This is a genomic window from Paraburkholderia sp. RL17-381-BIF-C (genome assembly GCF_046026435.1).
In the GTDB taxonomy this organism is placed as follows: Bacteria; Pseudomonadota; Gammaproteobacteria; order Burkholderiales; family Burkholderiaceae; genus Paraburkholderia.
Genome location: NZ_JARESX010000046.1, coordinates 1 through 57671 on the forward strand (window position 1 = coordinate 1; position 57671 = coordinate 57671).

46 protein-coding genes are annotated in these 57671 nt (G+C 64.0%); 15 read left to right on the forward strand and 31 right to left on the reverse strand.

Features of this window, described 5'->3' with window-relative positions; all coding sequences use genetic code 11:
* Positions 1–1364 precede the first annotated feature (1364 nt).
* From P0D70_RS24710 to P0D70_RS24725, 4 genes are all read left to right on the forward strand, one after another.
* Positions 1365–2801 (forward strand): sigma 54-interacting transcriptional regulator, encoded by a 1437-nt coding sequence (locus tag P0D70_RS24710; protein WP_408186388.1) that lies wholly within the window; start codon positions 1365–1367, stop codon positions 2799–2801.
* 183 nt (positions 2802–2984) lie between these two features.
* Positions 2985–4778, forward strand: coding sequence for an MFS transporter (locus tag P0D70_RS24715; RefSeq protein WP_408186389.1), 1794 nt, complete (start codon positions 2985–2987; stop codon positions 4776–4778).
* Between the two features lie 162 nt (positions 4779–4940).
* A complete protein-coding gene (locus tag P0D70_RS24720; RefSeq protein ID WP_408186390.1) occupies positions 4941–5294 on the forward strand; it encodes an NIPSNAP family protein in 354 nt (117 codons plus the stop codon).
* A gap of 258 nt (positions 5295–5552) precedes the next feature.
* A complete protein-coding gene (locus P0D70_RS24725; protein WP_408186391.1) occupies positions 5553–8207 on the forward strand; it encodes a mechanosensitive ion channel family protein in 2655 nt (884 codons plus the stop codon).
* Between the two features lie 266 nt (positions 8208–8473).
* Here P0D70_RS24725 and P0D70_RS24730 read toward each other — a convergent pair whose 3' ends face one another.
* The 13 genes from P0D70_RS24730 to P0D70_RS24790 form a co-directional block, all read right to left on the reverse strand.
* The gene (locus P0D70_RS24730) at positions 8474–10738 is read right to left on the reverse strand and encodes an ATP-dependent DNA helicase (protein WP_408186392.1); all 2265 of its coding nucleotides are present in this window, start codon (positions 10736–10738) and stop codon (positions 8474–8476) included.
* Positions 10735–12681, reverse strand: a complete 1947-nt coding sequence (locus P0D70_RS24735; protein ID WP_408186393.1) for a VRR-NUC domain-containing protein — start codon at positions 12679–12681, stop codon at positions 10735–10737. Before P0D70_RS24735 ends, P0D70_RS24730 begins: the two co-directional genes overlap by 4 nt.
* Positions 12682–12764: 83 nt before the next feature.
* Positions 12765–13652, reverse strand: coding sequence for an MBL fold metallo-hydrolase (locus tag P0D70_RS24740; RefSeq protein WP_408186394.1), 888 nt, complete (start codon positions 13650–13652; stop codon positions 12765–12767).
* 186 nt (positions 13653–13838) lie between these two features.
* Positions 13839–15254, reverse strand: coding sequence for an MFS transporter (locus tag P0D70_RS24745; RefSeq protein ID WP_408186395.1), 1416 nt, complete (start codon positions 15252–15254; stop codon positions 13839–13841).
* 58 nt (positions 15255–15312) lie between these two features.
* Positions 15313–16326 carry a succinylglutamate desuccinylase/aspartoacylase family protein gene (locus tag P0D70_RS24750; RefSeq protein WP_408186396.1) on the reverse strand — a complete coding sequence of 338 codons (1014 nt, stop codon included), beginning with the start codon at positions 16324–16326 and terminating at the stop codon, positions 15313–15315.
* 155 nt (positions 16327–16481) lie between these two features.
* Positions 16482–17366 (reverse strand): LysR family transcriptional regulator, encoded by an 885-nt coding sequence (locus tag P0D70_RS24755; protein ID WP_091808042.1) that lies wholly within the window; start codon positions 17364–17366, stop codon positions 16482–16484.
* Between the two features lie 74 nt (positions 17367–17440).
* Complete coding sequence (locus P0D70_RS24760; protein WP_408186397.1) at positions 17441–18028, reverse strand: LutC/YkgG family protein; 588 nt, start codon at positions 18026–18028, stop codon at positions 17441–17443.
* Positions 18015–19409 (reverse strand): lactate utilization protein B, encoded by a 1395-nt coding sequence (locus P0D70_RS24765; protein WP_408186398.1) that lies wholly within the window; start codon positions 19407–19409, stop codon positions 18015–18017. The genes P0D70_RS24760 and P0D70_RS24765 overlap by 14 nt, the downstream gene beginning before the upstream one ends.
* Positions 19406–20149 carry a (Fe-S)-binding protein gene (locus P0D70_RS24770; RefSeq protein WP_011492097.1) on the reverse strand — a complete coding sequence of 248 codons (744 nt, stop codon included), beginning with the start codon at positions 20147–20149 and terminating at the stop codon, positions 19406–19408. Before P0D70_RS24770 ends, P0D70_RS24765 begins: the two co-directional genes overlap by 4 nt.
* A gap of 261 nt (positions 20150–20410) precedes the next feature.
* Entirely contained in the window at positions 20411–21157 is a 747-nt protein-coding gene (locus P0D70_RS24775) for a FadR/GntR family transcriptional regulator (RefSeq protein WP_408186399.1), read from the reverse strand.
* Positions 21158–21338: 181 nt separating this feature from the next.
* Positions 21339–23147: a S10 family peptidase gene (locus P0D70_RS24780; protein WP_408186400.1), complete on the reverse strand. Its 1809-nt coding sequence runs from the start codon at positions 23145–23147 to the stop codon at positions 21339–21341.
* A 187-nt stretch (positions 23148–23334) separates the two neighbouring features.
* On the reverse strand, positions 23335–24513 hold the full coding sequence (locus P0D70_RS24785; RefSeq protein ID WP_408186401.1) for a pyridoxal phosphate-dependent aminotransferase: 1179 nt from the start codon (positions 24511–24513) through the stop codon (positions 23335–23337).
* A 134-nt stretch (positions 24514–24647) separates the two neighbouring features.
* Positions 24648–26129, reverse strand: a complete 1482-nt coding sequence (locus P0D70_RS24790; RefSeq protein WP_408186402.1) for an RNA polymerase factor sigma-54 — start codon at positions 26127–26129, stop codon at positions 24648–24650.
* Between the two features lie 499 nt (positions 26130–26628).
* Between P0D70_RS24790 and P0D70_RS24795 the strand changes: the two genes are divergently transcribed.
* Positions 26629–26967 (forward strand): BON domain-containing protein, encoded by a 339-nt coding sequence (locus P0D70_RS24795; RefSeq protein WP_408186403.1) that lies wholly within the window; start codon positions 26629–26631, stop codon positions 26965–26967.
* 238 nt (positions 26968–27205) lie between these two features.
* Here the strand turns inward: P0D70_RS24795 and P0D70_RS24800 are convergent, their stop codons facing one another.
* From P0D70_RS24800 to P0D70_RS24825, 6 genes are all read right to left on the reverse strand, one after another.
* Positions 27206–27658, reverse strand: a complete 453-nt coding sequence (locus tag P0D70_RS24800; RefSeq protein ID WP_091808027.1) for a PA2169 family four-helix-bundle protein — start codon at positions 27656–27658, stop codon at positions 27206–27208.
* Positions 27659–28447: 789 nt separating this feature from the next.
* Positions 28448–29029 carry a glycine zipper domain-containing protein gene (locus tag P0D70_RS24805; RefSeq protein ID WP_091808021.1) on the reverse strand — a complete coding sequence of 194 codons (582 nt, stop codon included), beginning with the start codon at positions 29027–29029 and terminating at the stop codon, positions 28448–28450.
* A 94-nt stretch (positions 29030–29123) separates the two neighbouring features.
* On the reverse strand, positions 29124–29468 hold the full coding sequence (locus P0D70_RS24810) for a DUF1488 family protein (RefSeq protein WP_091808019.1): 345 nt from the start codon (positions 29466–29468) through the stop codon (positions 29124–29126).
* Complete coding sequence (locus P0D70_RS24815; protein WP_408186404.1) at positions 29465–30028, reverse strand: DUF4142 domain-containing protein; 564 nt, start codon at positions 30026–30028, stop codon at positions 29465–29467. The genes P0D70_RS24810 and P0D70_RS24815 overlap by 4 nt, the downstream gene beginning before the upstream one ends.
* Before the next feature lie 94 nt (positions 30029–30122).
* A complete protein-coding gene (locus P0D70_RS24820) occupies positions 30123–30674 on the reverse strand; it encodes a type 1 glutamine amidotransferase domain-containing protein (RefSeq protein ID WP_091808015.1) in 552 nt (183 codons plus the stop codon).
* 169 nt (positions 30675–30843) lie between these two features.
* On the reverse strand, positions 30844–31185 hold the full coding sequence (locus P0D70_RS24825; RefSeq protein ID WP_408186405.1) for a chemotaxis protein: 342 nt from the start codon (positions 31183–31185) through the stop codon (positions 30844–30846).
* Between the two features lie 234 nt (positions 31186–31419).
* Between P0D70_RS24825 and P0D70_RS24830 the strand changes: the two genes are divergently transcribed.
* The 5 genes from P0D70_RS24830 to P0D70_RS24850 all read left to right on the forward strand — a co-directional run bounded on the left by P0D70_RS24830 (position 31420) and on the right by P0D70_RS24850 (position 36062).
* Positions 31420–32622: a DNA topoisomerase IB gene (locus P0D70_RS24830; protein ID WP_408186406.1), complete on the forward strand. Its 1203-nt coding sequence runs from the start codon at positions 31420–31422 to the stop codon at positions 32620–32622.
* A gap of 261 nt (positions 32623–32883) precedes the next feature.
* Positions 32884–33411 carry a PRC-barrel domain-containing protein gene (locus P0D70_RS24835; protein ID WP_091808010.1) on the forward strand — a complete coding sequence of 176 codons (528 nt, stop codon included), beginning with the start codon at positions 32884–32886 and terminating at the stop codon, positions 33409–33411.
* Positions 33412–33575: 164 nt separating this feature from the next.
* A complete protein-coding gene (locus P0D70_RS24840) occupies positions 33576–33962 on the forward strand; it encodes a DUF3175 domain-containing protein (RefSeq protein ID WP_408186407.1) in 387 nt (128 codons plus the stop codon).
* A gap of 78 nt (positions 33963–34040) precedes the next feature.
* Positions 34041–35360, forward strand: coding sequence for a cation:proton antiporter (locus P0D70_RS24845; protein ID WP_408186408.1), 1320 nt, complete (start codon positions 34041–34043; stop codon positions 35358–35360).
* Positions 35361–35492: 132 nt separating this feature from the next.
* Complete coding sequence (locus P0D70_RS24850; RefSeq protein ID WP_408186409.1) at positions 35493–36062, forward strand: FUSC family protein; 570 nt, start codon at positions 35493–35495, stop codon at positions 36060–36062.
* On the opposite strand, the gene P0D70_RS24855 is transcribed toward P0D70_RS24850, so the two are convergent.
* Positions 36063–37025 (reverse strand): cupin domain-containing protein, encoded by a 963-nt coding sequence (locus P0D70_RS24855; protein WP_408186410.1) that lies wholly within the window; start codon positions 37023–37025, stop codon positions 36063–36065.
* 115 nt (positions 37026–37140) lie between these two features.
* Here P0D70_RS24855 and P0D70_RS24860 point away from each other — a divergent pair, with 115 nt between their 5' ends.
* A complete protein-coding gene (locus P0D70_RS24860; protein ID WP_408186411.1) occupies positions 37141–37497 on the forward strand; it encodes a carboxymuconolactone decarboxylase family protein in 357 nt (118 codons plus the stop codon).
* 127 nt (positions 37498–37624) lie between these two features.
* Here the strand turns inward: P0D70_RS24860 and P0D70_RS24865 are convergent, their stop codons facing one another.
* Complete coding sequence (locus tag P0D70_RS24865; RefSeq protein WP_408186412.1) at positions 37625–38674, reverse strand: aldo/keto reductase; 1050 nt, start codon at positions 38672–38674, stop codon at positions 37625–37627.
* Positions 38675–38983: 309 nt separating this feature from the next.
* Between P0D70_RS24865 and P0D70_RS24870 the strand changes: the two genes are divergently transcribed.
* A complete protein-coding gene (locus tag P0D70_RS24870) occupies positions 38984–43543 on the forward strand; it encodes a DEAD/DEAH box helicase (protein WP_408186413.1) in 4560 nt (1519 codons plus the stop codon).
* Between the two features lie 206 nt (positions 43544–43749).
* Entirely contained in the window at positions 43750–45753 is a 2004-nt protein-coding gene (pdeR, locus tag P0D70_RS24875; RefSeq protein WP_091808001.1) for a cyclic di-GMP phosphodiesterase, read from the forward strand.
* Positions 45754–45830: 77 nt separating this feature from the next.
* Here pdeR and P0D70_RS24880 read toward each other — a convergent pair whose 3' ends face one another.
* Entirely contained in the window at positions 45831–46718 is an 888-nt protein-coding gene (locus P0D70_RS24880) for a crotonase/enoyl-CoA hydratase family protein (RefSeq protein ID WP_091807999.1), read from the reverse strand.
* A gap of 513 nt (positions 46719–47231) precedes the next feature.
* Entirely contained in the window at positions 47232–48695 is a 1464-nt protein-coding gene (locus P0D70_RS24885) for a M20 family metallopeptidase (RefSeq protein ID WP_408186414.1), read from the reverse strand.
* 172 nt (positions 48696–48867) lie between these two features.
* Here P0D70_RS24885 and P0D70_RS24890 point away from each other — a divergent pair, with 172 nt between their 5' ends.
* Positions 48868–49176, forward strand: a complete 309-nt coding sequence (locus P0D70_RS24890; RefSeq protein WP_408186415.1) for a superinfection immunity protein — start codon at positions 48868–48870, stop codon at positions 49174–49176.
* A 90-nt stretch (positions 49177–49266) separates the two neighbouring features.
* Here P0D70_RS24890 and P0D70_RS24895 read toward each other — a convergent pair whose 3' ends face one another.
* The 4 genes from P0D70_RS24895 to P0D70_RS24910 all read right to left on the reverse strand — a co-directional run bounded on the left by P0D70_RS24895 (position 49267) and on the right by P0D70_RS24910 (position 52822).
* On the reverse strand, positions 49267–49539 hold the full coding sequence (locus P0D70_RS24895) for a YodC family protein (RefSeq protein ID WP_091807992.1): 273 nt from the start codon (positions 49537–49539) through the stop codon (positions 49267–49269).
* Positions 49540–50031: 492 nt separating this feature from the next.
* Positions 50032–51567, reverse strand: coding sequence for an MFS transporter (locus tag P0D70_RS24900; protein ID WP_408186416.1), 1536 nt, complete (start codon positions 51565–51567; stop codon positions 50032–50034).
* A 30-nt stretch (positions 51568–51597) separates the two neighbouring features.
* Positions 51598–52248, reverse strand: a complete 651-nt coding sequence (locus tag P0D70_RS24905) for a TetR/AcrR family transcriptional regulator (protein WP_091807988.1) — start codon at positions 52246–52248, stop codon at positions 51598–51600.
* Between the two features lie 148 nt (positions 52249–52396).
* The gene (locus P0D70_RS24910) at positions 52397–52822 is read right to left on the reverse strand and encodes an OsmC family protein (RefSeq protein WP_011492126.1); all 426 of its coding nucleotides are present in this window, start codon (positions 52820–52822) and stop codon (positions 52397–52399) included.
* A gap of 349 nt (positions 52823–53171) precedes the next feature.
* Here P0D70_RS24910 and P0D70_RS24915 point away from each other — a divergent pair, with 349 nt between their 5' ends.
* A complete protein-coding gene (locus P0D70_RS24915; RefSeq protein ID WP_408186417.1) occupies positions 53172–53477 on the forward strand; it encodes a DUF4148 domain-containing protein in 306 nt (101 codons plus the stop codon).
* Positions 53478–53613: 136 nt separating this feature from the next.
* On the opposite strand, the gene P0D70_RS24920 is transcribed toward P0D70_RS24915, so the two are convergent.
* The 4 genes from P0D70_RS24920 to P0D70_RS24935 all read right to left on the reverse strand — a co-directional run bounded on the left by P0D70_RS24920 (position 53614) and on the right by P0D70_RS24935 (position 57611).
* On the reverse strand, positions 53614–54168 hold the full coding sequence (locus P0D70_RS24920) for a carboxymuconolactone decarboxylase family protein (RefSeq protein WP_408186422.1): 555 nt from the start codon (positions 54166–54168) through the stop codon (positions 53614–53616).
* Positions 54169–54203: 35 nt separating this feature from the next.
* Positions 54204–55532: an aspartate aminotransferase family protein gene (locus P0D70_RS24925; RefSeq protein WP_408186418.1), complete on the reverse strand. Its 1329-nt coding sequence runs from the start codon at positions 55530–55532 to the stop codon at positions 54204–54206.
* A gap of 33 nt (positions 55533–55565) precedes the next feature.
* A complete protein-coding gene (locus P0D70_RS24930; protein WP_408186419.1) occupies positions 55566–56627 on the reverse strand; it encodes a C45 family autoproteolytic acyltransferase/hydrolase in 1062 nt (353 codons plus the stop codon).
* A 129-nt stretch (positions 56628–56756) separates the two neighbouring features.
* Complete coding sequence (locus tag P0D70_RS24935) at positions 56757–57611, reverse strand: MurR/RpiR family transcriptional regulator (protein WP_408186420.1); 855 nt, start codon at positions 57609–57611, stop codon at positions 56757–56759.
* Between the last annotated feature and the right edge of the window lie 60 nt (positions 57612–57671).

Below are 57671 nucleotides of genomic sequence, written 5' to 3' on the forward strand. Positions count from 1 at the left end.
CCCCCCCCCCCCCCCCACCCACCCCCCCCCCCCCCCCCCCCCCCCCGGCCCGCCGCCCCCCCCCCCCCCCCCCCCCCCCCCCCCCCCCCGCGCCCGGTCCACCTCGTAACCTGCGCCTCTCTATGGAGACTCTGGCCGTTCCTCCCCGCCTCGTCGCGCCCGGTTGGTCCTTGACCGCGCGCTGCCCCGTCGCTGCTATTTCGCTGTTGTATGCGCCGCGGTTGTATATGCCGCTGTTGTGTACGCTCTTGTTTGCGCTGTTCCGTGTATCGCTTTTCAACCTTCCGGCGGCGATATCTGTTGTTTTGCGAGGTCGACGTTTTACTTCCTCCGCTCGCGGATGACCGGTCAGGTGTACCGATCATTCGCCCCGCTCTTCTTCTGACATCCGTTTTTTTAGTGGCCCCGCCGCCCTTCGTAGGACGCATTGGCTTCCCCGGCCGCGCCTACGAAGTCTCCATGCTTGCCGCCGGCTTTTTTTTATCTGGTTTCCCCGCCATATGGACCGGGCGGCAACGCATTCCCTGTGAAGTGCTTATTGCAACGGCTATGCCAGGCACCTTCAAACCCTTAAGCCACCGTGAGTTTCGCTGTGGCGCACTGTTGGTGGGCACCCTTCACGGCACGCATTGATTCGAATCCGACACGTGCTTATCGCGGCCGCCGCGCGCTCCGGTATGGATGTACCGACCCGTCTGCTTGCGCGGCGCTCCCATATCCCGCATGGGACCGCGGGCCGCGTCGCATTCCGGTCAAATGTGCCGTTCCTTCGGAACCCTATCGGTACGCAAAGCAGGCTGCCCGATGTGTCGCAGGCATGAGACACGCTTAATCTCGAACGACGGTGCGATTCCTCATCCGTGGCAAAGCGAATTGCAACGCTGTGTTGGACTCCGCGCATAGGAGCCCTTGACCACCGGTTTTTGAACGGTCAGGACGAGTGAGATGATGCAAAAAACCTTTCTTACTTCAGACTTGTTTGTATGGCGCTGGAAAGCGGTTTCGCTTATCGTTAAGCCCATGCGCCGCTAGAGCGCTTGTACCAGGCCAACGAGGTAAGAAACAGCTGGTGTAATTCGGGGAAGAGATCGTCTGGCGGTTACAACGGTGAACACTGTTGCGCCGCCCGTCCGGTGTGTAGCAAATCGCGGCTCGCGCCGCCTGCTCCATGCCCCCGAAATTGCCGCTACCGTGAATCCGTCACCGCCCGGCTGCGAACAGCAGAATCCCTCGGCGGCGGCGCAATCCCTAACCGGACCCGTGCAAATGGACCGGTTAGCTCAGTTGGCCGGAAGCCGGCATCAAGCCGGTCTGTCGAGTACGTCGCAGAGCAGTCCTGAGAGCAGCATCAAACCGGGGGTACCATGAATACGACTTGCACGCCTGTCGACACGGAACGCACCGTTCTTTACGTGTCGAATTCGCCGGACCAGAAACTCGCCGCTTTCCTGGCGGCTTCCGGCTGGCAAGCGGTGCATGCCAAGAGCACGGCCGTCGCCGAACGCATGATCGAGCGCGGCAATATCAAAGTCGGCCTCGTCGAACTGCCCGGCGACTGCACATCCCAACATCTGTCTGCGCTCGCGTCCTGCATGCGGCGCGTCGAAACCAACTGGGTCGCCCAGATCGCGCCGGGGCAGGCGGAGAACGAACTGGTCAGCCGTTTCATCCTCGACTATTGCTTCGATTTCGTGACCCGCCCGTGGCTGAACGAGCGGCTCGTGTTCGCGCTCGGCCACGCGCATGGCCTGTCGAGCCTGCGGCATGTGGAAGTCGCGCCGGAGCCGTCGCTCGGCCGCCACGGCATGGTCGGACAATGCGAGGCCATGCAGCAGTTGTACCGGCGCATCGACAAATGCGGCGTGACCGACGCGCCGGTGTTCGTCGCCGGCGAGTCGGGCACCGGCAAGGAGCTGACCGCCCGGGCGATCCATGAACGCTCGCCGCGCGCCGGCCGCACCTTCGTCGCGATCAATTGCGCGGCGATTCCGCCGAGCCTGCTGCAAGCCGAGTTGTTCGGCCACGAACGCGGCGCCTTTACCGGCGCGCTCCAGCGCAAGATCGGCCGGATCGAGAGCGCTCATGAAGGCACCCTCTTTCTCGATGAAATCGGCGATATGCCGCATGAATGCCAGGCGGTCCTGTTGCGTTTCCTGCAGGAAGGCACGATCGAACGACTGGGCGGCAATGGCCCGATCAACGTCGATGTCCGGGTCATTTCGGCGACCCACGTCGATCTGGACAAAGCAGTCGAAGACGGCCGCTTCCGCTCCGACCTGTATCACCGCCTGTGCGTGCTGCGGCTCGTCGAACCGCCGTTGCGCGAGCGCGGCGGCGACATCAAGCTGCTCGCCAACTATGCGCTCAGCATGTACAAGCAGGACGGCGCGCGCAAACTGCGCGGGCTGTCGAGCGACGCGATCGTCGCCATGTCGAACTATCCGTGGCCGGGCAATGTGCGCGAACTGATCAATTGTGTGCGCCGCGCCGTGGTGATGAGCGAGGGCCGCTTCATCACGGCCAGCGATCTGGGCTTGCCGGAAGCCGAAAACGGCCCGGCTGTGACGCTGGCGGAGATCCGCAGCAAGGCCGAGAAAGACGCCATCGAGCACGCTCTGCAACGGCATGGCTACAAGCTGTCCGAAGCCGCCGCCGAACTCGGCATTTCACGAGCCACGTTGTACCGGCTGATGCACGCCAACCGGTTGCACCAGGATGTCGCGGCCGGGCGCGCCTCGAATGCGGGCGGCGGCGCGGATGCCGACGGCGAGGCGGAGCGGAGGGCGCCTTCGCTGGTGTGAGCGTGTGAGATCCGGCCGCCTGGCTTCTGCGCTGAGCGTGCTTCGCTCTGTTCTGCGGGACCGGGTGGCGCCTCGCCGCGCGCCATGACCCGATCGGCGTGAAATCGCGCGGCAGCCTCCGCTCCTTTCGCCGACACGCCGGCGTTGCTATGCTGAATGCCGTTCATCCATCCGGGAGCGGACTTGGCCGACCAGCACGCACCGGCGCTCGAGCGCCGATCCTCGTCCGTCCTGCCGGCTCAGGCCAGCCCGTGCGATGCGCTCGTCATCCGCACACAACCGCTTAGTCTCGTGCACCCTTGCCGGCGGAAAAAACTCGCGCTGGCCGCGACCATTCTCGGCTCGAGCATGGCCTTCATCGACGGTTCCGTGGTCAATGTCGCGTTGCCGTCCATCCAGACCGAACTGCACGCCAGCGTGGCGGCGATCCAGTGGGTCGTGGACGCCTATCTGCTGTTTCTCGGCGCGCTGGTACTGGTAGGTGGTTCGCTCGGCGACAAGCTCGGACGGCGCACCGTGTTCATCGCGGGAATCGGCCTCTTCACGCTGGCGTCGATCGGTTGCGGCCTCGCGCCGGGCGCCGCCGCCCTGATCGCCGCGCGCGGCGTACAGGGCGTGGGCGCGGCGCTGCTGGTGCCGAGCAGCCTCGCCATCATCGGCGCGGTGTTCGACGACAAGGCGCGCGGCCAGGCGATCGGCACCTGGGCCGGCGTCGGAGCTATCACCTCGGCGCTCGGACCGGTGGCGGGCGGCTGGCTCGTGGATGCGTTTTCGTGGCGGGCCATTTTCTTCCTGAACGTGCCGATTGCCTGCGCGACCGTCGCGCTGGCGGTCATCGCCGTGCCGAACAGCCGGCAAGACGATGAAGATCCGCCCGTACGCGCGTCCGCCGATGCCGCCTCCCTCTCCCACCCCGCCTCCAGCCGCGCCGAACACGTATCGGCCCGGCTCGACTGGCCGGGCGCGGCTACGGCCACCGCCGGGCTCGCCGCCTTGACCTACGGCCTGACCCTCGCTTCGGCGCGCGGCTTTGGCGACCGCTGGGTGCTGGCGTCGATACTCGGCGGCCTGCTGGTGCTGATCGCTTTCGTCGCGCTCGAAGCGAGAAGCCACAATCCGATGGTGCCGCTCGACGTGTTTCGTTCGCGCGACTTCGTCGGCGCCAATCTCGTGACGCTGCTGGTCTACTTCGGGTTGGGCGGCGCGCTGTTCTTCCTGCCGTTCACGCTGATCCGCGCCTATGGTTACAGCGCGACCCAGGCGGGCGCGGCGTTGTTGCCAGTGCCGGTGACCATTGGCTTGCTGTCGCGGTTTACCGGCGGCCTGACGAGCCGCTTTGGCGCGCGGGCGTTGCTGAGCACGGGACCGGCCGTCGCCGCGGCCGGCTTCGCGATGCTCGCGTTGCCGTGGGTGCGCGGCGAGTACTGGCGCGGCTTTCTTCCCGGGCTGGCCGTGCTTGGACTCGGCATGACCATCACCGTAGCGCCGCTCACGACAACGGTGATGACCTCGGTGTCCGCCGCGCGCACGGGCGTGGCGTCGGGCATCAACAACGCGGTGGCGCGGGTGGCGAGCCTGCTGGCGATCGCGGTGCTGGGCATCGTGTTCGTGTGGTCGCACGATGCGGCGCTCGAGGCGCAACTCGACGCACTGCATGTGCCGCAGGCGGCGCGCGCGGCAGCAAGCCTGGCGCGAGTGGGGATGGGTGCGGACGCTGCGCCGCCGGCCGCTGGGGACGGTACGCCGGACGGAAAGTCGGACGGGGCACGGGCAGTTGGGACACAGAAGAAAGCCGAAGCCGCTCGCGATGCGGCCCAAAGCCAGCAGGAAGCGGCACGAGTTCAACCGGATCTGGCTCGTGCCCAGGCAGACGCGCTCGGCGCGGCATTACGCGCGGTGGCACTGGTGTCGGCGTTGTGCGCGCTGGCCGGCGCGGCGCTCGCGGCTTTGACGATCAGCCCGCAACGACGGCTTTAGAGGTGCCGCGCCTGATCCACGGCGCATACAAGGCACGCACGCGGCACACACACGTCCAGCCATCCATAGTTCAGCCCGCAGTGAAACATCGCCGCACGGCGCCCTCCATACTGCGGTCATGGTGCTTCAAACCACGATCCTCGACCAACCGGGAACTTGCACATGGCGATAACTTGCTTCATCCGCTATCAGATCGATCCCTTCCAGCGCGATGCCTTCGACGAATACGCCCGCAACTGGGGCCGCATTATTCCGCGTTGCGGCGGCCATCTGGTCGGCTACTTCCTACCGCACGAAGGCACCAACGACATTGCATGGGGCTTGATCGCATTCGAGAGCCTCGCGGCCTACGAAGCGTATCGGGCGAGATTGCGCGCCGATTACGAGGCACGCGATAATTTCAGGCTGGCCCAAACGAAGCGCTTTATCCTGCGCGAAGAGCGCACCTTCACGGAAGTCGTGGCGGGCACCTTGGGCGTGCCGCCGGTCTACACGGCGGCAGTCGACGCTGCGTGACTGCAATCACGCAGCGCCTTGCGGCGAGGCGGGAATGCCTGCCGAGGTGGAGATGCAGGAGGCCGGCGCTGCGTGACAGGCCGGTTTTTTGCTAGCCCAAGGTGCCATCGCGGCGGCTTTTCGGAATTTCCTGCATCCTGTGCGATGGCCGTCCGAGGAACTTGTGGGACCGGGCCCATGTCGGTTCTTGGTCACGCAGCCGATCCAATCCGTTCCTGTCGGCACAGCCGTCCGCACCTGCCCCCCGCTTTTCACCTTATGCGCAAACTACTCCAAGCCTGGTTTTTCGTTCTTCTCGCGCTCGGCGCTTCACCGGTCTTTGCCGCGGCAGCCTCCGCCGCACCCGCCTCGTCGGCCTCCAGTCCTGGCGTGACGCTGACGCCCGAACAGGCTCGTCAGGCGCTCGCCGTCCTCAATGACCCCAGGCGCCGCGCGCAGGTTGCCGATACGTTGCAGGCGATCGCCGCCGCCGGCGCGTTGAGCGCGCCGCCCGCTTCGGCACCTACGGCCGCGTCGGCACCCGCTGCGGCAAGCGGCGCCGCCGCCCTCGTGCCGGCGGCATTCAAGTCGAACGGACTTGCCTCGCAACTGGCACGTCAGGGCGCGCATTGGGCCGTCCGCTTCGGCACGTCGGTACGCAGTTCGGTCGGCGCGCTGCTCGATGTCGCCTCGGTGCGCGCCTGGTGGCAGTGGCAATCGACCAACCCGCACGCACGCGCCGTCCTGGGCCAGGTCGCCTGGTCGCTGCTGGCCGCGCTGATCCCCGCGCTCGGACTCGAATGGCTCGCGCGCCGCCTGTTGCGCCGCGCTTACAAGGCGCTGGCGGCGCGCCGTGAACTGGGCGACGCAGACGACGCTCCGCAAGCCGACCTGCCGGTGGACGTTGCGCCCCAACCCGCCGACGCGCCGAACGCCGCGCCGCCGCTGCCCGTTTCGCCGCCCTCGCCGGTGACGGCAGCGCAAGCGAAAGCGGCCGCCGTGCCGGCTGGAACATCCGCGGCCACCGCGGCCAACGGCAAGCTCACGGAAGCCAAAGGCAAGCAGAACGCCAAACATCACTGGACGCTGCTGCAACGCCTGCCGCGCGCGCTCCTCACTCTGGCGCTGCGGCTGTTGCCGCTCGTGGTGTTCGTCAGCGCGGCAAGCGCGCTGATGTCGATCTTCGCCGATGACGGCTCGCCGCAAGACCGCGCCCTTGATTCGTTGATCGATATCTACGTGCTGTGCCGCGTGATCGTGATCGTCGGCGGGTTCTTCCTGCAACCGGCCGCGCCGCGTCTGCGCCTGCTGCGTATGAGTGATGCGTGGGCCGACTTCGTGCAGCGCTGGATCGTGCGGATCGTCAGCGTGGTGGGCGCCGGTTCGGCAATCGCGGAGATTGCCGTGTCGCTCGGTCTGAACGACGCGGCGCATCTCGCGCTGATAAAAGTCGTCGCGCTCGCCGGCCACATCATGGTCTCGATCCTGCTCCTGCAATGTGCGGCGCCGGTCGGCGAACTGATCCGCAAGGGCGTTGCCGCACGCAAATCGCTGGAGATGGCCGGCAACGTCTTCGCCGAAGTCTGGGCCTGGTTCGCGGTATTCGTCGTGATGGCGCTGTGGTTCATCTGGGCGCTCGACGTGCAGAACGGCTATCAGACGCTGCTCCATCTCGGCGGCATTTCGCTCGCGGTGCTGGTGGGCGCGCGGGTCGTGTCGATCGTGCTGTTCGGCGCGCTGGCCCGGCTCTTCCATGTGCAGGACGACACGGCCAGATCGCTCGTGCATCAGCATGCGTACCGCTATTACCCGCTGGTGCGCCGGCTGGTGGCGTGGATCATCGGCATCGTGACCGCGCTTGCGTTGTTGCAGGTATGGGGCGTGCACGTGGGCGAGCTGTTTCGCGCCGGCACGATCGGGCACCGGCTCGCGTCGGCGATTATCACGATCGGCGTGGCGGCCGTCGTCGCGCTGTTGGTGTGGGAAAGCGTGAACGTGTCGGTCGAACAGCGGCTGGACCGCTGGACCACGAGCGGCGATCTCGTGCGCGCCGCACGCTTGCGCACCCTGCTGCCGATGCTGCGCAGCGCGCTCTTCTGCGCCATCGCGCTGGTGGTGGTGCTCACCGGCCTGAGCGAACTCGGCGTGAATATCGGGCCGCTGCTGGCAGGCGCCAGCATCTTCGGCGTCGCGCTCGGATTCGGCTCGCAGAAGCTGGTGCAGGATTTCATCACGGGCATTTTCCTGTTGATGGAAAACGCGATGCAGGTGGGCGACTGGGTCACGCTCGCGGGCGTGTCGGGCACCGTCGAATATCTGTCGATCCGCACGGTGCGGCTGCGCGGCGGCGACGGCTCGCTCTACACCGTGCCGTTCAGTTCGGTGTCGACGGTGAACAACACCAACCGGGGTATCGGCAACGCCGCGGTGAAGGTCAATATCGTGTTCGGCCAGGATGTGGATCTCGCCATTGGCACGCTGAAGGAAATCGGCGCCGCCTTGCGCGAGGACGACGATTTCAAGGACGGCATCCTGTCGGACTTCAGCTTCTGGGGTGTCGATGCGCTGGACGGTTCGGCCATCACGCTGGCCGGCCAGATTCAGTGCCGCGACAGCGCGCGCTGGGGCGTGCAGCGCGAATTCAACCGCCGCATTCTCGACCAGTTCCGCGAACGCGGCATCGCGATCGCGAACCCGCAGCGCAATCTGTTGACGTGGGATCCGGAAAGCGTGCCGGCGAAGATCGAAGCTGATGAAACGCCCGACACGGCACGCAGCGAAGTCGCCAGGGACGAACCGCGCGCCGATGCGCCGTCTTCGGCCGCGGCCCAGCAAGCCGACGCGCCGGTGGAGGACCAGTTGCCCGTCGACCCTAAGCCGGCCGGCGGCCCAGGGACGCCAGCCAATCCTGGTTCAAGCTCTCCGCATGAGTGAAGTAGAGGCCGTGGCCGGCGGCTTCGTAGGCATGTAGCGAAGCGCTGGGTATCAGCGGTGCGGTGAGCCGGCCGTTGAGTTCGAGGGGCGCTGCGGTGAGCCGACCGTTAAGTTCGACCGGCGCCGATGCATCACAGTCTCCATGCCACGTCGTTGCGGCCTGAAGCGTGAATTGTGATGCCGTGCCGCCACGGCGCCGGGCGGCGCTACGCAGGCCGATTGCCAGGAGGCAAAAAGGCGCACCAAAAAATCTGCCATCTCGGCCGCTATTGCACGTCCCACCAGCGCGGCAGCAACCGCCTCACTTCAGGCCGCCGATACCGGTCGTCGATCAGATGCACCACACCCTGGTCCTGCTCCGTGCGAATCACGCGCCCGGCCGCCTGCACCACCTTCTGCAACCCGGGGTACAGATACATGTAGTCGTATCCGTTGCCGAACTTCGCCTCCATCGTGCGGCGCATCTGCTCGTTGATCTCGTTCATCTGCGGCAAACCGAGGGTGGCGATGAACGCGCCGATCAACTGCTCCCCGACCAGATCGACGCCTTCCGAAAACGCGCCGCCAAGCACCGCGAAGCCCACGCCTTCGTTCATGGTCCGAAAGCGCGCCAGAAATGCGTCGCGCGCCGCTTCGTCCATACCGGGTTCCTGCGCCCACACCGGCAAGCCGGGATGCCGCTCGCGCATCAACTCGACCACGCGCTGCAAATACTCGAAGCTGCTCAGAAAGCCCAGATAATTGCCCGGCTGCGCCGCATATTGCTTCGCAATCAGATCGACGATCGGGATGAGTGAGCGCTCGCGGTCGCGCCAGCGCGTCGACACGTTGCCGGCCACGCGCACCTGCAACTGCTCCGCGCGAAACGGCCCTTCAACATCGAGCCATTGGGTCGCTTCGGGCAGCCCCAGCGTGTCGCGATAAAAATGATGCGGATTGAGCGTGCCGGAGAACATCACCGTACTGCGCGCGGCCGCGTAGCGCGGCGCGAGAAACGGCGCCGGGATCACGTTGCGCACGCAAAGCGTGGCACTGGTCTTGTCGCGCGGCGCATAACGATCCGTGGCGAGCGTGATGTCGAAAATCGAATGCTCGCCGAACTGCTCGGCGAGCGCGACGAAATGCATGGCGTCGAAGAAAAACCGCAGCGATGCTTCGTCGATGGAAAGCGGCGCTTCCGCCAGTTGATCCGTGACGGCGCCGATCAGATTTTGCGCGGCGGAGAGCAGTTTGCCAGGGACTTCCGTGTAGACCTGATAGCTCGCACTCTGCGCGCGCTTGACGGCGTTCCATTCACGCTGCAGCCGTTCAAGCGGCTTGCGCAATGTAACCGGCGCGGTTTTGCGCGCGAGCCGGAATGCCGCCTGATCGAGCGACGCGGTGTACATGCGGCGGGCACGGTCGAGCAGATTGTGCGCCTCGTCCACCAGCACGCCCACGCGCCACTGGTTGATCTGCGTGAGCGCGTACAGCATGGCGCTGCTGTCGTAGTAGTAGTTGTAGTCGCCGACCACCACGTCGGCCCAGCGCGCGAGTTCCTGTGCCAGATAGTACGGACAGATTTCGTGCGCGAGTGCCGCATCGCGCACCGCCGCGCGCGTGAGGCGCAAGCCTGCCAGCGCCGTGCTGCGGGCCGCGTCGAGCCGGTCGTAGAAGCCGCGCGCGAGCGGACACGAATCGCCGTTGCAGGCTTTGTCGGGATGCTCGCAGGCTTTGTCGCGCGCGACCAGTTCGAGGGTTCTCAACGGCAAGTGCCCGGCGCCGCCACGGAGCGTTTCGATCGCGTCCAGCGCGAGCGCGCGGCCCGGCGTCTTGGCGGTCAGAAAGAACACCCGGTCGATCTGGTCCGACGCGCACGCCTTGAGTAGCGGAAAGATCGTTGCAAGCGTCTTGCCGATGCCGGTGGGCGCCTGCGCCATCAAAGGCTTGCCGTCGCGTGCCGAGCGATAGACCGACACCGCCAGCTCGCGCTGGCCGCTGCGAAACTGACCGTGCGGAAACTGCAACGCATTGAGCGCGGTATTGCGTGCGGCCCGATGCGCCTCTTCCTGCACGGCCCAATCGAGAAAACGCTCGCATTGCTCGACGAAGAAAATCTCCAGGTCGCGCGCGGTATGCGTTTGCGTCAGCAGCACCTCCTTCTGACTGCCGATGTCGAAGTACACCAGCGCCACCGTCAGCCCGGCGAGCCCGCGCGCGCGGCAAAGCAAATGACCGTAGACGAGCGCCTGCGCCCAATGCAGGGTGCGGTGATTGGCGGGCATGCGTTCGAGGTCGCCGCGATGCGTCTTGATCTCTTCCAGCCGGTTCGCCGCCGGGTCGTAGCCGTCGGCGCGTCCGCGCACGGTCAGGCCGCGATGCGTGGCGGTCAGCGTAATTTCGGTTTCGTAGCCGCTGGCGCGCCGGCCGGCGACCGTCGCGTGGCCCGCCATTCCTTCGAGCGAGGTCGGCGCCGGGGTAAAGCGCAGGTCCAGATCGCCGCGCCTCGCGGTGAACTCGCACATTGCCCGCACGGCGACGATGTACGTCATGCGGCGGCCTCTGTTCTGGTGTGGGGGCTGGCTTCGGCGTTGACGGTGGTGCTGGCGTTGCCGGTGATCTCGGCGTTGGCCTCGGTGGAGACCGCGGTGGCCGCTGCGGCGGTGATCTCGGTGGAGACCGAAGTGGAAACTCCAGCGGTGATCTCCGTGGCGGCTTCGCCATTGACCTCGACCGCGACCGCTGCGGCCGCCCCGGCACTACCTGCAGCCGCAGCGCTTTGTGTTGCGGCGACTTCATCGGCCCAGCGCACGTCGAGCACGCGCACCGGCATGCCGTGCTGCGCGCAGTACGCGAGCCAGCGGATCTGGTTGTCCTGCAAGCGGTCGCCGGGGCCCTTCACTTCGATCAACTCGTAGCGTCGCTCGTCCGGCCAGAAGCGGATCAGATCAGGCAACCCGGAACGATTGCCGCGAATATCTCCCAGCAAGCGCTCGAACCACAGTTTCAGATGCGCGGCGGGCAGACAATCGAGCGCCAGCGCGACGAGTTCCGGCGAGAGCAGCCCCCAGAACACGAACGGCGATTGCAGCCCCGCCTTGCTGTGCAGATGCCGCCAGATCGTCTCGCGATAAACGCCGCTGTCGAGTTGCGCGAGACACGCGGCGAACTGTTCCGCGCGGCGCGCATGGAAATCCGGCGCGTGCAGATCGGCCGGACCGTGCTGGAACGGATGAAAGAACGCGCCAGGGAGCGCCGCAAAGACCGGCTCCCAACACAGCAACCCGAACAGCGAATTGATCAGGGCGTTCTCGACGTAGTGGACCGGCGCGGCCTCGCACGTCAAATGATCGCGGACGACATATTCGACCGCCATTGGCGCCGCGGGCTGAGGCAGCACCAGCGTGCCCCGCTCGACCGGACGCGCCGCGCTCGTGCGCGCAACCGGCACGCCGCGCTTGCGCTGCAAACGCGGCAGCATGCGCGCGATGCGCTGTGCTTCCTCTTCGCTCTCGGGTGCCTGGGCGGCTTGCGAGACCAACGCGTAGGCATCGTCGAAACGCTCGCTGCGTTCGAGCACGCGCATGCGCCGATGGCGTGCGCCCGGCCAGCCGCAACGCTCATAAACGGCGAGCGCGGCCGTCCAGTTCTGCCGACGCTCGCACAGGTGGCCAATGCGGAACAGCAGTTTCGCGCGCCGCGTTTCAAGCCATGGATTCGAGGTTTCGATTTCGCCGACGGCCGCGACGAGTTCTTCGATAACGGCCGCATCCGCGTCGCCGCCCGGCAGACATTCGAGCGCTTCGCGGCAGGCGTGCAAGGCGAGATAGACGTCGACGTCCGCGCGCTGCTGGAACGCACGCGACGAAGGCGCGAACGCCACCTTCTCGTACTGGAACACACCGAGGTCGGCCAGCACGAACTCCGACCACTCCTGCTGCAGATTGCCGAAGAACATCAAACGCAGACGTTCGCAAAGCGGCGCGATTGCAACGTGAAGCACGCAATCCGCAGCTTGAGCGTGCCATGCCGCGAGCGGGCGTGCCGCAGCGCTTTCCTCGTCGCGCTCGCCACGATAAAACGGCCGCAGGGTTTCCAGCAGTTCCGGTTTGCGCAAGCTCCTTGCGCCAGGAATCAACGCAATGGTGTCCGCGAAAATCTCCATTAGCCCGGCACGCGTGGTGAGCGCGAACAGATCGTCGAGCGTCAGGCCCGGCTCGGTGTCGACCCAGCCGAGCGCGGCGATCGGCGCCGCTGCCTGCAATGGGCAACCGATCTCTTCGTAAGACAGGCGGCTCGCGCGGAACAGCGTGCCTTTACGCATCAGCATGCGAACCAGCAGCGCGCGCGAAGTCTGCGGCAACGCGGCGAACTCACGCAGAAACGCGTGCTCCTGCGCGTCGAACAGGTCGTCGTAGCGCTGCGCGAGCCACGCGAGGGCGCGCTCGAAGTTCAGCAGATAGTAGAGAGCGTAGGGAGAGGCAGGTGTTGCCACGGGACTTTCACGAAACCTGTATGTTTATACAGTGATGATAGCAAAATCCGTGAAGGCGCCGTCCAGATTGGCTCAATACAACGTCAGGATGCGGCGTGAACGTACTGCCATTCGAATCCGTCCCTGCCCCTTCTCACGCGCCCCGCCGATGTCTGCGGAAAATGCGCGGTGAAGAGCGTCGCATCGTGATCGGCCGCATAGTTGAGCAGCCAGTGCCGCGAGTTTCGCGCCGACGCCGCCTCGAGGCAGAACGTCGAGTTCCATTCGGGACGGTAGACCTGGACGGGGTTATGCATCACATCGCCGGTGAAGATCGCTTCCTCGCCGCGCGAGCGGATCGAAATCGACATATGACCGGCGCTATGCCCGGGCGTCGGATGAAACACAATGCCCTCGCGCCACGCGCCGCCCTCGGCGGGAATCGTCGCGGCCTGCCCGGATTCGATCACCGGCACGACGCTGTCCTCGAAAACCATGCGGCGGCTATCCCCCGCTGGAGTCGCGAAGAAATCCTGCTCCGCTTGCGGGAACACGTATGTCGCATTCGGGAAGGTCGGCTGCCACCGGCCGTCAATCCACTGCGTATTCCAGCCGACGTGGTCCGCATGCAAATGCGTGAGCAGCACCTCGTCCACCTGCGCCGGCAAGACGCCCACCTCGACGAGGCGCTCCAGATACGGGTTGTTCAGTCGATGAAACAGCTTGCTGAACGGCCGCTCCTTGAAATTGCCGATACCGGTGTCGATCAGCACGGTCAAGCCGTCCATCTGCACGACCCAGGTGTGCACGCTCAGTTTCACCTCGTTGCGTTCGAGGTCGAGACTATCCGCCGACACACGCCGGCTCAATTCTTCCGCCGCGAAGGATGCCCAGTCTGGATAAAGCACCGCCGGCGCTAACGGAAAACAGGTTTCGCTGACGCGGGTAATGCGTGCGTCCCCTACTCGGTGCGTAAGAACCTCAGTCGGCATGGCGTGACTCCGTGAAAGTGCGGCGGCAGGGACCTGAGTGCTTATGTAGCGCTTACGTAGCGCTTAAGTAGCGGTTACGTGGCGCTGCCGCGGCCAATGGCTTCACTATCGCAAATCCAGCGCATGCCGGCCAATGCCGTTTTCTGCGTTTGGCGATGCTTTGCAGGCATCGCCATGAAAACAACGTCACGAGAACGTTTTCGCCGGCGTGCGGCGTGCCGCCACGCCGTACAGGAGCGCGCTGAACGCGGCCGCCATGCCGCCCACGCAAGCCAGCGCCACACCCAAACCCGCGCTGTGCCCGCCAAGCCGCTCGTTGATGAAGCCGACCGCGAACGGTCCCAGCCCGCCACTGATCGCATTGGTAAGAAACACCAGCAACGCGATCGAGCGTCCGCGCATGCGATTCGGAATCGCGATCTGGATCGGCACAGGCGCCAACGCCATCGCCACACTCGCCGCGAACGCGCACGCGCCATACAGCACCACGGCGACGTGCACGTCGCCAACGAGCGGCATCGCAATAGCGGCCGGCACCAGCAACGCAGCCGCCAACCCGGACAACGCCAGCACTTTGCGCACCGCCGCGGCATCGCTGACGCGGCCGGCGAGCAAACCCGCACTCACCACCCCGAGGATGCCGCCGACCATGTAGGCCGGCGCCGCCATCTGTCCGACGGCACGCGGCGTCAGATGAAAATGACGGATCAGCAGCGTCGGAAACCATGCCGCATGCGAGTAAAACAGCGTGATCAGCGCGACGTACGCGCCGAAGTACGGCAAGCAGAAGCGGTTCTTCACGAACAACTCGCGCAGCACGTCTTTCAGCGGCGGCGTACTGTCGTGAGCGGCTTTGTCCGCGAAGACTTGCGTCGAAGCCTTTGCAGTCGAAACGACGTCGTGCGTGGCCGACCCTTCGGCCGTTGTACGAAGCGTGGAGAACAAGCCGCGCCGTTGTGGTTCCCGCACCGATAACGCGACGATTGCCGCCAGTGCCAGCCCCGGCAAGCCGACCGCGACGAACACGGCCTGCCAACCGTTCAAACCGATACCCGCGAGCCACGCGGCGCCCGCGCCATGTTCGAGCGCACCGAGCAGCATGCCGCCGCCGAACAAGGCCACGCCTCCGCCGATATACGGTCCCAGCATGAACACGCTGCTTGCGCGCGTGACTTTGCGCGGCGGATACAGATCGCTGAAAATCGACAGCGCCGCCGGACTCAAGCCCGCTTCCGCAATCGCCGTCCCCGCACGCGCGGCCAGCAGTTCGGCAAAGTTGTGCGCGAAACCGCACAACGCAGTGGAGACGGCCCAGATCGCCACGCAAACCGCAATCAGACGCACGCGATTGGAACGGTCGATCAGCCGCGCGATGAACACGCCCGCCGTCGCGTAACACAGCGTGAACGAAAACCCTTGCAGCAAGCCGATTTGCGTATCGGTGAGCGCCAGCGTTTCCTTGATCGGTTGCACGAGAATGCTCACGATCTGGCGGTCGAGATACGAAAACGCAAAGCAGACAAAGAACAGAACGACGACGTAAGTGTGCCCACGACGCGTGTCGGCGTCGTTCGAATCGGACACGGTGGTGACTGCATTCATGGCGAATCTCCGGCTGGGCACTGCGAAGAAATGGCTTGCTTCCCTTCGACGAAGCGCGTCACTGCCAATGCGCATCCGCAGCCAGCACGGCGAGACAGTCGCCCGCTTCGACGCGCGCAAACGAACGCTTGCATACCACCACGCCGTTGCCGGCAAAGCGGAGTTCCTGTGGTGCGCTCCACGGCGCATACGGATCGAATACCCGCGCGGCCAACTGGTCCTTCTCGACCCGGTCGCCGAGCGCGAACACGGGTTCGGCCACGCCCGCCCGCGAGGCGAACACATAGTGCCGCGCGCCATCCACTTTCAACCAGCGCGTGTCGTGTCGCGGCGCGGGAGGATTATCGTCAGGCGTGACACCGAGCGTGTGCAGCACGCGCCGCAAACCATCCTCGACGATCGCTACGCCATCGGCATTACAGGCCGCATAGCCACCGAATTCACCGCACAGGAACAGCTTGCCGTGCCGCTCGACGGCCGCGCCATACGTGCGGTCCTCGCCGAGCAGATCCATGAGCATGGTGTGCGGCGCGGCGAATGCCTGGACGAGCCGGCGGTATTCGGCGCGACGCGACGGGTCCCCGGGCGGCGCCGCGAGCAACGCCGGCAGATGATCGAACGAAGCACCGCCCGCGTGCAGATCGATCACCACGTCCGCACGCGGAAATAGTTCGGTATCCGCATAATGCGCGATCATTTCGGTGAGGTTGCCGTTGCGCGCGCCCGGAAAAACGCGGTTCAGATTGCCGCGATCGATCGGCGAGGTGCGCGAGCCGTTGATGAACGCCGGGAAATTCAGCGCCGGCACGACGATCAGGCGGCCCTGGACCGTCATCGACGGCATGCGCTGAACCAGCTTCATCAGTGCGACGGGACCTTCGTATTCATCGCCGTGATTGCCGCCGGTCAGCAGCACCGTGGGACCTTCACCGCCGTTGAGCACGGTAATCGGCACCGGAATGTGGCCGTATGCGGAGCGGTCGTGCGAATACGGCACGCGTAACGTGCCGTTCTGCAGGCCGGGGCGTTCGTAGTCGATGTCGGTGGAAATCAGCGATGGTGTGGACGGCATGGTTGTCTCCCGATAAGAAAGTGAGCCGGAATACCGTCGTTGGACGACGGCGCGAGGCCATGCAATCAATATCGTCGAGGCAAAAAACCAGCGCCAATGCCGATTTTTAGGGAAGCCGATGCTTTAAAGGCATCGGGGTACGGCGAGTCCGGACGTTACCGTTGCGCCTTGAGCAAGGCGATGAATTGCGCGAGCGCGGGATTGCGGTGCTGCTCGTGATACGCGAAATGCAGCGGCAGCGCGATCGACAGATCGGCCAGGTTGAGGAATTGCACCAGCGCCGGCGGCCGGTCGCGATTAGCCGAGTTGACGATCGCCGCGCCCACGCCGGCGGACACCAGCGAGAGAATCGCGGCTTCCGTCGAAACTTCCTGCACGACGTCGAGCGTCAAACCGGCGCGCTCGCATGCGCCGATCAAGCGGTCGTAGTAAGCGGGATAAACATGCCGTGGAAACGTGATGAAGGGTTTGCCGGCCAGCTGCGCCGCGCGCACCGACTTGCGGCGGCCGAACGACCACGCGGCCGGCGCCGCCAGCACCACGCCGTTTTCGAGCAACGGCAAACTGGTGATCTGCTCGGGCAACGCGCCGAAGTGATAGACGAAACCGCCGTCGAGCGTGCCCTGAGTGATCGCGTCCAGTTGCTCCGGCGTGTTCATCGGCGTGAGTTCGATGCCGACTTGCGGCGCCGCCTGCTGGAACGCTTGCAGCGCGTTCGGCACAAGCCCGCCCCAAACTGCGTTTTCTACGAAGCCGATCCGCACGTGTCCGGACACGCCCGCCGCGATTCGTTGCGCGGCACGCGCCGCCGACTCGACCTGCTGCAGAATGCCGCGCGCTTCACGCAGATAGGCTTCGCCTGCCAGGGTCAGCTTCAGGCCGCGCGGCGTGCGCTCGAACAGCGCGACACCCAACGTTTCTTCGAGATCCTGGATTTGCCGGGAAATCGCCGGCTGGGTGACGTGGAGCTGCTCGGATGCGCCGCGCACGCTCGCGTGCTCGGCAACGGCGACGAAGTATCGAAGATGCCGGAGTTCCATGTCAGCAGAATGGGTGGCTTATCGAATGGAATGCCGGCATTGTGCCATTCGATCACGCCGCAGCGATGGCGTTTTTACTCCGCCGCCAGCCACACCACCGTCAACGAACGCACGCCTTGCGCGCCGCGAATCAGCACGCCTTCGATATCCGCCGTCGCCGAAGGTCCGGTGACGAGCGCCGCATAACGGGCAGCGCGAAAATCATCGCGCCGGTATACGTCCTGCAAGCCGTCGAGCAATTGCGCCGGGTCGAGCAGCACGACCAGATGCTGCACGATGTAGCCGAGCGCGTTGACCACATACTCGCGTTCGCTAAACCAGACCGAGCCGGTTTCGGCGACGCCGAAGCGAGCCCGCACCACGCCAACGTCGATGTCCTGCAGCGAAGCAGGTTCCGTGTCGGCGGTGAGCGTGCGCGTGCCCTGCACTTCCTGGGTTGCCGAGGCGATGGATGCCTCGGCACCGAACCGCTCGCGAATCAGGCCACCCACGTCGCTCGCCGTCGTGCCGTCGACGCACACGCCGCCCATGGCCTGCAGCGCCGCCGTAAAGCGCGCGCGCAGATCGCCACCCACGGGGTTGAACAGCGGCACGTCGGGCCGCGGCCGCGCCGCCGGCTGCGCCTGCCGCACCTTTGCCAGAAAAGCGTCACGCGTTGTCATGGTCAGCTCCACGATTCTTCTTGTACCAGGCGTGGAAGGTCAGCTTCGGCGCTTCCGGCAACTCGCGTTGCTTGCCCCAGATATTGAGCGGGTTATACAGCACGAAATTCGGCAAGCGCCGCAGCGCGCTGCTCATCGACGACACCGTCGCGCGATACAAGGTCGGACTCGCGAGCAGCCGCCCTGCCATCTTCAACACTTCCTGCTTCACGAACGGCACTTCATGATGCTCGGCGATCACGGTGCGCCATTTGTAGATCTGCTCGTGAATATTGATCTTCACCGGGCACACGTTGGTGCAACTGCCATTGAGCGTCGAGGCGAACGGCAATGCGCTGTAACGTTTCAGATCGAAAGTCGGATTGATGATCGCGCCGATCGGCCCCGAGTACGTGCCGCCATACGACAGCCCGCCGCTGCGCCGGTAGACGGGACACGTATTCATGCAGGCGCCGCAGCGAATGCATTTGAGCGAATACCAGAAGTCTTCCATCGCGAGCCGCTCCGAGCGGCCGTGATCGACGAGGATGAAATGCATCTCCGTGCCCGGACGCGGCGCGCGGAAATGCGATGTGTACTGCGTGATCGGCGAGCCGAGCGCGCTGCGCGACAGCATGCGGACAAACACGCCGAGGTCCGACACCTTCGGAATCAGCTTCTCGATACCGATCGACGCGATATGCAACGGCGGCACGTTTGCAGAGAGGTCCGCATTGCCTTCGTTCGTGCACACCACCACCGTGCCGGTCTCCGCCACCGCGAAATTGCAGCCGGTCATGCCGGCCGTTTTCTCGCGCACGAAGTACGGCCGCGTGTTCATCCGCTGGCTTTCGGCGAGATAGTGGATATCGCTGTTCTTCGGATCGGTGCCGATGGTGCGGCCGAACAGCTCGGCCACGTCGGCGCGCAATTTATGGACCGCCGGCACCACCATATGGCTCGGATCCTGATGATCGAGCTGCTGGATCCGTTCGCCCAGATCCGTTTCCATCACCGTGATGCCGCGCGGCTCCAGGTACTCGCGCATCTTGCATTCGTCGGTGAGCATCGACTTGCTTTTAACGAGCGTGGTCATGCCACGCTCCGACATGATCCGGTGCACGAGCGCGTTGTGCTCTTCGGCGGTAGCGGCCCAATGCACTGTTACGCCGTTCGCCTCGGCGGCCGCCGCGAACTGTTCGAGATACGTGGACAGATTGGAGAGCGTGTGTTCCTTGATACCCGATGCCAGTTCGCGCATCGTCTCCCACTCGGCAATGCCGTGCGCCTGCGCATCGCGCTTCTCGCGCAAATCCCACAGGCGTTTGTCGTGAAACGCAACGTGCTCTGTCTTGCTGATGAAAGCGCCTGCCGCTTTCGCGTGATCGATGCGGTTGCTCATGCGCGTGCTCCGTTGAGGACCTGCGCGATATGAATGAAGCGCGCGTCGGCTTTCATGCGTTCCGCGCAGCCCTGCTGGTGCATCAGGCACGACATGTCGCCCGAGACGATGTACTCGGCGCCCGCGTTCAGATGATCGCGCACCTTGTCCTGTCCCATGCGTACCGACACCGGCTCTTCCGTGACGGAGAAGGTGCCACCGAAACCGCAGCATTCGTCTGGCCGCGCCGGCTTGACGAACTCGATGCCCTTCACGCCTTCGAGCAGGGTGCGCGGCTTCGAAAACGGCGTGCCCGCCACTTCCGAAATCGATGCTTCCTTCAGATGCCGCAAGGCACTGCAGCTATTGTGCAGACCCACGCGATGCGGAAACTCGGCCCACGGAAATTCACGTGCGCCGACCACATCGTGCAGAAACTCGACGAGTTCGTAGGCGTTCGCGCGGACCTTTTTCACTTCGTCGGTCTGCTCGAGCGCGGTGAGATGCTCGCGCACGTGATGGATGCAACTCGCCGACGGCCCGACGATGTAGTCGTAGCCGGCGAAGTTGCGCGCGAACACACGCTCGGCGCCGGCTGCCTCGGCATGCGCGCCGCTGTTGGCCATCGGCTGGCCGCAGCAGGTCTGCTCCTGCGGATAGTCGACCTCGATACCGAAACGTTCGAGCAGTTCGAGCGTGGCGATCCCCACTTCGGGATAAAACGCGTCGATGAAGCAGGGGATAAACAGGGCGACTTTCATAAGCTCATTGAAAAGAAAAGCGGCAGCCGGCGAGTTATCTACTCTACTGCGGAATCGTGGCGGCGCACGAGTAAGTCGTCGCGACAGTTTGCGCGGCAAGGAGGCCGACCAGCGGAGATTACGGCGCTTTTGTAAGACTGGTATGGTTGGTCTGACCAAGAATATAAGGAAGTTGACCGAGGGTGTCAATCGCAGGACAAAGGAGGCGCACGCTGCGGCCCGGTCGGGCTCGCCGCGCGGGGCAATCAGGCACTCAGGCAATCACGCAATCGTACTCGACGAAGGCTTGGCCGCGTCTTCCTTGTACATCTCGCGCACATAGGCCAGATGACGCTCAGCCGCCTTGCGGGCCTTCGGCGCGTCGCGCGACATGACGGCGTCGTAGATGGCCTGGTGCTGGCTCATCAACTGTTTTTCCATCGCATCGTCGTAATCGATCAGCCGATGGTACTGGCGCATGCCCTCGCGAATCAGCGTGTGGATGCCGTGCATCACGTGCGCGAGCGCGATGTTGTGCGTGGAGTCGGCAATTGCGAGGTGAAATGCGGCGTCGAGTTCGGCAAGGTTCACACGGTCCTGCGACAGCGAGCCGGCCTTCAATGCCTCGAACGCCGCGCTGATCTTTTTCAGGTCGGCGGCCGTGGCGCGCTGCGCGGCATACACCGTCGAAATCGATTCGAGCCCCTGGCGCAGCTCCAGAATATCGGCACTGGTTCGCGGATTTTGCAGCAGCAACTCGGCAAGCGGCTTGGAGATGATCGGCGCCGTCACGTCGACCACCGTAAAACCGCCCCGCCCCGAGGTTTCGATGTAGCCGTCCGCTTCCAGCCTGATCAGCGCTTCCCGCAACGAAGGCCGCGACACGCCGAGCTGCGTGGCGAGGTCGCGTTCGGCCGGCAGCCGGTCGCCGGGCATTAGCGTGCCGTCCGAAATCAGTTGCTTGATCTGGTCGGACACCACGTCGGACAGACGTTTGCGCGTGAAGGACTGGATCGGGAGGAATGGCATGGGCAGCGATGAGTGAAGCCGGTTGATCAGGCGGATTTTCAGGCGGTGGACAACCGCCTGGGCGCGGTTCGATGCAAGGATTGAAGCACCGCGCGGCGTCGAACGGATTATACCGTTCAACGGCGCAGGCCAATTGCGGGCGAAAGACGCGCCCGCCGCGTCCTGAGGGTTGCCGGGAAACTCAGCGCGCTCCCGCCGCATAGAAACTCGCCAGATCACGTTTGAGCGTATGCAACGCCGCGTCGTCGAGGTAGATCATGTGGCCGGTCGGATAGTAAGCGATTCGCACGTTGGCGCGCAGCGGCCCGTCCACGCCCAGATGCGCGAGCGCGTATTCGGTTGCGTAAAACGGTGTGGCCAGATCGAAATAGCCGTTCAACGACATCACGCGCAACTGGGGATTTTGCCGCATCGCTTCGGCCAGATCGCCCGCCGCATAGGGCACCGGCAAATGTTCACCCCACCATTCGCGATGCTTCCAGTCCCATTGCGTCAGCGCTTCGTCGTTGAAGACGCGGTAACGGTCGGCCGGCGTAAAGTGCAGGTCCTGAGCGAAATGCTGGTGCAGGGCCGCGTCGAAGGCACTCGACACGCTGCTCACCGAAGCATCGTAATCGGGACGCTCGGACACGCTGTCGAAGTCGATTCCTTCGAAGCGCGCGTCGTACCGGCCGACGCTGCGCGCCTCGTCGCGCAGCAGTTCAGTGCGATAACGCGACGGATAAAGACGCAGGCGGCTACGCTTCACATAGGCGGCGTCGAGCCCCGTGAACTGCGCGACGCGCGCGGCGATCGCATCGCGCTCGGCGTCGGGCAGCGCGTCGCCTTGCGCGAGCGCTTGCGCATACGGCCCACGCGCGAACGTGCGGGCTTCGTCGAGAAAGGCCGGCAGACTGGCCGGCTTCGGCACGATCTTGTCGTGATACCACGCAATGGCCGCGAAGCTCGGCAGATAGCTTTCGCTCCTGAAGTCGGCGCCCGCCGAGAATGCGGCGGAATCGAGCACGGACGACATCAGGATCACGCCATTGAGCGCGATATTGTCCTGCCCCAACTGATACGCCAGCATCGCGGCGCGCGCGGTGCCATACGATTCGCCGAGCAGATATTTCGGCGAATTCCAGCGCTGGTTTACCGTCAGGTATCGGTCGATGAATTGCGAAAACGCGTCCAGATCCTTATCCACGCCCCAGAAGTCTTTGCCCGTGCCGTGGCCGACCACCCTCGACAGACCGGCGCCGACCGCATCGATAAATACCAGGTCGGTGGTGTCGAGCAGGCTGTCGGGATTGTCGGCGAGCGTGTACGGCGCGGGCGGCGTGATGGCGGGACTCGCGGTACGCGCGCGCTTCGGCCCGAACGAGCCGATCATCAGAAATACGCTGCCGGCGCCCGGTCCGCCGTTGAAGAGAAACGTGACCGGCCGCGTTGCCGGTGTTTTGCTGGCGACGGTGTAGGCGACATAGAACACGCTCGCGTTGGCCTGTCCGGTCTTGTCGCGCAGCAGCAGATTGCCGGCGGTGGCCGTGTAGTCGATCTTGCGGCCGTCGAGCCGGATGGAATGCTGCGTCACCGACGCGGTTTCCGGGGGCACGGGAATCGGCGCCGACTCCGGTTTCGCATTGCGCAGCGCCGTACTGCCCGACGCGTCGCTCTGAGTCGTTTCAAGCGCGCGTGGCTGGCGAGTGGCGCGCACCGCGCCCACATGCGAATCGCCGACCGGTTGGGCGTTCGGCTCGCCGCGCTGATTCGGCTTGGCGCTCACAACGCGCGGCGAGTTCGGCGAGTTCGGCGAGTCCTGTGCGCCTGGCGCGGACGCCGCGGTTTCCACGCTCGCGGCCGCATCCGGTGATGCGTCCGGTTCAGCCGCCGCACACACCGTGCTGAATGCGGCGAGCATGACGAGCACGAGCGCCATCGCCACGAGAGCGGCCGCCATCGACCCTGCCATGAGGGATCGGCGTAACGAGAGGGTGAAGCGAAGGCCCATGGGGTTCCCGACAGTGAGTCGATATGCGCCGGCGTCCGGAATGTCCTAGCTTAAGACGAAGTCGGCGCTCGATTTTTGACGCGGCCTTTGGCGGCGTCAATCGAAAACTGCCGAGGACACCCATTGCTCCCAAGACGCATCGCTTCGTTACGCGATTCGAAAAGCAAACGAAACGTTATAGAAAGGCTCAACGGACCGGCAATGTGCGGACGAAAGCGGCAATCCGCTCGCAGGCATCGATCAAGCACGCTTCGTCGACAACGAAGCCCAGCCGCACGAAACCATTCGCGGTCTCTCCGAAGGCGCTCGCGTCGAGCACCGACACGCCTTGCGCGCGAAACAGCTGCCAGGTGAAGTCGACCGTATCGAGGCCGGTGCCGCTCACGTCGACCATCATGAACATGCCGGCTTCGGGCAACACGCAGCGCAAACCCGGCACGCGCTGTAAGCGCTCGAACACCACGTCGCGCCGGCGGCGATAAATCTCCCGCATCTCGGCGGCGATCCGCGCTTTGTTCTGCAAGGCCGTCAACGCCGCCTGCTGGATGAATCCGGGCAAGCCATACAGCATGGCGAGGGCGAGCCGCCCCATATGCTCGATCAGTTCCGCCGGACCGATCGCCCAGCCTACGCGCCAGCCGGCCATGGCATGCGATTTCGACAGACTGCCGAGCGTCACGGTGCGCTCGGCCATGCCGGGCAGCGCCGCAATACTCACGTGTTCCCGCTCGAAAGTCAGCTCGGCGTAGACCTCGTCGGACAGCACCCACAGATCATGCCGGCACGCGAGCCGCGCGATCCGTTCGAGATCGGCGCGCGGCATCACCACGCCGGTCGGATTGCACGGCGTGGCGAAGAAGATGGCTTTGGTGCGCGACGTGACGGCCGCCTCGAGCGCGTCGCAATCGACATGAAAGGCCCGCGCCCGGTCGACCGGGACCGTGACGAGCGTGGCGCCGGCCGCGCGCACGCAGGCCTCGTAGGTCAGATACATGGGCTCGGGGACGATCACTTCGTCGCCCGCTTCCAGCAGGCACAGCGATGCCGCGAACACGCCGTTCTGCGCACCCGCGGTCAGGATCACATTGGCGGCGCTCACGGCGCAGCCGGTCATGCGAGCGTGTTCTTCGGCAATCGCCGCGCGCACCGGTTCACGGCCGGAGACAGCGCTGTAGTGCGTATCGCCGCCGCGCAAGGCCTCGACCGCGCGCTCGACGATCGGCGCCGGCGTCGCGAAATCCGGGTCGCCAACGCTCAGGACGATAACGTCCTCACCATTGGCCGCCGCCTGTTGTGCGACCCGGTGAATTTCCCACGCGGACGTGCGCCTGCCCTGCAAACGCTCGACCAGATTCGAGTACTTCATTACCCTGCCCCGTTGCCCATGGACTCGCCAATGTAAAGGGGCACGCATGAAACGTCCAGATACGAAAAAACGCCACGCGAAGCCTTGGCCTCGCGTGGCGCTTCAACCCAACCCCTTACGGCGGGGCGTGGCGCTCAAACCTGGCGGCGCAATTCCGCCGGAGGCACCTTCATCAGATGCCGGTATTTGGCCACTGTGCGGCGCGCGACCAGCACGCCCTGATCCGCGAGCATCTTGGCGAGCGTCACATCCGAAAGCGGATCACGGGTGTTTTCCGCGGCGATCATTTCCTTGAGCAACGCACGCACGGCGGCGGCGGAACAGGTGCCACCGCTTTCGGTGCCGAGTTCGCGGGGGAAGAAATGCTTGAACTCGAAAATGCCGCGCGGCGTGGCCATATATTTGTTGCCCGTGGCCCGCGAGATGGTGGATTCGTGCAGTCCGAGTTCATCGGCGACATCGCGCAAAACCATGGGCTTGAGTGCGATTTCGCCGTACTGGAAGAAGGCCTTCTGATGCGCGACGATGCATTCCGCCACGCGTTGAATCGTATCGAAACGTTGTTGCGCGTTACGGATCAGCCAGCGCGCTTCCTGCAGTTGCTGTGCGAGCGGCGAGCGGCTTGCACCGGCCGATTGCGCGAACAGCTCTGCGTACATGCGATGGATCCGGGCGCGCGGCTGCACGGCCGGATTGATCGCCACGACCCATTTGTTGCGCACCTGGCGCACGATCACATCCGGCACCACGTAGTTGTCTTCGGTGCGGCCGTAGGAGTTGCCCGGCTTCGGATCGAGCTTGCGCACCAGAGCGCAGGCAATGCGCAGTTCTTCCGCACTGCAGGCAATCTGCTTCTGCAGTTCAGCCTGTTCGCGGCGTGCGAGCCGTTCCAGATGATGCTCGACGATTTGCCGAGCCACTTCGCGCCCCGGCGTATCGGCCGGCAACGCATTCACCTGCAGCGACAGGCATTCCGACAGGGTGCGGGCGCCGAGGCCAGGACGGTCGAGCGATTGCACGAGACGCAGCGCTACCAGCAACTCGTCTTCGGTCAATTCAGGTTCGAGATCGACGCTGTCGGCGAGATCGGAGAGTTCCTGGCGCAAATAGCCGTCGTCGTCGAGCGCCTCGATAATGAAACGGGCCACCGCGCGGTCACGGTCATCGAGCCGATAGAGGCGCAGCGAGTCGTGCAACTGTTCGCGCAAGGTCGGCTGGGAACGGGCCCACTCGGCCGGATCGCTGCTGTCTGAATCGCCGTTCTGACGCGTCGAACTCCGGCTGCTGTAATCGCCGGAAAAGTCGCCAGGCATGTCGTCCTGGCCCGCGCTTTCCAGCGTGTCGTTGCCACCTGACTCGGACGACAGCGAATCGGGCTCGGCGCTGGCTACGGTGTCCGTGGCAGGCAGCGCGCCCGAGTCTTCGCCTGACGCGGTCGTGGCGAGCGCAACGTCTTCGGTATCCGACGAGTCGTATTCGAGGAACGGGTTCGTGTCGAGCGCCGTGCGCAACTCCTGCTGGAATTCCAGAGACGACAACTGCAACAGACGCACCGATTGCTGAAGACGCGGCGTGAGTGCGAGAGACTGCCTTGTGCGAAGTTCAATTGAAGGCATTGTAGTGAGGTCCCGTTAATAGCCGAAAATGGTCAGTAGCCTCCTTAGAGCAACTGCCGTACCAGCTCGCGCAACATCCTGTTTTTTCAACGCTTTGCATTTTCAGGCCCGCCAATTGCGCAGGCGGCCGGACGCCATTTTTACAAGCCCCCGGCAAATTCCGGTTCCTGCTTGCGCACCGCATTCAAGGCCGCTCCAGCCCTTAATTGCGCCCTATTCTTCAGCCTAAAGCCGCGTGCCATAACGGATTTCCTTCACTGCCCGCCTTCGCTCAGGCCGCCGGGCACAACGCTTGCGAATGAGCACTATGTGGACGGACGACGGTCTGTGCACGCGAACGCAGCAGCGAATTCGCATGCACAGACTGTCGCCCAGTGTCGATAACGGGCCCTGACGGAACCGTAGCGGCAACGACCCCACGCGTGTCATCGGCGGTTTCGGCCGCGATCGACCGCAGGCAACAAGACCGCAATTTTCATCAACACCCGAAGGAGAAACCATGAAGACGATCCAATTTCTGAAGACCGCAGGTAGCATTGCTTGTATCGCATTCGCACTGAACGCTACGGCGCAGACCAGCGCGTCGGCTCCGTCGGCTTCGTCCGAAACCATCGGCGAACATGTCGACGACGGCACCATCACCACCAAGGCCAAGGCTGACCTGCTGGCCGCGAAGAACGTCAAGTCGACACACATTCACGTGAAGACGCGCAAGGGCGTGGTGTGGCTCACGGGTTCGGTGCCTTCGGCTGACGACAAGGCGGCAGCCGAGGAAGTCGTCAAGGCCGTGAAGGGTGTGTCGAGCGTCAAGAACCATCTGAAGATCGCCGCTCAGTAAGAGCGAACGATCTGCACGGGAAGCGCTGGCTTCGGTTAGCGCTTCCCGTTGCTCAAGCAGAAGGAAAGACAAAAGCCGTCCGATAATGCGACGGCTTTTTTGCGGGCAGACGGTTCTTGTTGCGAGCCGAACTTTTACGGCGACCGGCGGCAGCTCAACCTCACCTACCAAACTATTGAGCTACTGAGCCGCCGCAAAAAACCAGCGCCGTTTCCAGCGCCAGTTCATTCACCCAGATTTAACGCCGTGCAGCCGCGTATTGATCGCGCAGATCACGCACTCGATCATGGTTCTGCAATACGCCCTGATACTGCCGCTCGACCAGAGCACGCACATCCGCCGGCAATTCCTTTTCCAGCGCGTCGTGGTAGCGCTTCTTCGCGACGTCCTCGCCCTTCTCACATTCGGCCAGAATGTCGTGATCGCTGCGATCGGTCACTGCCGACTTCACGTCGACCCAGCCGCGATGCAGCGCGCCGCTCATGCTGCCGCCCGTTTCGGGTTTGCCGCCGAGCGCCTGAACCGCATCCTGCAACTCACGCGCGCCACGCGTGCAGTCTTCGGCGCGCGAAAGAAACAGCGTTTTCAGTTGAGCATCGTGAGCGTCTTCTGCTGCCTTGCGAAAGCCCTTCTCGCCATCCTTCGACGTTTCGACCAGATCGTTCAGCACGGAAACAACGTTCGTAGCCATTCAATACCTCCAAGGGTTTCGTTAGTCATGAATCCGCCGCCGGACACGTCACGCTATTACCAGCGCTCGCAATCCAGCTGCGGGGTTCGTTGATGTATCCGCACGACGCGTGCCCGGCGCACATCGCAGCGGATGGCCCTGGCGACACATCGGCTAACACTTCCAATCTTGCCAATCCGCGTAGATTATTCCCGCCCCACTACTACGCGGAGCACCGCAAAGCCGCGCCCGGCGTGCTTTCGGCCAATGGCACGGTGGTTGCTTAATAAGCTCGCCCGCAGCATGCCGTGCAGCGCAACGACCCACTGCAAGACGTGCCGATGAATTGAAAACAATGGGCAGGCAACAACGACAGGGAGCATCCACCATGAAGATCAGGAGCACGGAATGTCTGGTCGCCGTCGCGATCATCACCTCGGCGACCGTGATGCCGATTCGCGAACATATGCAACCGCGTGAAGCGGCATCCCCGAGCGCGCAAGTCGCGTCGCCCTCGTGCGGGGCGACGCACGATGGCCCCGTGCCAGCCGCTTGCGAGCCGACGAGGGATGACCATCAAACGGACCGCACAACCCGGCGCCCACGCAGCGCTCCGCAAATCTGGGTCTGAGCGGATCTTTGCAGGACGGCTCCGGCCGTCTACGTCCCTGATGGAGTGAACACGACGCCCACAAGAAAACGGTCCGACCTGAGAGTCGGACCGTTTGGCTAAACACCCTGGCTGAGCACCGCGTCAAACCTCACGTCGGCGGGCCAGTCGAAGAGAAACGTGAACTCAAGCCTCTTTACCTACGCGTGATTTTCCCGAAATTCGTTGAGCGGCACAGGTTTCTTCAAAGGATCGAAGTCCGCCCAACGCCCTTGCTGCCAGCGGCCGCTCGCCCGCTCGATCGCAACGCCGCCAGCTTCGCGCAGCACGCGCGCGGCGTCGAACTGGTTGTCCGGCGACACATGCACCGCGACCAGCACGCCGGAATCACGCGTTTCCTCGTGAAATGGCGATCGGTGGCCAGCCTGGCCGCCCTCGCGCGTGCGTGCCATCGCCCCGACCAGCGAGCCCACGTAAGCGCCGACGCCCGCCGCGATCAACGACACGATGACCGGCGCCGAAAACGCCGCGAAGATCGCCACTCCAACCACGGCGCCGGCTACCGCGCCGATGGTGACACCCAGGCCGGCGCCTTTGGGCGCACCTTTCGCGCCGGCGTCCGTACCGGTATCGCCGCCAATCGGATAACGGGCATGCTGTCCGCGCGGATTCACGAAAAACAGCGTGACGTCTTCTTCGACGAACCCTGCATTGAAGAGCTTTTGCGCCGCATCTTCAGCGGCGGGAAAAGTCGTGAAACGTGCTGCGACGATGAGTGACATGAGGCCTCCTTGCATCGTTGAATGGCGATTGCGGACTCAGCCGCCGCGGCTCGCTGCGCCATTCGGCGCGCTCGAGCGGCGACATGCGCGGGCACTATGCCGCGGTGCCGCGATCCGGTTCCATGCCTTCCACTCTGAACAGTCCACTATGCAACACTACGCCTTCTCCGTTGTTCTGGTCGAGCGCTTCCGCGCAGACCGAACGGATGCGGTGACGGCCTTTGTCGAAGGCCGACATGAGCGTTGCTTCGAGCGCGGAATCGGCGCCGAAATGGTCCTCGAGCGCTTCCGCGGTAATCGCGCACACAACCGCTTCGCCGTCCACCCGCGCCAGAAAACGCACAGTCAGATTCGCTCCGTCGAAGTCCGGCTTGTCGTCGGAAAAAGTGATCTGCATAAGGGAATCCTCATAGGCCGGCCGAGGCAGGATCGCGTTCATGACGAACCCTTCATTGCGCCGGCGAGTTGCTGCGCCATCGCGAGATGATGTTGGATGGTCGGCAACGCGTGCATTGCCGCTGCCTTGAGCTGTGAGTCGGTGCCGCTCGTGCTTTCCTGCTGGAACAGGTCGACCGCGCGCTGATGCGCTTCCACGCCAATCTGCTCAACGTACGCCTGATCGAACTCCTTGCCCTTGAGCGTCTGCAGTTTGCCCACCAGCGCGGAATCCGCTGAAGGCGTCGCAGTAAAGCCCTTTTTCGACACGAGCGCCGCCATGCCATGCGAGAGTTTTGTGTGATCCGCAATCATCTGCTGGGCAAACTTCTTCACGTGCGGGTCGCTGGAGTTTTTCAGCGCGATCCTGCTGGCAGCGATTTCGGTGGCGTCGGACTTCGAGGCATCCTGAACGAATTGCTGGTCCGCAGGCGAGAGCTTCGTACCGCTGACGGGCGCATCACTGGCCGGCGCGTCGCTGGCTTGCGCATAGACCGCGCCAATGGACGCTGCGCTCAAACTTAGCGCGACCGTCATCGCTTGTAGGGGATACCGGAATTTCATGCATTTTCTCCCTGTTCGACGGATACCGCGAAGCGGACCGGGCTGGACGAAGCGGCGCCATTCGCTCGATCGGCGCGCCTCGCTCGCCACCCGCCTATGCCGCCTTGCGCGCGGACAGCTGCCCAATCAGCGCCCGGTTGAAAGCCGGCAGATCATCAGGCTTGCGGCTGCTGATCAGATTGCCGTCCTCGACCACTTCCTTGTCCACCCACGTACCGCCCGCGTTGCGAATGTCGTCCTGCAGGCTCGGCCAGCTCGTGAGCGTACGTCCCTTGATGATTCCCGCCGACACCGGCAGCCACCCGCCATGGCAGATCACCGCGATCGGTTTCTTCGCGCTGTCGGCTGCCTTGACGAAGGCCTGCGCTTGCGGCAGCACACGGATTGCATCCCCGTTCACCACGCCGCCGGGTAACACCACGGCGTCGTAGTCGTCAGCGCTTGCCTTGTCGAAAGTCAGATCGACCTCGACGGCATCACCCTTGTCCACGTGCTTGAAACCTTGAATCTTGCCGGGCTTGGCGGAAATGACGTGCACCGTCGCACCCGCTTCCGCGAGCGCTCGTTGCGGCTCGGTCAATTCGGCCTGTTCGAAACCATCTACCGCGAGTACCGCCACCTTGTAGCCATTCAGCTTGCCAGCCATGCGTGCTCTCCTTCATTCAGTGCCGGGGCCGCGTCTCGCGCGGCTTGTCCGCTTTATGAGTAGTCAATCAGCAATAGACGTGCCTGTGCGGCGGGCCGCCGCAGGCGCCTTCATGCCAATGCCTTGTCTGTTCAATCCCTGCGTTATCCAACCTTGCCTGCCGATGCCGTCAAAGACCGTGCGGATCGTCGTCGAGACCGTCATCGTCGTTGGCGAGCGGATCGATAATCCGGTCGGGTTCGATATCGCTATCCGGCACGAGCGTCGAATCACCGTCCGCCGCGGCACGCTCGCCCGTGCCGGCGCGATCCGTGTCGCTGCCGAGTTCCGAGTCGCCGGTTTCGAGTGCGTGGTTGTCCAGTTCCGAATCCACGTCGAATTCATGACGCTTCGCGCCGGCGACATCGCTGCCGCTATCGGACGAATCACTCGGACCGAGCGCACCTGTCGTGCCGGAGGTTTGTTTGACGACCTGTTGCGGCTCGTCATCAGGATTAAGTGTGCTGCTCATGGCGCTCTCCTTCGTTCGGTTAATCGGTACCCGTATCGAGTGGGCGCAAGGACCGTTCCGCTGTTTCACGAAGCAACCGCGACCCGGCACGCAAAAGCCCACGCCGCGCGTTAGGCACTGCCTTTGCTTGACGCAGTCATCGGCGCGAAACGCGCCTCCTGCCTGAAACTTCTACCTGCGACGATGGCTGCCACGACCACCCCGATTCAAAGCCGCGCTGAACGTACAGACCGCATGGACGACGAGCGCGCAAAACCACCCGCTGCTGCCGACATGCCGCCGGGCTTGCGCCATGCCGACGACGCGAAACCCGGCATCACGCGCAAGCGCGAGAACGGCGGATTCGCGTACTTCGACGTGGCGGGCAAACGCATCGACGACGAGGACGAAATCAAACGCATCAACGCGCTCGCGATTCCGCCCGCTTATGAAAATGTCTGGATCTGCCCGGACGCGCGTGGGCACATTCAGGCAACCGGCCGCGATGCGCGCGGCCGCAAGCAGTACCGCTATCACCCGCGCTGGCGTGAAACGCGCGACGCCGACAAATATGAACGTATGGCCGAGTTCGGCCGCGCGTTGCCGAAGATTCGCGCGCGAGTCGCGCGCGATCTGAATCTGCCGGGCATGCCGCGCGACAAGGTCATCGCCGCGATCGTGCAATTGCTCGACACGACGCTGATCCGGATCGGCAGTGTCGAATATGCGCGGGACAATCAGTCATACGGATTGACGACGCTGCGCAAGAAACACGTGAAGATCGAGGCCGGCCGGTTGCGTTTCAAGTTCCGGGGCAAGAGCGGCATTGAACACGACGTGACGGTCAACAATCCACGTATCAAGCGCATCGTGCGGCGTTGCGCTGAATTGCCGGGCCACGACCTGTTTCAGTATCTCGACGACGATGGCACCCGCCGCACCGTCGGCTCCGCCGACATCAACGATTACTTACGCCGTGCGAGCGGCGCGGACTTCACCGCCAAGGACTACCGCACGTGGGCCGGCAGCGTCTACGCGTTGGCCGCGCTGCGGCGGCTCATCTGCAGCAGCGCGGCGGAAGCGCGCCGGCACGTCGTGGCGACCGTCAAGGACGTGGCCACGCTACTGCGCAATACGCCGGCCGTGTGCAAGCGCTGCTACATCCACCCCGCGGTGATCAGCGCATTCGAAGCAGACGAATTGCAAAATCTCGCGCCGGGCCAAACGCGGCGTGGGCTGAAAGTCGACGAGGTGGCGTTTGCCGCGCTCCTCGCGCACGCCGAAAAACGGGCGGCAAAGCTCGCGCGTCAGGCGGGCGCGAAAGGTCGCAAGGCGCGGGAGTCGGTGGTGACGGAAAGCATCGACACGTCGCTCACGAGTTTGCTGAAAAAGTCGCGAAAGGTGCGCAAGGCAGCGGCAGCGAAGACCGATGCGAAGGCCGGCGTGCAAGCGGCCTGAAGAGCAAGTGCGACGAAGTCTGGCGGCATCGCCGCCTTCGAATGCACATCCGTGCGCGCGCTTCGCCAATCTGGACGAAATAATTTCAAACAAGTCAGCACGCTTTACGCGGTGTTCGAAACGCTCGCAGATGGTTTGCGCAATGCAGACACGCTCTCGAACACAACACGTCTCTGCTGCGCCGCATGTGCCTCTCTCGAAGATCGAAGGAACGCCCGTTGCTCAAGCTTCAACATACCCACCTTGTAGAGGAGTCACATCATGATCAACCAGACACAAACGCAAGCAGGGCTGCGTCAGGGCGAAGGCGCCCGAATCGTCGGCAAAGGCAGCGCGACTGCGGACGGTCCCGGCCCGGACGTGATGGCCGCCGCCACCCTCGATGGCAATAAGGTGCTCAGCAGCGACGGCGAGGATATCGGCAAAATCAAGGACATCATGCTCGACGTCAATTCGGGGCGCGTCGCGTATGCGGTGCTTTCGAGTGGCGGCTTTCTCGGCATTGGCGACAAGCTGCTCGCCATTCCATGGCATGCATTGACGCTGGATACCGAGCAAAAATGCTTCGTGCTGAACATGACCGCCGAACGCGTGAAAAACGCACCTGGCTTCGACAAGGACCATTGGCCGGCGATGGCGGATCAGACATGGGCCACGTCCGTGCATCAGTACTACGGCAGTGAACCCTACTGGGGCCGCGACCGTTACGATCGACGCGACGACTACGGTGTCGACGACATTCCGCCCGCGTCGTCCGACGCGCCGGAGGCAGGCGGCCTGAAGTTGTAAAGCACGCTCACGGCGGGCGCATGCGGCTATCCGGTCGCGGCGCCCGCGCGGATGCGCCGGCATGCCGCCTTTGCGGCAGCCGGCGCATTTCACTTTGAGCGGGCCGTTGTAAGCCACCAAAGCCGCGCAGAAGCGCGCGCACATGCCGATAAGGAGCCTCTGCCATGGCCACCCGAAAAACCACGAGCAAATCGAAACGCCCCGTCGCGCGCGGCAAGTCAGGACGGCCACCACGCCAGCGGCACGCCCAGGCCCACGCGGCGCATCGCGCGAAAAGCCCGCAAAAGTGGTCGCATCATGTGATGGAAACCAGTGACGCAATGGACATCCAGCACGACATTTTCAAAACCGGCAGCGCGGAGTCGATCGCGCAATCGCTCAAGCATTCGTCGACGCGAAGCCGGCGCCGCAAGGGCACACCGTTCCAGTCGGCCATGTCGATGCTGAACTTTTATATCAATCGCGCGGGCAGGAACCTGCCGAAAGCGCGCCGTGATACCTTGCAACAGGCCAAGCGCAAGCTGCGCGAAGCATTCGGACGCGCGCCATGAAAATGACGCGTCGGCGCGCGTTTCTTCTTCAACCGGTCACGCATGCAGCGCCTGCATGCGAGCCCTTACCGGATGCTCATGCACGAAACTTTGTGGTTTCTGATCGTTGGCGGCGTGCTCGTTTTCATGGGTCTCGCGGCAACGACACTCCGGCGGCTGCCCATCAGCGCCGCCATGTTTTACCTCGCGATCGGCTACGTCCTCGGGCCGCCCGGTATCGGGCTATTGCGTCTGGACATGATCGCGGACGCGCATCTGCTGCGCATTTTCACTGAAGTCGCGCTACTGGTCTCCCTGTTTGCCATTGGCCTGCGCTTGCGGCTAGGCATGCTGGAAAAGCTCTGGACCGTGCCGCTGCGGCTCGGCTTCCTTGCCATGCTGGCGACTATTCCGCTGCTGACGCTCTTCGGCGTGTACGTGCTGCATCTGGGCTGGGGGCCGGCCTTGCTGCTCGCGGCGATACTCGCGCCAACCGACCCGGTGCTCGCCCACGATGTGCAAGTGCACAATCCAGGCGACCTCGATTTGCTGCGCTTCGCGCTCTCGGGCGAAGGCGGTCTGAACGACGGCATCGCACTGCCCTTCGCGCTGCTCGGTCTGGCGCTATGCGCCGCGCCCTCCGCTGAAGCGGGTGACCTGCTGAACCTGAAGCTCGCGGGCAGCGTTGTGTGGGGCGTGGCGGGGGCGCTCGCCATTGGCGGCGTGCTCGGCTGGGCCACGACGCACGCGGTGGCGTGGCTGCGCACGCGCCACGCGCAGGCGCTCGGGCTCGAAGGTTTCTTCGCGCTCGGCCTGATCGAACTGTGTTTCGGCGTCGCGCAACTCGCGCAAACCTACGGTTTTCTGGCCGTGTTCGCGGCCGGCGTCGCGATGCGCCGCGTCGAACACCGCGCGAGCGGCGGCATGTCGGCTCGCAAGGCGATCGGCACCGTCGATTCCGAAGACGTCGAAGCGACCGCGGCGAATCCAAGCAAAGCGCATGCGTTCATGACGGAGTCGGTGCTCGGTTTCACGATCGAACTCGAGCGCATCGCCGAAGTCGCCGTCATGGCAATGGTCGGCAACGTACTCGCCACGATGACCGCACCGCTCTTCACCTGGCAAACCGTTTCGCTCACCGTTGCGCTATTCGTGCTCGTGCGGCCGGTGTCGGTGGAATTGTCTCTGGTGGGCTCGAGCGCAACGCCGACCCAACGGCGGCTGATGAGCTGGTTCGGCATACGTGGCATCGGCTCGTTTTACTACCTCGCGTACGCGCTTGAAAACGGCAGCGCGGCCAACGTCGCGCCGCTCGTGCCGCTCACGCTCGCCGTGATCGCGGCATCTGTCGTCGTCCATGGCGTCTCGGCGACACCGTTGATGAACTGGTATCACCGGCTGCGCAGTCGTGAAGGCTAGCCACGATCATTGAGCGGCGTGAATTCCCGATGCTTTCCATTGGCATGCGCGGGCGCGCCTGTCTTCACGCGAAGCTAAATTGAATCGCTAGAATACGGGACCTTCATGCCGCAACAAGGCCTCTTACCTTCAATGACCTCACGCGACGATTCAGAACGTACGGCACGGGCGAGCGCCGCCAACTCGCTGTTTGCATTTCTCAAGGCATTGCCGCCCCGCGAGCGTTTAATGGAAGGCAGCTTCATGGCCGTGCAGGCCGTCGCGGGCGCGAGCCTCGCGTTCGCCATCGGCCGCGCGCTGCATACCGAGCAGGCCTTCTGGGCGTGCATCACGGCGATTGCGGTCAGCCAGCATAGCTATATCGACACCCGCAACCTGTCGCGCGATCAATTCATCGGCGCGATGGTCGGCGGCTTGTGCGGACTCGTGGGCACGACGCTCGGCGCCGGTTATTTCGCGGCCTACGCGGCCACGGTCGGCGTGGCGATCATCATGTGCTGGATCCTGAACGTGGGTAGCGCGGCGCGTCTGGGCGGCATTACCGCAACGATCATGCTGCTGGTGCCGGGCATCGGCCCGGCGTGGGACAAAGCCTTGATGCGCCTCGGCGAGGTGACGCTCGGCACGGTCTGCGCATTACTGGTGGCGTTTCTCATGACGTGGATCGAGCAGCGCTGGTTCGGCAAACCGAACAAGGCCTAGCTAGCCCGGCGTCACATCGTTGTCGTGCGGAGCACGCCGGTAACGTCCGGGCGTCACCCCCACGCTTTGCTGAAACGCCTTGCCGAATGCTGCCTCCGACTGATAGCCCACCGCCTCGCCGATCTCGGCCGCGCTACGCTGCGTGCGTCGCAGCAGATCGCACGCAATGGTCATACGGATCTGCGTGAGAAAGTCCATCACGGTCATGCCCGCGCGCTCATTGAAATGGCGCGCGTAAGTCGCGCGCGACATGGCCGCGAGCTCGCCGAGTTCGGCAATGGTCCACGCTCGCTCGGGAGCGCCCAGCATGCCTTGCACGGAAGCACCGAGACGCGCGTCGGCGAGCAGCGCGAGCACGCCTGAAGCCGACGCGTTGCGCTCGCCGTGCGCGCGCAACGCCATCGCGAAGAGCGCCTGGCTCAATGCGGTAACGATGGCAAGGGCGCCCGCCTCGCGTCGTTCGGCCTCGGTGCGCATCAGCGCAATCAGCGTTTGCAGCGAGCCCAGCGCTTGCATGCCGCCTAGCGAGACGTGGAACGGATCGGGCAATGCGTTCAGCAACAACGCCGACGACCCCGGGGCGTAAACGAAGCGGCCACACAGCAGATCGATGTCTGCAGGCACCTGCGCATCATTGCTGCCATCGTTGCGGCCGTCGTTGCGCCGCACGGGCAACATGCCGTCATGGCCGAGCGTCAATGGCGCGGTGGCCGCCAGCCGCTTCACGTCGCGCACACGATGCGCCGCGCCACGCGGAAACAGCATGAAGTCGCCCGCGCTCAGCGCGTGCTGCACGCCGTCGGCGGTTTCGACAATACACGCGCCGTCCAGCACGAGGTGAAACGGCGCAATGCCCGCTTCCATCGAATCGTGATCAATGTCGAAGGCGCCCAAGAGCTGGCAACGCAGATCGAGACTGGCTTGGGGCCGCGCCAGGTCGATCAGTCGGCTAAGCGTATCCATGAGACGATCGCGCTAAAAGTTGAGCGAATCGAGTATTCAGGATATCGCGGCGCAGCGCAATACTTGTCTCACGACGCCGGCACCCGCCGACGCGCAGCAGACAAGGAGCATTGCCATGTTGAACTGGATCGAATACCGCAAAGAACTGTTCGGCCGCATCGGCGAAATCGCCAAACTGTCGCCGGATACCGTCAGGGCGTATCAGGCGATGTCGAGCGCCGGCCAGAAGAAAGACCTCCTCGGCGCCAAGACGCGCGAACTGATTTCGCTCGCCGTGGCGGTGAGCCTGCGCTGTGACGGTTGTATCACCGTGCACACCGCCGAAGCGCTCAAGCTTGGCGCGACACGCGACGAAATCGCCGAAGCGCTGGGCGTCGCGGTCGCCATCAATGCGGGCGCCGCGATGGTGTATTCGGCTCGCACGATGGACGCCGCCGCGGCTTATGCGGCGCAAGCAGCGGACGCGGTCTGAGTCGATGCGAGGAGCAGGCGGCACTCGGCGACTAGGCCGCCACACGAACTGAGCGGCCGCGCGTGGACCACCTGATTTGTCTCGCAACATACGACCCACGCGCGGCCCGCTCTACCTCAGTCCACTGCTACTCCGGATGCCGCGCCTCTTCCAACTGCTTGCGGCGCGGCTCGCCTTGACGTTCCAGCATCCAGCCCGGATATTCTGCGGGCAGCGAGCTGACCTGATCGAGCCGGGCGAGTTCGTCCGCCGTGAGCGAAACACCGGTCGCCGCGATGTTATCGTCGAGTTGCCCGACCTTTTTCGCGCCGACGATCACCGAGGTCACCACGCGCTGATGCAGCAGCCACGCGAGCGCGATCTGCGCGACCGACACCTGCTTCGTCCCGGCGATCTCACGCATCACGTCGATACAATCGTAGGCGCGCTCGCGGTTGACCGGCGGAAAATCGAAGGTCGTGCGACGGCTGCCCGCTTCGCCCTGCTGCTCGCGTCCGTATTTGCCACTCAGCAAGCCGCCCGCGAGCGGACTCCACACCATCAGCCCGAGACCCTCGCTGTGCAACATCGGCACGAGTTCACGTTCGAGATCGCGGCCCGCGAGCGTGTAATACGCCTGCAGCGTCTCGAAACGCGCAAGCCCAAGCCGCTCCGAGATGCCGAGTGCTTTCACGATCTGCCACGCGGCCCAGTTCGATACGCCGACATAGCGCACATGGCCGTGCTGCACGAGCGTGTCGAGTGCACGAACGGTTTCTTCGATCGGCGTGGCCGGGTCGAAGCCGTGGATCTGATACAGGTCGACGTGATCGAGCTGCAAACGCTTCAAACTCGCCTTCACGCCGTCGATGATGTGGTAGCGCGACGCGCCGCGCGCGTTCGGGAACTCGCCCGTCTGACCGAATACCTTGGTGGCCACCACCACTTTGTCGCGCGGCACCTTGAGGTTCTTTAGCGCCTGGCCCGTGATCTGTTCGGACAGACCTTCTGCGTAGACGTCGGCTGTGTCGATGAAGTTGATGCCCGCATCGAGCGCCCGGCCAACCAGACGCTCCGCGTCGCCCTGCTGCAGATCGCCGATCTGCTTCCACATGCCCTCGCCACCGCCGAAGGTCATCGTGCCCAGACATAGCTCTGAAACAAACACACCGGTACGGCCTAACTGGTTGTATCGCATCGTTGAGACTCCATCATGGATTGGTGGATCGGTGAGGCGTAGAGAGTACTGCAATTAGCAAAATCCGGCAGAGCGTGAAAACGCGTGCGAAGGCAGTCGAAAGCGGGCATGCATTTGTTTCAAACTCCTTACGATCTGAATGACTGTGCTCCGGGCGTGCCGCTTTACCCGGACGGCAAAAATTGCCGCCGTACCAGCGCTTTAGCGGCAACCTGCGTGGCCGGCAAACAGGGTTGGGCAAAACTCGCGCAAACCTGCCAGACTGGCTGCTGATCCACACACGCGGCGCGCTCCCGCCGCCCTCTGGATATGGCACGCCTCGCCCCCATCTATGCCAGCATGACCTCGGCCACCACCACCTCTGCCGCTGCCCTGGATGCGGCTCCCGGCACCGCATCGGGTTCCATCGCGACGCCCGCCGTGGAGCGTTCGACGGCCGATGCGCTGGCCGATTTCCTTCCCGCGGTCGCGAGCTGGTTCCTCAAGCGCTTTCCCGCCCCGGCCGAAGCCCAGGCCGCTGCGTGGCCGCAGATTCGCCGTGGCCGCTCCACGCTGGTGGCCGCGCCGACGGGTTCGGGCAAGACTCTCACCGCCTTCCTGTCCGCGCTCGACGATCTTGTCCAGCAGGGGCTCGCCAACGGCGGCGTACTTCCCGACGAAACGCTGGTGGTGTACGTTTCGCCGCTCAAGGCGCTATCCAACGACATCCGCCTCAATCTGCAGTTGCCGTTGCAAGGCATCGCCGCGGAACTCGAAGCGCGCGGCTTGCCGGCGCTGGACATTCGTACCGCCGTGCGCACCGGCGACACCACGCAGCAGGAACGCAACGCGTTGAAAAAACGCGCGCCGCACATCCTCGTCACCACGCCTGAATCGCTTTACGTGCTGCTCGGTTCGGATTCGGGACGCCGCATGCTCGCGACCGTACGCACAGTGATCGTCGATGAAATTCACGCGCTTGCCGGCGGCAAGCGCGGCAGCCATCTTTCGCTCAGCCTGGAGCGCCTGGACGCGCTGTGCGGGCGGCGTTTGCCGCGCATCGGGCTGTCGGCGACGCAAAAGCCGGTGAGCGCGGTCGCGCGTTTTCTGGTGGGCGGCGGGAGTATCGACAGCGGCATTCCCGCCGATTGCGCGATCGTCGACGTGGGTCATGTCCGGGCGCGCGACCTCGCGCTCGAGATCCCGCCGGTGCCGCTCGAAGCGGTGATGCCCAACGAAGTGTGGGAGCGCGTCTACGACCGTCTAGCCGAACTGGTGGCGATGCACCGCACCACGCTGATCTTCGTCAACACGCGGCGCATGGCCGAGCGCGCCGCGCGTCATCTGACCGAGCGGCTCGGCAAGGACGTGGTCGCCGCGCACCACGGCAGCCTTGCCAAGGAACATCGGTTCGACGCCGAACAGCGCCTGAAACGCGGCGAACTGCGCGTGCTGATCGCCACCGCTTCGCTGGAGCTCGGCATCGATATCGGCGATGTCGATCTGGTCTGCCAGATGGGTTCGCCGCGCGCGATCGCACCGTTCCTGCAACGCGTCGGACGCTCGGGTCATCATGTCGGCGGGATGCCCAAAGGCCGGCTTTTTCCGGCGTCGCGCGACGATCTGATCGAATGCGCCGCGCTGCTCGATTGCGTGCGGCGCGGCGAACTCGACGCGCTGCGTATTCCGCGCGCGCCGCTCGACGTGCTCGCCCAGCAGATCGTCGCGGAAGTGTCGAGCGCCGAATGGAACGAAGACGCGCTGTTCGACATGTTGCGGCGCGCCGCACCGTACGCGGATCTGACGCGTGAGCAGTACGACGCCGTGCTGCGCATGCTCGTGGAAGGCTATACGAGCCGCAATGGTCCGCGCGGCGCGTACATCCATCGCGACGTGGTGAGTGGCACGCTGCGCGGCCGGCGCGGCGGCAAGCTCGTCGCCGTCACTTCGGGCGGCACGATTCCCGAGAATGCCGACTATGCCGTGGTGCTCGAACCGCAGGCGATCAATATCGGCACCGTGAACGAGGATTTCGCCGTCGAAAGCCTGGCCGGCGACGTGTTTCAGCTCGGCAACGCGTCATACCGGATTCTGCGGATCGAAAGCGGGCGCGTGCGGGTCGAGGACGCGCAGGGACAGCCGCCGAATATTCCTTTCTGGCTCGGCGAAGCACCGGGGCGCAGCGACGAACTGTCGTTCGGCGTCGCACGTTTGCGCGAGCAGATCGGGCGTCTTCTCGAAGGGAAGGATTCGGTGATGCCGGCCGTTTCTGTGAATGAGGGCGGAGCCGACGTTGAAGCCGAAGCTGAGGTTGTATCCGAAGCCGAAGCCGCAACGCTACCCGCCCGCCTCGACCACGCGACCGACTGGCTCATCCACAACCTCGGTCTCGACGAAGCCGCCGCACGCCAGATCGTCGACTATCTCGCCCGCGCGCGCGCCGCGCTCAGCGTGCTGCCCACGCAGAACACGCTGGTCATGGAGCGTTTCTTCGACGAATCCGGCGGCACCCAACTCGTGATCCACGCACCGTTCGGCAGCCGCGTGAACCGCGCGTGGGGTCTCGCGCTGCGCAAGCGGTTTTGCCGGACCTTCAACTTCGAACTGCAAGCCGCCGCCACCGAAGACGCGATCGTCCTCTCGCTGACCGGCAGCCATTCCTTCGTGCTCGACGACGTGTGGCGCTATCTGCATTCGAACAGCGCGGAGCATCTGCTGATTCAGGCGCTGCTCGACGCGCCGCTGTTCGGCGTGCGCTGGCGCTGGAACGCGACCACCGCGCTCGGCTTGCCGCGTTACACCGGCGGGCGCAAAACCGCGCCGCAATTGCAACGCATGCGCAGCGAAGATTTACTGGCGAACGTGTTCCCCGAGCAGGCCGCGTGTCTGGAGAACGTAGTGGGCGAACGCGAACTGCCGAGTCATCCGTTAGTGGACCAAACCGTCGACGACTGTCTGCACGAAGCAATGGACAGCGAACGCTGGCTCGCGCTGCTGCGCCGTATCGAACAGGGCGACATTCAACTGGTTGCGCGCGACTTGCCGGCGCCCTCGCCGCTCGCGGCCGAAATCCTCAATGCAAAGCCCTACGCGTACCTCGACGACGCGCCTATCGAGGAACGCCGTACGCAAGCCGTGCTGAGCCGCCGCTGGACGGACCCGTCGAGTGCCGACGATCTCGGCGCACTGGATGCCGGCGCTATCGAAAGCGTGCGCGACGAAGCATGGCCGCAGGCGCGCAATACCGACGAGATGCATGAAGCGTTGACGGGCCTCGCCTGCATCACCGAGGCCGAAGCGCGTCGTCGCGAAGGCTGGCCGGCGTGGCTCGCGGCGCTGGCCGAATCCGGCCGCGCCACCCGGTTGCGGATAGCCGACGGCGACGCCGTGTGGCTGCCGGTCGAGCGCCTCACCTGTTTCGAGTCGCTCTATCCGGGCGCCAGCTTTGCGCCCCTGCTCGCCGCGCCGAAAGGCTATACCGAGAGCTGGACCGCCGAGGACGCCCTGCTCGACGTGCTCCGCGCGCGTCTGACAGGCTTCGGGCCGCTGCCGGTCAGCGCGATTGCCGGGGCGCTGCACTTGCCGGCGGCATCGGTCGAGCAGAGCCTGATGCGCCTCGAAGCCGAAGGCTACGTGATGCGCGGGCGCTTCACGCCGCAAGCGGGCGAAGAAGAATGGTGCGAACGTCACCTCCTTGCGCGCATACACCGTTACACGGTGAAGCGCCTGCGCCGTGAAATCGAGCCGGTGGAACGGCACGACTTCATGCGCTTTCTGTTCGAGTGGCAACACTTGACGCCGGACACGCGCAGCGAAGGACGCGACGCCCTCGCGGCGGTGCTCGACCAACTCGAAGGCTTCCAGGCGGCGGCGGGCGCCTGGGAGGAAGACATTCTGCCCGCACGCGTGAAGGCGTATGCGAATACTTCGCTCGACGAACTATGCCGCGCCGGCAAGATAGTCTGGACCCGACTGACGGAGCGCGCACGCGGCGCCGCCGGGCCGGTCCGCAGCACGCCCATCGTGCTGCTGCCACGCGCGCAAGTGCGCGTGTGGAGCGCGTTGCTCGATCCGTCGAAGCAACCGGAGTTGTCGGCCCGCGCGCAAAGCGTGTACGACGCGCTCGTGCAACACGGCGCGATGTTCTTCGACGAACTGCTGGCGGAGGTTCGCGTATTGCGTATGGAACTGGAGAGCGCACTGGGCGAACTGGTGGCCGCGGGTCTCGTGAATTCAGACAGTTTCGCGGGCCTGCGTGCGCTGCTCAAGCCGGTGGCCAAACGCAATGCGTTTTCCAGCAACCGGCGCGCGCGCTCGAGCGCGCTGATCGGCGGCATGGACGACGCGGGCCGCTGGGCACTCGTTACCCGTCCCACCGCTGCTGTGGCGTCCGCGACCGCGCCGGAGCAGCGTCGCCGGCAATTGCCGCCGGAAGTCCTGGAGCATGTCGCAATGACGCTATTGCGACGTTACGGCGTGGTGTTCTGGCGGCTGCTCGAACGCGAGGCGGATTGGCTGCCGCCATGGCGAGATCTTTTGCGCGTGTTCCAGCGGCTCGAAGCGCGTGGTGTGATTCGCGGCGGGCGTTTTGTGAATGGGCTCGCGGGCGAACAATTTGCCCTGCCTGAAGCGATTCCGGTACTGCGAGAAGTGCGACGGCATGCGAACGATAGTGCTTTTGTGTGCGTAGCAGGCACGGACCCCTTGAATCTCGCGGGCACTTTGCTTGTTGGCGAACGCGTCCCCGCGGTAGCGGGCAACCGGATTCTGTATCGCGACGGTGTCGTGGTAGCCACGCTGGTGGCAGGGGCTTTCTGGTTCGATCCCTTGCTGGAAACGGTTCCCTCCGAGAGGGAACAGGCTCGTGCATGGCTCGCGCGGCGTTTTTGACCGCTGGGCGCGCGTATCGGCGGTCACAATTTCACGACTAATTCAGCGTAAATCAACCCTAAAGACAGCAGGTTTACCAACCGTTAATCTTTCTAAGCCCGAACGCCAGCCGCTTCGCTACAATGGGGACAGTCTTAAGTATGATGAAGACTGTTTGCCGACTCCGCCTTCAAGACGGCCAACGGCACACACCGCCCGGGGATCTCATGAACGACGACCAACACGACCAGGTGCTTTTTGCCCAGTTCGGCACAAGCAGCCCATGCTGGCGTCTGTCGAACGACAGCAACGCGCTCGAACTCACGCCCGTCACCGGCGATGTGCCTGCCAATGTCGCCATTCCTCTGAATCCTCAGCAGGCCTCGCAAATCCGTTGCCTGACCGGCGTGACCTCGCATCTCGTCCTCGACGTTCGGCTGTTCGGCGAGCCGTTGCGCCTGCATCTGGTCGGCAAGAAGCTCACCAGTAACTCCTGGGCCGGCACCGCCTCCGCTTATGACGACACCGAGTCCGTCGCGCGCGATCTGGTCCACGGCCTCTCGTTCGCCGAGCAGGTCGTGTCCGAAGTGAATTCGGTCGTCGTGATCGTCGACCGGCACGGCCGGATACAGCGCTTCAACCGGCTCGCGGAGGAGCTTACGGGCGTCAAGGAGGAAAACATCATTGGCCGCAACGTGTGGGCGCTGTTCATGTCCACCGAAGACGGCGCGGCCTCCAGTCAGAACATTGCGGGCTTCTTCAATCGCGGCGTGTCGTACGAAGTCGAGCGGCGCGTCAAAACGGTGCATGGCGAACGGCTCTTCCTGTTCCGCAACAAGTTCGTTCACAGCGGCAGCGGCGTCGAAGAACAATTCCTGATCTGCTCGGGCACCGACATCACCGAGGAACGGCTCGCGCAGGAACGCCTCACCGAACTGGCGAATACCGACTCGCTCACCGGCCTCGCGAACCGCAACGCGATCCAGGACAAAATCCGCACCGCCATTGAAGACGCCGCGCCGGGCGAAGAAGTCGGCGTGCTGTTTCTCGACCTCGACAACTTCAAGAAGGTCAACGATCACTACGGCCACGTGTTCGGCGACCGTCTGATTCGCGACGTGTCCACCGCCATCGGCCTCTGCCTGAACGAAGGCGATACGCTTGCGCGCCTGGGTGGCGACGAATTCATCGTGCTCGCGGCCAAGGGCAAGGCGCGCGAACTCGAAGCCACCGCGCAGCGCGTGCTCGAACGCATGCGCACGCCGTTCAGCCTCGGGCTCGTGGAGGTCTACACGGGCTGCTCGATCGGCATCGCGTTGTATCCGGAACACGGCGACAGCCTCGAATCGCTGATCCGTTCCGCCGACACCGCCATGTACGTCGCCAAAGACGAAGGCAAACGCACGCACCGCGTGTTCTCACCGGAAATGAACCGCAAGGTCGCCGAGTATATGTGGCTCGACACCAACTTGCGGCGCGGTCTCGAAGAGGGCCAACTGACTCTGCATTACCAGCCGAAACTGTCGCTCACCACCGGCGTGGTCCAGGGCGCCGAAGCGCTGGTGCGCTGGAATTCTCCCGAGCGTGGGCAGATCATGCCGGCCGAGTTCATCCGTTATGCGGAAGAGTCCGGCTTGATCGGCGTGCTCGGCCGCTGGGTCATGGAAACGGCCGCGAAACAGGCCGCCAAATGGAAAGCCGACGGCTACAACCTGCGTATCGCGATCAACGTGTCGGCGCGGCAACTCGTCGATACGGCGGTGGTCCGCCATTTCACGGAGGCGCTGCAGAACGCGAATCTCGACCCCTGCCTGATCGATCTCGAACTGACCGAAAGCTGCCTGATCGAAGACGAAACGGCTGCGATCGACCTGATCAAGCAGTTCCGCCAACTCGGCGCGCAGGTTCATCTGGACGATTTCGGCACGGGCTATTCGTCGCTGTCGCAGCTCGGCCGTATTCCGCTCGACGTCATCAAGCTCGACCGCAGCTTCGTGCGTTCGATCAACGCAGACACCAAGGCGCAAGCGCTGGTGCGCTCCATGGTGGTCGTCGCGCAGGAGCTGAATTTCAAGGTGGTCGCCGAAGGGATCGAGACCGAGTCGGAAGAATTGTTCATGAAGGGCCTGGGCGTCGACTACGTGCAGGGCTTCCTGTACGGCCAGGCCATGCCGGCGCCTGAATTCGAACGCTGGTTGCAGGATAGACAGAAGCTCAGACTGATCGCCTGAGCCTCCGTGCGCCCCATGGGAACTTCCCTGGGGGAGCCGCCCCCCTTGCGGCTTATCGTGTTTGGCCCCAGGCTCTTTCAGGCGAAATTGGCCGTACTGACCGCCGTCTGGCGCAGGTTCGAGGTCCGCCGGTTCTGCAGCATCACCAGCCGTTCCATGAAGGCCAGATCCTTCTCTTCGATCGTGAAGGCCGCTTCCACCCAATCCTCCGTGATTTCCATCAACTCGGCGCGCGAGAGTTGCAGCACGCGCTGGCGAGCCCGCAGCATTGCCCGGATGCCGTTCATTTTGGGCTTGAGCGTGTCGATGAAGGTACGGGTCGCCATATAGGCTTCGCCCGGCTCGAACAGTTGATCGACCAGACCTTTGCCGTAATGCCATTCTGCCGTATGCGATTCTCCGACGCCGATCAGTTCCTCCGCGAGCCGCATGCCGACTTTGCGCGCCACCAGTGAGTAGCCGCCCATGCCCGGGAACAGATTGAACGCGATCTCCGGGAAGCCCATGCGCGCGTCAGTCTGCGCGAGCAGGAAATGATGCGCGAGCGCGGCCTCGAAGCCCCCACCGAGTGCCGTGCCCTCCACCATCGCGATCGAAATCGCCCCCGTGTCGAACCCCCGCGACGCCGCATGCACGCAATCGACACACGCCCGCGCATACGCCATCAGTGCCTGACGCTTACCGGTGCGGATCGCGTCCGCGAAGAAGTCCAGATCGCCGCCGACGTTGTACATGGTCGGAATCAACGAGCCGGTGACCCAGAAGTCGATCGGCAATCCCGAGTCCCGGGCTGCTTGCGCGAGTTCCAGAATGTCATGCACCAGGTCGAGATTGAAACAGGGACGCGGCTGCGCCCGCAACATCATCCACATGATGTTGCGGCCTTCTTCGTAGTAAGCGGAAATTTGCGAAAGATTGCCGGCCTCGAGGAACGGACGGCAGGCGTGGTGGTTATGGAGATTCATTTTGAACGGTCCTTTTAAGGTTAAACACTGGTATTGCAATGCGAGCCTAAAGCAGACCGGAATCGGATGGGAGCGGGGTAACCAACAGATGAATGCAAGCCGCGAGCAAAGCCCCGCCAGACGGTGCTCTGCGGGAGGGTGAGGGTTGGGTGGCGGGTTCCGTGAACGCAAACGCTTGCGCACCGATGATGGGCGAAAATGACCCACAAATAGGCGCACGCCGGCTGTCAATTTACCTACGGTCAGGGATTGAATTTCTTGCCGGAGCCGAAAGAAAAAGAAATAGTCTTCGATTAGAAAATGCAATCGAAAATATGACTGGCGAGTGCGTGTTTTTTGGTTTGTGCGCTAACAGACTGAGTATCTGTTTCGCATATTTAAACGCATGCGGCCGCGAGCACCGCGCAATCCACGAAGTATCTATCGTGGATGCGCGGACCGGCGGCCGTCTTCTTGCGCTCTCATCCGGTTGATGATGGCGCGGGTCGTACCAGGCGTGATGCCTGGCAATGCTCAAGGCGCGGCTGCAATGACCTCGGCAACCGCGGCCGTGAGCTTCTTGCCGTAAGGCACGTGCAGGAATTCATTCGGTCCGTGCGCGTTCGACTTCGGTCCGAGCACGCCGCACACCATGAACTGCGACTTCGGGAAGCCCGCCTTCAGCACGTTCATGAGCGGAATGGTGCCGCCCTGCCCCACGTAGGCGACATCGGCGCCGTAGTGCTGGCGCGACGCGTCGTTGAGCGCCGTGGCAAGCCACGGGGCGAGATCGGGCGCGCTCCAGCCGCTCGCCGCGCCTGCGTCCGGCTTGAACGTCACCTTGGCGTTGTAGGGCGGATCGAGTTCGAGCAGCGCCTTCAGTTCGGCGACGGCCTTCTCCGCCTCGATCAGCGGCGGCAGGCGCAGCGACAGCTTGAACGCCGTGCGCGGACGCAGCACGTTGCCGGCATCGGCAAGCGCGGGCAGGCCCGCCGCGCCGGTCACGGATAGCGACGGACGCCACGTCGAATTGAGCAAGGCCTCTTGCGGATTGGTTGTGGTGGGGAGCACCTGACGGCCGTCCTGACCGCACGCCCACGGCAGCTTCTTCCAGACGTCGTCGCCGAGAATTTGCGCGGTGGCTTCCGCCTCACGCAGACGGTCCGCCGGAATCTCGACATGGAAGCCCTTCGGCAGCAGGGTGCCGTTAGCGGAGTCCTCCAGACGGTCGAACAGTTGCCGCATGATGCGGAAGCTCGACGGCGCGATCCCGCCGTAACCGCCCGAGTGAATCCCTTCGTCGAGCACCTGTACTTCGAGGTCGCCGGCAACCAGTCCGCGCAACGACGTGGTGAGCCACAGCTGATCGTAATTGCCCGCGCCCGAATCCAGACACACCACGAGCCCGACCTTGCCGAGCCGCTCGCGCAACGCGTCCACATACGGCAGCAGATCGTAGCTACCGGACTCCTCGCAGGTTTCAATGAGACCGACGCAGCGCGGACGCTCGACGCCTTGCGCGTCCAGCGCCGCGAGCGCGGTGATGCTTGCGTAGATCGCATAGCCGTCGTCGGCGCCGCCGCGGCCGTAGAGCTTGTCGTTCTCGAGTTTGGGTGTCCACGGTCCGAGGTCGTTACGCCAGCCGTCGAACTCGGGCTGCTTGTCGAGGTGGCCATACAGCACGATGGTTTCTTCGCTGCCGGAACGGGTCGCCGGCGTTTCGAAGAAGATCACCGGCGTGCGGCCGGCCAAGCGGATCACTTCGAGCTTCAGGCCGCGCACGGCCTGCTGTTCGGCCCATTGCGCGGCGTCGGTGATCACGCGCTCCAGATAGCCGTGCTTGACCCAGTCGGGATCGAACGCCGGACTCTTGGCCGGCACCGCGATGTAGTCCGTCAATGCGGGCACGATCTCGTCGTTCCACTTGCGGTCCACGAATTCACGTAGCGTGTCCGGGTTGATGCGTTGAGTTTGTTGGGTCGTGTCGTCGGAGATCATGATGGCGGTCCGTGGCAGGTCTGTTCAGTCGAAACGATCATGATAGTCCTGATGCGGGATCGGCTGAACCCCTCGCCCTTTCGCGCGTGAAGCAAGGCGTTTGTCGCGGGCCTTACGCGAACCATGCAATCGCGCGACAATCGGGCATACGTCGCATGTGGGGAGGCTGTCCATGAGTGGCAATCTCGTCGTCCAGACCATCGCCGCGGTGCTGGCGTTGGCGCTCTACTTTTTGCCTGCCGTGCTGGCGGACCGGCGCAAGCGCCACGACGTGCTGACGCTGGCGCTCTTCAATGCGTGCCTCGGCTGGACTGTGTTCGGCTGGCTGCTTACGCTGTATTGGTCATTGCAACCGAACCCGCCGAAGAACATCGCAGGCGAGGTGGTGGAGACGCGCAAACTCGTGAGGATGCGAGCTTTTTCGTCCGCGCTGCTGGTGCGCGTGCAACGGCGCAGCATGCGGGACCGCTCTGAGAACTAGATCAGGCGAAGCTGGGCAAGGTCGGCCGAAGCTCCGGCCGACCCGGCCGCGTGATTGGCCAACGCGTCAGGCGGCGCATCAGACAGCGCGTCAGGCGGCGCGGCCCACGCGGCTCCACAGAACGGAGCCGGCGGGAATGGAGCGCGGCTCTGCGCGCACGCTCGCGGGTGCAAACATCTCACGGCGCAGTTCGCCGTGTTCGTCGAACCACTCGCAGATCAGCCAGTTGCCCGGATTGAGCGCTACTGGCCCTGCGTATGTCACCGTCATGCGCGAGCCCCCTTCCTTCAACGTGACGACGTCGCCGACATTGAACTGGGCGGCTGGCGGTGTCTGGAATGCGTCAATGGTGGCGGTTAGCATATTTACCCCCTACGGAACCGTTGAGCGACATTAAATCGTTGCGCCGGATTTCTCGACATTAGGCCTGCTGAAGTAAAACTCTAAAAAGTTTGCCAAGATTAACAATCGAAATTAATCACTGCAAGCGCTTTTTATTGATACCGTTTTCATCGGGAGTGGAATGGCTTCCACTATCGCCCGCCCGTGCGTAAAACCGGGAAAACCCTTCAATGCGCCGCCTGGCCGCCCGTTCATGCGGCACTGCACGATCGCAACTGTTACTGCGGCGTAACGGCTCGGGCAGCAGAAAATGCCCGGACCTTTTGTCATATCTAATGCAGTGGCCAACAATATTCAGGGTTTATTCTGATCCAGCGCAAACGGAATTACCTGTGAACGACTCAGTTACCGGTAAATGCGGGATGCTTAAAATCGTCGTTGTTTAAAAAATTACCTAATAAATTCTGGCAGCCTCTGTTGAAAACGGTTTCAGCCGCCGGATTTTCAAATCCGCTACGCCACGCGCCGCAGCGCGAGCTGCTGATGCCGCACCAACAACACGCTCAATCCGATGCACGCGAACATCAGCAATGCGTTGATCGCCAGGCTGATCTGGAACGCATGCGCATAGGCGCCCGGCGCCGCGCGGCCACCAAGCGCGCCGAAGAACGCGCCGCTGATGGCCGCCGTCCCGAACGCCGAGCCGATCTGCAACGTCGACGAGACCACGCCCGAAGCCAGTCCGGCTTTCTCCGGCACGACTTCCAGCAACACGATGCGCATGATCGACGGCAGCAACAAGCCATGACCGACACCCGCGCACACCAGCCCGCAATAGAACAGCAGATCCGGCGTGGCCGACTGGGTGGCGGACCATCCCGTGACCGTGAAGCCGAGCGTCATCATCGAAAAACCGAGAGTCAGCACATGGCCGCCAATGCGTTTGACCACGGCCGGCGAAGTCAGCGGCCCGACCACGAAACCGATCGCAAACGGCATGATCGCGATGCCCGACGCGAGCGGCGTCCAGTGCAAACCGGTTTGCAAGAAAATCCCGTAGGTCAGGAAGAACGCGCTGTTGCAGTAGAACAGGAACGCGAGCACGAGCCCTAGCGCGAAGGCCCGGTTACGGAACAACTGCAGATCCACCAACGGATGGCCACCGCCGCGCTCCACGCGCCGCTCGGTCAGCACGAAGACTGCAAACGCGGGCACGGCAAGCGCGAACATCACGAAGGTCCACGCCGGCCAGCCCGCTTCGCGGCCGTGCGTCATCGGGTAAATGATCAGCAGCAGCACGGCGGAGAGCAGCGCCACGCCCTTCACGTCGATGCCGGTGCGCGTGGCCGGCTGGTTCTCCGGCACGAACTTCCAGGTGCCGATAAACGCCGCGATGCCGATCGGGATGTTGATCAGAAAGATGATGCGCCAGTCGAGTCCGAACGGGTGATACGTGATCAACGCGCCGCCACCCAACTGGCCGACGATCGACGACAGCCCGAACACGAAACCGTACAGGCTCATCACCTTGGTCTGCTGATGCAGCGGCACGACCGCGCGAATGGTCGCGAGCACTTGCGGCGCCATCACGGCGGCGGCGACGCCTTGGACGATCCGCGAAATCACCAGCATATGCCCGCTGGTCGCGAAGCCGCACAACGCCGAAGCGACCACGAACGCAGCCATGCCGGTCATGAACATGCGGCGGCGGCCGAACAGGTCGCCGAGCCGCCCGCCCGTGATCAACAGCACCGCGTACGCCGACGCGTAGGCGGAGACGACGAGCTGCAATTGCGCGTCGCTGGCGTTCAGGCCGGTGCGAATCGAGGGCAACGCGAGATTGACGATGAAATAATCGAGCGGCGCGAGGAAGGCGCCGACGAACAGCACGGCAAGCGCCAGCCCCTGCCGTTCGAAACGCGGCTCTGCCTTGCCGGCCGATGCCGCCACGCTCGCGGCCACGGTGCCCGGACAGGTCACCGCCGCAGCTGCCGTGCCGCTGGATCCGGCCAATGCCGCAGGAGCGGACTTGATGGCTTCGCTATTCATGACTGAACGTTCAAAAAATAGGTAAAAAAATTAGACGAGCGCGCGCATGGCGACGTCCACTATGCCTGTCAGCGCGTCTTCCTGATGAGCGACCCGCCCGAGCACGCGCAGACCTTGCATCACGCAGAGCAGGAAATCGCCGACGGCTTTTTCGTCCAGCGTGGAGTTGAATGCGCCGCTCGCCTGACCGCGAATCACCGACGCCGCCAGCAGCGTCGCCATGCGGCGCTGAATCGCGGCGACGCGCACGCGCAACTCCTCGTCGCCCGGCTGCATTTCCAGCGTGGTGTTGGTGATGAAGCAGCTGCGCTCGCCGGTCAGCGCGCACGCGACCCGCGCGTAGTGCAGCAAGGCGTTGCGCAGCGCCTCTTCCGGCGGCACCGGCGCGTTGAGCCGCTCGGCGAGCCGCGCGACCGAACCTTCCGCGTAGTGATCCAGCGCGGCCAGCATGATGCCGTGCTTGTCGCCGAACACGCCGTACAGACTGCCGCGCAACAGGCCGGTGGCCTTGCACAGATCGTCGATCGAGGTGGCGTGGTAGCCGTGATTCCAGAACACCTGACTCGCGCTCGCCAGGACCGTGTCCGTGTCGAACTCGCGCGGCCGGCCCCGAGGACAGACCTCGCCCGCTTTTTTCGCGGACTGCTTTGCGGATTTTTTCGGATCGCCAGTTAGCTTCATGCAACGGATATTATGACCACCCGTTCAAGAAAGCAAGACGAGTTTCCGTAGGTGCGTGCGAGCCAGCGCCGGTACAAACAAAAAGCCGGCGCCGGGTTTGACCCGAGCGCCGGCTTCATCGCTTGAACGGTTGGGGAACGGCGCGACCTCAGGTTTCGAGTTTCGCGTCCATCGTGATCGTGGCGTTCAGGACTTTGGACACCGGACAACCGGCTTTGGCGTCGGCCGTTGCCTTCTCAAAGGCGGCTTTATCGCCGCCGGGGATTTTCACGGCCACATCCAGATGAACCGCGGTGATCGCGAAACCGCCGCCGTCCTTGTCGAGCGTAACGGTTGCCGTGGTGCCGATGCGCTCAGGCGTGATGCCGGCCTTGCCCAGTTCAGCGGACAGCGCCATCGAGAAACATCCCGCATGCGCAGCCGCAATCAGTTCCTCCGGATTCGTGCCGATGCCGTCCGCGAAACGGGTCGAAAACGAGTATTGGGTCTCCTTGAGGACGCCGCTGTCGGTGGAAATCGAGCCCTTGCCGTCTTGCAGGCCGCCTTGCCAGACTGCTGATGCCTTGCGCTTCATCGCTCTCTCCTGTTTGTGCCCTGCTTCGCGCGCTCCACGACCGAATCTGATGCCTGCCGCACGGGTCCCGCCCGGATGTTCTGCGGTTTCGGCATCGGTCGCGAGTGCCGCGCGGCGCTGCAGGCGCGGGCGGGACCGAACCTCATCATAGGCGCTTCCGTGTGCCAGTGTCGTGACGATGCCGGCAATGGCTCAAAACAGAAGCCGCCCACCAACTATTTCAATAACCGTAACAATATTTCTTCCGGTGGCCGCTTTTTCACCGACCTTGCAAGAATTAGACTGGTTTCAACGGATCGGCACACGGCATTCAACCGATCTCATCAACAATCGAATCTTGGAGGTCATCATGAAATCGCTTATTTCCGCAGTGGTCATCGCAACCGCGCTCGTCGTTCCGGCTGTTTCCTTCGCCCAGCAGGCGGATGGTCTGACCCGCGCACAAGTGCGCGCTGAACTGGTGACGGCGCAAAAAGCGGGCCTCCTGAATCAGAACGACGTCAACTATCCGAAGACCGTGCCGCAAAGCGGTACGGCAGTGGCTACGGTTGCGAGAGGTTCGCACGACGTCGGCGGCGTGAAGGCGGTGTCGTCGGATGCAGGCACGCGTGATTCCTTGCAGCAAGGTCTGTTCGCGACGTATCGCGGCCAGTAAGCGGTAAGCCGCGCGGTGCAGCCGCTGGCGGTGGTGTCAGCGTGTGGCAGGTGACAAGCGTGGTTGCAGTCAAGAAGCGCCCCGGTTGCAAAGTTTGCAAGCGGGGCGCTTTGTTTTGCGCAGACCTCTCCCGGGGCTACTCGGCGAACGGCAAACTTTCCTGCCCCACCGCGCGCATGCCGAACACGTTCAGCGTCATCGCCACCAATGCGTAGTAGCCGAGCAGGCCCACCAGGTTGATCACCACCTGATGCCCGAAACGCTCGACCGCCTTCGCATAGGTCGCGTCGCAAACGCGCTTCGTGTCGTACAGTTCGCTCGCGAAGTCGTGAATCAATGCGTCGTCGGACTGGGCGAAATCCGGGCGCCGGCTCTCGCGAATCGCCTCGGCGTCCGTTGCGGACACGCCCGCCCCCAGCGCGATCGGATAGTGGATGTACCACTCCGCCTGCGCTTGCCAGCGCGCCGCGGTCACCAGAATCGCCAGCTCCGAGAGGCGCAGCGGCAAACCGGTCCGGTAGCGGCAGAACGCGCCCAGACGCTGAGCCTGCTGGGCCAGCTCCGGGCTATGAATCCAGCCGAGAAACGGTCCGTTCAGATTGCCGCGCGGGCCCGACAGAATTTCGTCGAGCACCGCTTTCTGTTCGGGCGTGGCATCGGACGGGTCGAAGTGAGGCAAACGCTCGGTCATCATCGTTCTCGCAAGTCGTGGTGGTGTCGAAGGTCTCAGACAGCGGCCAGCGCGCCGCTAATGGCATCGGCGAGGCGGCCGACGATTTCGTCGATGTCGCGCGCGGTGCAGATAAACGGCGGCGCCAGCAGCACATGATCGCCGATCTTGCCGTCCACCGTGCCGCCCATCGGATACACCATCAGACCGCGCGCAAAGGCTTCGCGCCGGATTGCCGCGTGCAGCTTGAGGCCGGCGTCGAACGGCGTTTTGCTGGCGCGGTCCTTGACCAGTTCCACGCCGACGAACAGCCCTCGTCCGCGCACGTCGCCGATATGCGGATGCTGCGCGTAGTGCTCGCGCAGCCGGCCGCGCAACTGCTCGCCGCGCGCCAGCACATTGGGCAGCAGCTTGTCCTCCTCGATCACACGTTGCACTTCGAGCGCGGCGGCGCAAGCGGTGGCATGACCGATGTAGGTATGGCCATGCTGAAAGAATCCCGAGCCGCCGACGATCGTCTGGTAAATCCGGTCGCTCACGAGCGTCGCGCCGATCGGCTGATAGCCCGCGCCGAGCCCTTTGGCGATGGTTAGAATGTCGGGCGCCACGCCGTCTTCTTCACAGGCGTACAGATAACCGGTGCGGCCCATGCCGGACATGATCTCGTCGAGAATCAGCAGCACGCCGTAGCGATCGCACACCGCGCGAATCTTGCGGAAATATTCGCGCACCGGTGGCACGGCGCCGGCCGTCGCGCCAACTACCGTTTCCGCGACGAAGGCGGCGACCGTGTCCGCGCCCAACGCCAGAATCTTCTGCTCGAGTTCGTCGGCGAGACGTTGCGCGAAGGCCTCTTCCGTTTCGTCGGCGCGTTGCTCGCGATATGCGTAACACGGACTCACGTGATGCGCTTCGATCAGAATCGGCAGGAACGGCTCACGGCGCCACGCATTGCCGCCAATTGCCAGTGCGCCCAACGTATTGCCGTGAAAGCTCTGCCGACGCGCGATGAAATGGCGCCGCTGCAGTTCGCCCCTCTCCACGAAATACTGACGCGCGAGTTTCAGCGCAGCCTCGATCGCCTCCGAACCGCCCGACACGAAGTACACATGTTCGAGCCCTTGCGGCGCGCTTGCCACCAGGCGGTCCGCGAGCGCTTCAGCAGGCTCGGTGGTGAAGAACGACGTGTGCGCATACGGCAATTGCTGCGACTGCCGCTTGATCGCATCGATCACGCGCTGGTTGCTGTGACCGAGACACGACACGGCGGCGCCGCCGGATGCGTCGATATAGCGCTTGCCCGCGGAATCGATGATCTCGATCCCCTCGCCCGCGACGGCGACCGGCAGCGACTGCTTCGGAGAACGATGAAACACGGTGGACATGGTTTTCGGTTTCCTGTTGGTTGCGGCAGCCGGTTAAGCGCCGGGCCGTCCGCATGCCGTGCGGGCGATGAAGCTGTCGAATGCGCACTGCCCTTGCCGGAAAACTTTCATCGACACACCCGCGCTGCCGATTTCGAAGAGCGCGGTGGCGAGCGTGTTTTCCCCGTCGGGATCGTGCGGGTCGTCACGATAGATCGGCAGGCCAGAGGGCGCGCGATCGCGCAATACGTCGAGCAATGCGGCCGGTTGTAACGGGCGTGTGATCGTAGGCAACAACGCATCCACGCGCAGCTGACGTTCGCGCGAAGAATCCGTCACGATCTGCGCTTCGGCGTCGCAACCCGCATGAATCATGTGGTTTGCATGGCCATAGAGACTCGGCACTATCTGCAAGGAACAACGCCGCGCGCTGGCTTCGACGCTGACAAGGCGCGCATCTCCCGCGCAGCCGAGCGTGTGATGAAAGCCGCTCGCGGCCGGCGTGTCGCGCAGCAGGTCGAGCGCTTCGTCGAGCGAGGTGGAATCGAGCACCGCTCGCGCAAGAATCATTCGCGGCACGCCGGCAACGGGGACGCGGATGCGAAGATTGTTGATCGCCTGCACGACACCGGCACGGCTCACGGCGAAGGTGTGTCCCGGCAGCGATCCAGGGTAGTAGAAACTCACGAAGCCCGGCTTGCCGACCGGACGGACCTCGACCAGCGCGCAACGCTCGCGCAGAAACGGATCGCCGTCTTCGTTGTGCGCAATGAAGCGCGTCTCGCCAACGCGCGCCGCCAGCGTGGTGCAACCGTCTGGCGCGTTGTGAATCAGTTCGCCGCGGCAGTTCCAGAGGAACACGTCTTCCGCCGACCAACCGAGCCCGGCCGCCATACCTTCCAACTCCGCCAGCAACGCCGGGAATTGGGCGCGCGCCGCTTCGCGCAGTGCCTGCACGAACGGAGCGCCGCGCCAGCGCCGAACTGCCTGCCATGCGCCACTCTGATCCATGTAGTCGGCGAACACCGGCCGCGCGAGTTCGCCCAACCGGTAGCCGATGTCATACGGCTCGCCGCTCACCTGAAAAAGATCCAATCCCCGCGTCGACGCCACCATTCGCATCCATTCAACAATCGGTACGTATTTATACTTCCAAACAACAATTGTTGTCAAACAGATCGGCGCCGATCTGAATGGAGCGATTCTGCTGCGCGCAAAATCTCAACTCGATTCAGACGGAAATGGTCACGGCACGTACGCGCCTTTCGCGTGCAACGACTGCTCGGCGATGGCAAGTTGCTCGACCGCGCCGGCTCCCTCGAGCGCGAGCAGATGCGCGACCAGCGATTCGGCGATCGCGGTCGCCGCCACCAGCGAAGGAAAAAACGAAGGACTTTCGTGCGAGAAGATCAGCACCTTGTCGGCGTTCAGCGCGATCGGCGACACCGCGCTATCGGTAATGGCAATCAGCTTGCTGCCCTTTTCCATCGCAGCTTCGGCGACGCGCGCGGCTTCCACCGAATAAGGCGCGAAACTGATCACGATGGTCGCGCTATCGCGCTCGACCGTGCGCAACTGCATTTCCAGCGTGCCGGCCTCGCCGTTGAGCAAGGACACCGAGGAACGGAACAGCCGGTATCCGTAGACGAGACCGAACGCTACCGCATAACACGAGCGGAAACCGGCCACATGCACGTGCGGCGCGCGCCGCAGCAGGCGCGCCGCTTCCACGATCACGCGGCCATTGTGCGCGGCGGTGACTTCGAGGTTGTGTTGTTGCGCGACCAGCAGGTCGCCCGCCAGCGCGTCTTTCGATTTGACGAGCGAACGCGCGCGGCTCGTGAGCGGTTCGGGCCGCGTGCGCACGCGTGCGACGAACAGGTTGCGCAGTTCGTTCCAGCCGGGGAAACCGAGTTGCTGCGACAGACGCACCAGTGAGGCCGGTTGCACCTGCGCCCTTTCGGCCACTTTGCGCATGGACGAGACCGCGACCTCGTCAGGATGGTCGAGCAGGAAACCCGCTCCCATCTGGAACTGCGGACTCAGTTCGGAGAAGCGCGCCCGGATCAGGGCGGCAAGCTGGTCGAAACTGTCTGGCATGCGGATGTACCGGGCGAGCGGTCGATGAGGATGACAACAAATGTTACCACCCGGCACATG

Coding starts and splice junctions, on each gene's coding strand:
- P0D70_RS24710 (WP_408186388.1), top strand. CDS start 1,365: ATGAATACGACTTGCACGCCTGTCGACACGGAACGCACCGTTCTTTAC.
- P0D70_RS24720 (WP_408186390.1), top strand. CDS start 4,941: ATGGCGATAACTTGCTTCATCCGCTATCAGATCGATCCCTTCCAGCGC.
- P0D70_RS24725 (WP_408186391.1), top strand. CDS start 5,553: ATGCGCAAACTACTCCAAGCCTGGTTTTTCGTTCTTCTCGCGCTCGGC.
- P0D70_RS24730 (WP_408186392.1), bottom strand. CDS start 10,738: ATGACGTACATCGTCGCCGTGCGGGCAATGTGCGAGTTCACCGCGAGG.
- P0D70_RS24740 (WP_408186394.1), bottom strand. CDS start 13,652: ATGCCGACTGAGGTTCTTACGCACCGAGTAGGGGACGCACGCATTACC.
- P0D70_RS24745 (WP_408186395.1), bottom strand. CDS start 15,254: ATGAATGCAGTCACCACCGTGTCCGATTCGAACGACGCCGACACGCGT.
- P0D70_RS24750 (WP_408186396.1), bottom strand. CDS start 16,326: ATGCCGTCCACACCATCGCTGATTTCCACCGACATCGACTACGAACGC.
- P0D70_RS24755 (WP_091808042.1), bottom strand. CDS start 17,366: ATGGAACTCCGGCATCTTCGATACTTCGTCGCCGTTGCCGAGCACGCG.
- P0D70_RS24760 (WP_408186397.1), bottom strand. CDS start 18,028: ATGACAACGCGTGACGCTTTTCTGGCAAAGGTGCGGCAGGCGCAGCCG.
- P0D70_RS24765 (WP_408186398.1), bottom strand. CDS start 19,409: ATGAGCAACCGCATCGATCACGCGAAAGCGGCAGGCGCTTTCATCAGC.
- P0D70_RS24770 (WP_011492097.1), bottom strand. CDS start 20,149: ATGAAAGTCGCCCTGTTTATCCCCTGCTTCATCGACGCGTTTTATCCC.
- P0D70_RS24775 (WP_408186399.1), bottom strand. CDS start 21,157: ATGCCATTCCTCCCGATCCAGTCCTTCACGCGCAAACGTCTGTCCGAC.
- P0D70_RS24780 (WP_408186400.1), bottom strand. CDS start 23,147: ATGGGCCTTCGCTTCACCCTCTCGTTACGCCGATCCCTCATGGCAGGG.
- P0D70_RS24785 (WP_408186401.1), bottom strand. CDS start 24,513: ATGAAGTACTCGAATCTGGTCGAGCGTTTGCAGGGCAGGCGCACGTCC.
- P0D70_RS24790 (WP_408186402.1), bottom strand. CDS start 26,129: ATGCCTTCAATTGAACTTCGCACAAGGCAGTCTCTCGCACTCACGCCG.
- P0D70_RS24795 (WP_408186403.1), top strand. CDS start 26,629: ATGAAGACGATCCAATTTCTGAAGACCGCAGGTAGCATTGCTTGTATC.
- P0D70_RS24800 (WP_091808027.1), bottom strand. CDS start 27,658: ATGGCTACGAACGTTGTTTCCGTGCTGAACGATCTGGTCGAAACGTCG.
- P0D70_RS24805 (WP_091808021.1), bottom strand. CDS start 29,029: ATGTCACTCATCGTCGCAGCACGTTTCACGACTTTTCCCGCCGCTGAA.
- P0D70_RS24810 (WP_091808019.1), bottom strand. CDS start 29,468: ATGAACGCGATCCTGCCTCGGCCGGCCTATGAGGATTCCCTTATGCAG.
- P0D70_RS24815 (WP_408186404.1), bottom strand. CDS start 30,028: ATGAAATTCCGGTATCCCCTACAAGCGATGACGGTCGCGCTAAGTTTG.
- P0D70_RS24820 (WP_091808015.1), bottom strand. CDS start 30,674: ATGGCTGGCAAGCTGAATGGCTACAAGGTGGCGGTACTCGCGGTAGAT.
- P0D70_RS24825 (WP_408186405.1), bottom strand. CDS start 31,185: ATGAGCAGCACACTTAATCCTGATGACGAGCCGCAACAGGTCGTCAAA.
- P0D70_RS24830 (WP_408186406.1), top strand. CDS start 31,420: ATGGACGACGAGCGCGCAAAACCACCCGCTGCTGCCGACATGCCGCCG.
- P0D70_RS24835 (WP_091808010.1), top strand. CDS start 32,884: ATGATCAACCAGACACAAACGCAAGCAGGGCTGCGTCAGGGCGAAGGC.
- P0D70_RS24840 (WP_408186407.1), top strand. CDS start 33,576: ATGGCCACCCGAAAAACCACGAGCAAATCGAAACGCCCCGTCGCGCGC.
- P0D70_RS24845 (WP_408186408.1), top strand. CDS start 34,041: ATGCACGAAACTTTGTGGTTTCTGATCGTTGGCGGCGTGCTCGTTTTC.
- P0D70_RS24850 (WP_408186409.1), top strand. CDS start 35,493: ATGACCTCACGCGACGATTCAGAACGTACGGCACGGGCGAGCGCCGCC.
- P0D70_RS24855 (WP_408186410.1), bottom strand. CDS start 37,025: ATGGATACGCTTAGCCGACTGATCGACCTGGCGCGGCCCCAAGCCAGT.
- P0D70_RS24860 (WP_408186411.1), top strand. CDS start 37,141: ATGTTGAACTGGATCGAATACCGCAAAGAACTGTTCGGCCGCATCGGC.
- P0D70_RS24865 (WP_408186412.1), bottom strand. CDS start 38,674: ATGCGATACAACCAGTTAGGCCGTACCGGTGTGTTTGTTTCAGAGCTA.
- P0D70_RS24870 (WP_408186413.1), top strand. CDS start 38,984: ATGGCACGCCTCGCCCCCATCTATGCCAGCATGACCTCGGCCACCACC.
- pdeR (WP_091808001.1), top strand. CDS start 43,750: ATGAACGACGACCAACACGACCAGGTGCTTTTTGCCCAGTTCGGCACA.
- P0D70_RS24880 (WP_091807999.1), bottom strand. CDS start 46,718: ATGAATCTCCATAACCACCACGCCTGCCGTCCGTTCCTCGAGGCCGGC.
- P0D70_RS24885 (WP_408186414.1), bottom strand. CDS start 48,695: ATGATCTCCGACGACACGACCCAACAAACTCAACGCATCAACCCGGAC.
- P0D70_RS24890 (WP_408186415.1), top strand. CDS start 48,868: ATGAGTGGCAATCTCGTCGTCCAGACCATCGCCGCGGTGCTGGCGTTG.
- P0D70_RS24895 (WP_091807992.1), bottom strand. CDS start 49,539: ATGCTAACCGCCACCATTGACGCATTCCAGACACCGCCAGCCGCCCAG.
- P0D70_RS24900 (WP_408186416.1), bottom strand. CDS start 51,567: ATGAATAGCGAAGCCATCAAGTCCGCTCCTGCGGCATTGGCCGGATCC.
- P0D70_RS24905 (WP_091807988.1), bottom strand. CDS start 52,248: ATGAAGCTAACTGGCGATCCGAAAAAATCCGCAAAGCAGTCCGCGAAA.
- P0D70_RS24910 (WP_011492126.1), bottom strand. CDS start 52,822: ATGAAGCGCAAGGCATCAGCAGTCTGGCAAGGCGGCCTGCAAGACGGC.
- P0D70_RS24915 (WP_408186417.1), top strand. CDS start 53,172: ATGAAATCGCTTATTTCCGCAGTGGTCATCGCAACCGCGCTCGTCGTT.
- P0D70_RS24920 (WP_408186422.1), bottom strand. CDS start 54,168: ATGACCGAGCGTTTGCCTCACTTCGACCCGTCCGATGCCACGCCCGAA.
- P0D70_RS24925 (WP_408186418.1), bottom strand. CDS start 55,532: ATGTCCACCGTGTTTCATCGTTCTCCGAAGCAGTCGCTGCCGGTCGCC.
- P0D70_RS24930 (WP_408186419.1), bottom strand. CDS start 56,627: ATGGTGGCGTCGACGCGGGGATTGGATCTTTTTCAGGTGAGCGGCGAG.
- P0D70_RS24935 (WP_408186420.1), bottom strand. CDS start 57,611: ATGCCAGACAGTTTCGACCAGCTTGCCGCCCTGATCCGGGCGCGCTTC.